Origin of the sequence: Pseudomonas migulae NBRC 103157 (genome assembly GCF_002091715.1) — a bacterium.
Lineage (GTDB): Bacteria > Pseudomonadota > Gammaproteobacteria > Pseudomonadales > Pseudomonadaceae > Aquipseudomonas > Aquipseudomonas migulae_A.
The window spans coordinates 54,780-111,180 of record NZ_BDAG01000001.1; the positions used below are offsets into that span (position 1 = coordinate 54,780).

Here is a 56,401-nt window from a genome sequence, read left to right on the forward strand (position 1 = left end):
TTCAGTGACGCCAGTATATAATGCCGCAGATTTTGTGTGCGCTTTGTCCCAGCGTAGGATGAAGTTCACGAGAGCGATTGACCTTGATTGCGCACTAGAATGCAGAACGCTCTCAACCCTGAAAAGGTCGTTTTATGACGAAATGGCTGCTAGCTGCCGGTGTCTTGATGCCGCTTTACAGCGCTCAGGCTACACAGGATCCGGAAGCTGTGTACAACCGTGTTTGTGGTGCCTGTCATTCCGGCCAACTACCCATGGCGCCCAGAAAGGGCGATCAGGAAGCTTGGACGCCGAGGTTGGCGAAAGGTATGGAGACGCTGGTGCAACACGTGACCCAGGGTTTCAAGGCGATGCCGCCGCGTGGTTTGTGCATGGACTGCAGTGCCGAGGATTACCGAGCCATCATCCAGTGGATGAGCGAGTGATCCCGGTCCATAACTCTTTAACCCTTAGCCGTAGTTGGATTAGCTGATGAACAAATTGATCGTGAGTCTGCTGTTGACCGTGGGGATCTCCGGCATAGCCCATGCTGCAGGTGATGCAACTGCTGGTCAGGCGAAAGCCGCAGTATGTGGCGCCTGTCATGGCCCGGATGGCAACAGCATGGCGCCTAACTTTCCGAAACTGGCAGGTCAGGGCGAGCGTTATCTGAACAAGCAGCTGCACGACATCAAGTCCGGTAAACGTACGGTACTCGAAATGACCGGCCTGCTGACCAACCTGAGCGATCAGGACCTGGCCGATATCGCCGCCTACTTCGCCAGCCAGAAAGGCAGCGTTGGCGCCGCCGACCCCAAAGTCGTGGCTCGCGGTGAAGCACTGTTCCGTGGTGGCGACCTTGCCAAAGGCCTGCCAGCCTGCACCGGCTGCCACTCGCCAAACGGCGCAGGCAACGCGGCTGCCGGCTTCCCGCACCTGGGTGGCCAGCACGCTCAATACGTTGCCAAGCAACTGACCGACTTCCGCAAGGAAGAAGGCGGCCGTACCAACGACGGCGACACCAAAACCATGCAGACCATTGCCAAACGCCTGAGCGACGAAGATATCGCAGCGGTGTCCAGCTACATTCAGGGCCTGCACTAAGACTGGCGAATCGAGCGTCGAACGGGACGTACATCTCCTGCAACGTTAACGCTCTATTAATCCGTCGCAGCAAGTATAAAAAGGGTGGCTCAGGCCGCCCTTTTTTGTGCCTGCTGCCGTTACACTACAGAACTCAAGCCCGCCATGACCTGTCTGAAAACAGGTCGCGCGAGGCGACCCAAATTGTCCAGGAGTAAAGCATGCGTAATCTGATCATCAGCGCCGCACTCGTCGCTGCCAGCCTGTTCGGCATGACTGCCCAAGCCGCCGAAGCACCCGCCGCCCCTTATGTCGAACTGAGCAATCCGGTTCCGGTCGCTGTGCCTGGCAAGATCGAAGTCGTTGAGCTGTTCTGGTACGGCTGCCCGCATTGCTACGCTTTCGAGCCGGTGATCAATCCTTGGGTCGAGAAGCTGCCTTCCGACGTGAACTTCGTTCGTATTCCAGCCATGTTCGGCGGCCCATGGGACGCACACGGCCAAATGTTCCTGACCCTCGAAGCCATGGGCGTCGAGAGCAAGGTTCACGCTGCGGTGTTCAACGCGATTCAGAAAGAACACAAAAAGCTGACCGATAAAAACGATATGGCCGACTTCCTGGCGACTCAAGGCGTAGACAAGGACAAGTTCCTGGCGACCTTTGACTCCTTCGCCGTTAAAGGCCAGATCGTCAAAGCCAAAGAACTGGCCAAGAAATATGAAATCTCCGGCGTGCCAACCATGATCGTCAACGGCAAGTATCGCTTTGACGTGGGTTCTGCCGGTGGCGCCGAGCAAGCCCTGCAACTGGCCGACAAACTGGTCGACAAAGAGCGAGCGGCTAACAAGGCTGCTGCCAACTAAGCGCGGGGCCTGCCATGCGCCGCTGGGGTACTGAACGCATCGTTGGCCTGCATGATCCGCGGGTCAACGAACATCACCTGGAGTCGACGGGCCTGCCCGCAGACAGCCGTCTGCGCTTGCTCAGTTTCAATATCCAGGTCGGCATCAGTACCGAGCGGTATCGGCACTACCTGACCCGGGGCTGGCAACATTTGTTGCCGCATACCGGGCGTGCTGACAATCTGCAAAAGATCGGCAATCTGTTGGGCGACTTCGATTTGGTTGCCCTGCAGGAAGCCGATGGCGGCAGCCTGAGATCCGGCTACGTCAACCAAGTCGAACACCTGGCGCAACTCGGCGCCTTCCCCTACTGGTATCAACAACTCAATCGCAATCTCGGCCGTCTCGGCCAGCACAGCAATGGCGTGCTCAGCCGCCTGCGCCCGTGGGCGATTGAAGATCATCCGCTGCCGGGGCCCAAGGGTCGCGGGGCAATCCTGGTGCGTTTTGGTGAAGGCCCGGAAGCGCTGGTGGTGGTCATGATGCACCTGGCCCTGGGCGCCCGTGCCCGGAGCATGCAACTGGCTTACATCCGCGAGCTGATTGGCGGATACAAGCATCAAGTGCTGATGGGCGACATGAACACCCACGCCAGTGACCTGCTGCAAAATTCTCCGTTGCGCGACCTCGGCCTGCTGGCACCGCAACTGGAAGCGACCTTCCCCAGCTGGCGCCCGCAGCGCTGCCTGGACCACATTCTGCTGAGCCCGACCCTGACGCTGGAAAAGGTCGAAGTGCTGGCACAACCCATTTCCGATCACCTGCCGGTCGCGGTAGAGATTCGTCTGCCGGGTTCGCTCACGGCCGATGCATTGCCCGCGTTGAGTCCTGCCCCTCGCGGAACCCATGAATGAGCGACGAAACACAACGCTGGAAAGAGAAATACCTCAAAAGCATCGAACAACAGGAAAAGCTCGAGCGTCGCTGGGACGCCCGGCTCGACCTGCTGCGGCGCGGCCTGGTGCGCAGCACGCTGGCGGCCGAGGGCACCGACCGCGCAGTTGACCAATGCATGAAAGAAATGCGCGAAGTCATCCGCACCAATGACATGGACGCCGGTCTGGCGGCACTGCTTCCGCGCCTGGAAAAAGCGGTACTCGACTCTGAACAGCGTCGCGAAACCCGAGTCAATCAGACCAGCGCCGCACTGACCGCGCTGGTGGCGCAACTGCAGACATTGCCGCTACCCCGTGAAGTGAGCCGCCCACTCAAGAACTTTGCCAAAACACTGGACGGACGCGTCGGCCAGGCACGAGAGATCCCGTTGCTGCTCAGCGAGCTGAGCGGCCTGCAAGGTAAAGCCTTGAATCAGCTGGAGAACCCGGCGGAACCCGGTCGTCCGGGCTTGTTGCAGCGCTTGTTTGGTAATCGTGAAACGGAAGATGCGATACAGCAGGTGGCTCCCCCGGAGGCGCAAGCGCCCACCCCGCCGCCTGTCGAAGAGATTGCTGCGGCACCTCCCGAACTGCCGCGAGCGATCGTCGATCCCGCGCCAGTTGCCGACGAGCCACGCGTGACGCCGCCCTCCGATCATCCTGCCGAGCCCGATCCAGAGGTGATCGAAGCACCCGCTGAGACGACGCCAATCGCTGAAGTCGTGGCATTCGTGCCGCCAGTCCATGAGCCCCTGCGAACGCCGGAGGCTTCTGTCCAGCCGGAAAGTGAACAACCAGAGCCACCGACACCCGTCGCCTCCCCGGCCGCCATGTCTACGGTTGTCGAGACTCAACTGGCGACCAATCCAGACGAGTTGACCCCGACGGTAATTCTCGACAGTGCATTGGCCGCCATCGATCCGGAACAATCTGAACACGATATTCTCTACGCCCTGCCCGACTCGCCAGAACCGTCCTACAGCTCCGTCGCCAAGCACATCGAAGACACGCTTCTGGGTCTGCTGGACGACCTTTCGCTGCCCGAGCGCCATCGGCCACAAGCCGAAGCGATGCGCGATCGCCTGCAAAACGGCTTGAACTGGTACGAGTTGCTGCCGATTCTCGACGATCTGGCTACATTGATGCTGGCGATCAACGACAGCGGCCAGCATGAATTCGAAGTTTATCTGCAGCAACTCAACGAGCGCCTCGAGTCATTCCAAAGCAACCTGCAGGCCGCCAGCGAAGGTCATGCCGACAACCACTCTGCCGCACGCGAAATGGACTCGCAGATCCGCGAGCAGGTAGACGGCCTGCAGAGCAGCATGCAGGAGGCGGCGAACCTCGACGATCTCAAGCACGTCCTGGAGAACCACCTCGAAGGCCTGCTGGGGACCATGGATCAGCACCAGAAGCAGCGCGACGAGCGCGAGCAGGAAGTGGCGGCTCGCCTCAAAAGCCTGGCCGAACGCGTGGCGCACATGGAGCAGGAAGCCCAAGGCTATCGCGAGCACCTTGAAGAGCAGCGCCAGAAAGCCTTGGTCGACCCGCTGACCGGGCTGCCCAACCGGGCGGCCTGGAGCGAACGGCTCGATCACGAAATCAGCCAGTGGCAGCAACACGGCAACAACCTGTTGCTGGCCATGCTCGACCTCGATCATTTCAAACGCATCAACGACAACTATGGTCACCTGGCGGGCGACAAGGTGCTGAAAATCATCGCCAGCGTGTTGCGCAAACGCCTGCGCGGCACCGATTTCATCGCGCGGTTTGGCGGTGAAGAGTTTGTGCTGTTGATGCCGGGCACAGTGCCAGCTGCGGGGGCAAAACTGTTGGAAAACCTGCGCGCATCCATCGAAGCCTGCCCATTTCATTTCAAGGGGGAGCCAGTGACCATTACCGTTTCGATGGGGATGACGGCGTTCAAACCCGGAGAGCACAGCGATATGGTGCTCAAAAGAGCCGATCAGGCGTTGTACCGCGCCAAACATGCAGGCCGCAATCGGATGGAGTTCGGCTGAGAGCCAATTGTTCCATTTTGTTTAAATGGTCCCGCTAGCCGTCGTCACGCAAGGCATTACGTTACACTGTTGCATTACTGTCTTGCGTGTACTGTCCTTTGCCATGAAATATCTTGCTCTCTTCGTGTCGCTTCTATTGGCCGGCTGTGCCAGTGGCCCCCGGTTCGACACCAGCCATCCTTCAGCCAATCACGACAGCCGCATTCAGTTCGTGGTGGTTCATTACACCTCCGCATCGCTGGAACGCTCGCTGCAACTGCTGACCCACGGCGAGGTCAGCAGCCACTACCTGATCGGCGATGATAAAAACGCCACCATCTATAAGTTGATGGATGAAAACCTGCGGGCATGGCACGCCGGAGAAAGTGAATGGCAGGGTCGGACCTGGTTGAACTCAAGCTCCATCGGCATCGAAATCGTCAACCCAGGATTCAAGGCAACCCCGACCGGAGGGCGTTACTGGTACCCCTACAGCGAAGCCCAGGTCCAGTCGTTGATCGTGTTGCTCAAGGACATCAGCAAACGTTACGCCATCAGTCCGCGCAGTATCATCGGCCATAGCGACATCGCACCGCTGCGCAAGCTGGATCCGGGGCCCGCTTTCCCCTGGAAACGGTTGGCGGCCGAAGGTCTTGGCGTCTGGCCGAACGAACAGGCAGTGGCGCGCCAACAGGTGCAGTTCAACGCTGAACTGCCGAGCATCAGCTGGTTTCAGGGACAACTGGCTCGCCTGGGCTATGCCACGCCGCAAACCGGTGAGCTGGATGTTGCGACACGTCACGTGATTGCAGCTTTTCAGATGCATTTCCGGCCATCCCTCTTCGACGGTATGCCGGACGCGCAAACGGCCGCTCTTCTTCAAGTATTGAATCAGACAAAATAATGACGCCCGCCCGACGGTCCGGGCTTTTTCTCAATCAGCAGCTATAACTCATTGGTAATTCTTCGGATATTCCCACATGACCGCTGCTCGAGAGACGCTTCGTAGCTGGTTCTATCGCCCATGGTTTTTGGCGATGCTGGCTGCTGCCCTGAGCAGCGTATTGCTATTGGCGCTCAGCCTGTTCGTGGCAATGCATCAGATCGAGCAGAACGAAAGCCAGGAAATGAACGCGCAGGGTGAGCGATTTCTTGCGCGCCTGGAGCAGTTGTTCGGGCAGCTGCGCGAAGGACTCGATGATCTGGAGGCCCAACCGCTGCGAACCTGCGACAAAGACATGATCGCCACTTTGCAGCAGGTCACCTTCAATTACCGCTTCGTTTACGAGGCCGTCTATATGGATGCCTCGAAGATCTGCTCTAACCGTCCGCGCCAGGACGGAACGTCACTGGCACGACCACCGGACATCAAAGACCCCACTTACAGTTATTGGCTGAACACCACCACCGAACCGGATGAAAACCGGGCCGCGCTCATGCTCGGGCGTGGCAATTTCCGTGTCGCGACCTCTCGCGGACATTTGACCGACATGGTCGATCTGTCGCCGGGCAGCAGTCTTTTGGTGATACTCGACCACGGTACCCGCGCAATTCCGGTGCTGGGCTCCCCGCAAGCCTGGCCACCGACCAAGCCTTGGCCACCCAAAGGCAGTGATGTCTTGCAAGTCACCCCGACTCGCTTGATTTATCTGATGCCGACCAAAAGCCCTGAATACCAATTGGTGCTGATCACCCCGCGCACCGGCGTGAATGTACCCGCCGCCTGGTGGTGGCTGGTGCCGGCCAGCCTGGCGCTGGGAGTCGTCGTGGGCTTCATGGTGTTTCTGCTGGTGCGGCAGCGACAGTCACTGGACGCCGAATTGGCTGGCGCGATACGGCGAGGCGAGTTGCAGGTGTTGTACCAGCCCATCTTCGATCTCGACAGCCGCAACTGTGTCGGGGCTGAAGCCTTGCTGCGCTGGCGCCGCCCGGATGGCACCCTGACCAGTCCCGACCTGTTCATTCCCATGGCGGAGAACACGGGCCAGATCCGCCAGATGACCGACTTCGTCCTGCAGCGCCTGCTGGAGCAGCTTGGGCATTTGTTGCGGGCCAATCCGCAACTGTACATCTCGGTCAACCTGGCAGCCTGCGACGTCATGGTGCCGCGTATCGGTCAGGTGATGGCGCGCCTGTTGATCCTGCACCGTGTGGCGGCCAAACAGATTGCCTTTGAAGTGACCGAGCGCGGTCTGATCGATGTGGTGGTGGCCCGGGAAAACCTGCAAGCCTTGCGCGACGTCGGGCATCAGGTGTTGATCGATGACTTTGGCACTGGCTATTGCAGCCTCGCCTATCTGCAAACCCTGCCAGTGGATTGCCTGAAAATCGACAAGGCGTTTATCGATGCGCTGGGGCATGACGCCGCCAGCAGCGGTGTGGCGCCGCACATCATTCACATGGCCCAGGCGCTGCAACTCAAAGTGATTGCCGAGGGCATCGAACATGAAGCGCAAGCAGCGTTTCTGAGCAGTGAAGGGGTGAAATACGGTCAGGGCTGGTTATTCGCCCATGCGTTGAGCGCCGTTCAGTTCATCGAACTGATTACACGTGGCCGGCGATTGACCGGCCGACGCCTGGATGACGAAGCCTAATCGCACGTTAAACCGCCAGCGCCATGTAGAACTGAGTGCCCTGCCCCGGCCGCGAATAGACGCCCATTCGCCCACCGTGCAACTGCACGATCTCCTTGCACAACGCCAGGCCAAGCCCCGCGCCACCCTTCTTGCGCCCGACCTGTACAAAGGGTTCGAAGATCCGCCCCTGCTGGCCATAAGCGATACCTTCGCCATTGTCCTCAACGCTGATAATCACCCGTTCGCCGTGGCGTCGCGCCTGCAAGCGGATCTGGCCATCAGCGCCGGTATGACGCAACGCATTGTCGATGAGGTTATCGAGCACCCGGTCGAGTTGTGGCTGATCGGCCTGCAACCACGGCAATGGCCCCTGCACTTCGACCAGCAAATCGATGCCCTTCTCTTGCGCGGTATCGGCAAACCTCGAACGGGCCTGCTCCAGCAGCTCCTCGATGGAGCACGGCGCCAGGGAAAGTTTCTGCAAGCCGTTCTGGTAGCGCGAGAAATTCAGCAGGTCGTTGATCAACTGCATCAAGCGCTGCATTTCTTCATTCACGGTGTCGAGCAGGTCGGCCTCTCGCGAGTCCTCGGGGAAATGCGCGCGCTCGCGGAACAGGCCGAACGCCATGTGCATCCCGGTGACCGGCGTACGCAGCTCATGGGAGGCGCGCAATACAAATTCGCTGCGCACCCGTTCGAACGCCCGCTGCTCGGTGACGTCATGCAGCACCATCACCGCTCCCAGGATGTGGCCCTGGGTATGACTGACCGGCGTCAGGCTGTAAGTGAGCAAGCGCGATTCACCATCGACCTCGATACTCAGGTCTTCCGGTGCGCGCTCCAGCGTGCCCCCGCGCAGTACCAGTTGCAGCTGTTGATCCAGCTCGGGGCGTTCGAGCGCCGAGCCCAACCCTTGGCCGAGACGGTCGGTATCCCAACCCAACTGGCGCTGCGCCACCGGGTTGAGGTGTTCCAGATGACCATCGCGGTCGATCATCAACAGACCGTCGTCAATGCTGTCGAGTACCGCCTGCAGACGCTGCTGGCCCGCGAGCAACTCGTCGATATTGGTGGCCTGGTGCTGACGCAGCGCCTCGGCCATGATCCCGAAGCGCTTGGTCAGCTGATTCATTTCCACCGCCGAAGATATCGGCAGGGTCACCTCGAAGTTGCCCTGGCCGATGTGATCGGCGGCCTGAGCCAAGGCTTCGATCGGCTCACCGAAACGTCGAGCGATCGCATGGGCGGTTACGAAACCTATGATCAACACTGCCAGCCCCACCAACCCAAGCAGGCCGGCAATCAGCAGCGCCCGATCCCGGGCCTGGCGTTGCGTTTCATTGATGCTGTCCAGCGCGCGCTTGTGCTCGGTGATCAGACCGTTGCGCAGCACATTGAATTTTTCGGTAAGCGCTTCGTTGCCACTCAACACATGGGACGGATCACTCGACAGGGCCAGCGCCTGAAGAAAGCTCAGGTAATCGTTTTTGGCTTGCAAGAATCCGTACTTGCGCCCCTCGCTGCCCTGATCACGGGCGATGCCTTCATCCAACAGCTGAACATAATGCTGCTTGGACGCTTCGAATGCCGCCGGGTCGGGTTTGTCGCTCATCATCAGAATCAACTGGTCGCCCAAGGCCTGGCGCAATTTCAGGCCCAGATCCAGAGTGGCGAAGTCGTTGCGCACCAAGGCTTCCTGGGTTCCAGCCATCTGCATCACACTGATCAGCCCGAGCAACAGCCCAAGCAGCGCTACGGTGATCAGAGCGGAAATACTCAGAAAAAGCCGAGTACGCAACTTCATCGCCAGTTTCATCGGGCAGGACTCACAGGTTGTACTGCTTGCGTTTGCGGTACAGCGTCGAAGCGTCAATGCCGAGTGTCTTCGCGGCCTGGTCCAGTGTGTCGGCGGTGGCCAGCACCGCGCCGATGTGCGCCTTCTCCAGTTCGTCCAGACTCAGTGCAGCGCCAATGCGTGGCGCATTGTTTACCGGGGTCTCTGCCATCCCCAGGTGGCTGATTTCGACGCGCTCCTGTGGACAAATAATGCTCGCCCGCTCAACCACGTTACGCAACTCTCGAATGTTCCCCGGCCAGCGGTAGCTCAACAGCGCTTCACGGGCCTCGTCGCTGAAGCCTCGCGCCGGGCGCGCGTATTCCTTGACGAATCGAGCCAGGAAGCGGTCAGCCAGGTTCAGGATATCCTCCCGGCGTTCGCGCAACGGCGGCAGATGCAAGGTGATGACGTTCAAGCGATAGAGCAAATCTTCACGGAAACGGCCGTCGCGCACCATGTCTTCAAGATTGAGGTTGGTAGCGGCCAGGATGCGCACATCGGCACGGCGGGTCACGGGATCGCCGACCCGCTCGTATTCCTTGTCTTGAATGAAACGCAGCAACTTTGGTTGCAATGTCAGGGGAAAATCGCCGATCTCGTCAAGAAACAGCGTACCCCCATCCGCCTGATTCACTCGTCCAAGGGTACTTTCGCTCGCCCCCGTAAAAGCCCCACGGCTGTGGCCGAAGAGTTCGCTTTCCATCAATTCGGCCGTCAGCGAAGGGCAGTTGATGGTGACGCAGGATTTTTTCGCTCGCTTGCTCCAGCCGTGAATGGCCTGGGACAGTTCGCCTTTACCGGTGCCGGACTCACCGAGAATCAGAATGTTGGCATCGGTACTGGCCACTTGGCGGGCGGTTTCGAGCACCACTTTCATGGCCGGGCTGTGGGAGTCCAGGCCGTCCTTGGGTTTGCGCACTTCACCTTCCAGCGCCTCCAGCCGTGCCGACAGTTGCCGAACTTCGAGTTGCTTGGCGGTGGCCAGGCGCAATTGATCTGGGCTGCACGGCTTGACCAGATAATCAGCGGCGCCCGCCTGAATCGCATCGACGGCGGTGTCCACGGCCGAGTGAGCAGTGACGATGACAACGCGCATCCACGGCGCCTGAATACGCATCTGGGCCAGTACATCGAGGCCGTTGTCCTCGCCGAGGCGCAAATCGAGGAAGCACAGGTCAAACACCTGGCGTTGCAACAACGCATCAGCCTGCGCCGCACTGTTGGCGGTGGCGACGCTATAGCCTTCGTCTTCGAGGCAGTAACGGAACGTTCGCAGGATGGCGGACTCGTCGTCCACCAGCAGAATGCGGCCCTGATGCTCGGTGGCTGATTCCATTTTCCTACGCTCCTTAGTGAATGATCTTGGTTAGTCCGGGAAAAATCGGGCAAGTTGCATGGTTGATTCTGGTCGATTCCGACCACATCAGGGTAGCTATCTGCTCACCCTACGGCTAATCGCCTGATTTTGTTGTTTTTTTATCGGATCGCTGGTTTCAGGTGCGCTCCCGACTTCCTGTGAGACATCTACGCCCTTCCCGCAATTCAAAAATTCTGAAAGCGCCTGCAAATCAATCGTGCATTACGCACGACGTCAAATGGGTCATCGTGCAGGATGCGTCCTACGCGATTCCTACAACAAATATAACTTATTGATTTTGTTATGTTTTTTATTCAAAAAAAGCTGGCATGCAGGCTGCAATGATCTGACTGACAAGGGCATCAGAACCGTCGCCCTCAACAAGATCACCACACAGTGTGGGAGGAGCTTCAGGATGTGTCGCCAACGTGCCGCCCAATTGCGTATCTCGCCACTGCATATCCAGCAAGGCCTGTTTGCTGTCTTGGCGCTATTAATCACCTTGATCGGCGGCCAGCAGTTTCAACGCTGGGAGCAGAGTCAGGAGCAAGAAGCGCCACGCCTGTCGATTCCGCATCCGACCCAAACCCACTTCAGCGCCGTCAGCAGCAGCCATTCCGCCGACAGCGCCCCCATGCGAATGATGGACGTCGACCAGGCTCAGCCTGCGGATGAGATGCAACGTCAGGATCGCTGGGTGTTTTAAACACACGAACTTGGCGCATTCGATGCGCCGGGACACGCATCACAAGCATCACCTCTAAATAGAAGCGTAAGGAGAATCACCATGTTGAGCTGGGCAATCACATTCTTGATCATTGCCATCATCGCTGCAGTACTGGGCTTCGGTGGTATCGCGGGCACCGCCACGGGTATCGCCAAGATTCTCTTTGTCGTGTTCCTGGTGATGTTCATTGCTTCGTTCTTCTTTGGCCGTCGCGGTCGAGGTTGAAGATGAGCGTTTTACTGAAAACGATGGCAGCCGCCCTGCTTCTGGGCGGCAGCGCCATTGCGATGGCAGCCAATGATGGCCAGTCGCGGGTCAACGAGTTGTTGAGCGCAGACCCGCAGTTCCACGCCACCTGGCAAGGCGTCGTGAAGAAGGAAGAACGCCTGCCGGAGTGGGTGATGAACCTGTCCGGTGACGCCGAACAAATGAATGCCGTTGAAGAAGATGGCGACAAGTATCTGGTGGGGCCGCTCTGCGAATCGCAGGGTACATGCCTCAACAAACGCCTGATCGTGGCCGTCAGCTTCGACAAGAAGGATGCCTACGCCATGCTGGTCGAAGTGCCTGCAGGGTTGCCGGCCGACAAGTCGCCCACGCGGCATGCCGACTACCGCTTCCTCGGCAAGCCTGACCAGGGCATGCAGGACCTGTTGATGGAACAACTGAAGAAAGATCCGAACTGGTACTGAATTTGTCACATGAAAGAAGCAGCATTGCTTCTCTCTAATGCGCTACCCGAGGAAGGTAGACGCATGACCAAGGGGTCGGGACGTTCTGCCTGTTTCAGGGGCGGAGTGACCTACGGGTACAGGGAGTGCCTGCGCAAGGGCCGGGTCAGGTAAAAGCTGCGACGCAAGTTCGCCGTCCCCAGATGGCACGACGGACTTGCGGAGAGCTTATGCGCGCAATGCGTTGAACTGCAGCGATCCATTCGATTTCGTTCCTCACGCCCCATTCGTACGAATGATCACCGGAAAATACGCCTCCCGGTATTTCTTGCGTGACCGTACATCGAGAAAAAACCGCCTGATTTTGCAGTGATTTCTCGTCCCTTATGGTCGGTTTCTTCTGAAATACCCCTCCCGCGAAAATGAGCAAAAAACACCCACCCTGCCCGGAAATGGCCGGTTCACGGCACGTATGCCTGCCGAAATGTCACATTCGAACTGTTTGCGACGTCGGTTTCAGCAAAAAAACCTCATGCCGATTCGGCATAGGGTAGGCGTTTACGGCATTAGACGTCGCTTCCTTGCATCGGAATAGTTGCGCCTTTTTTCGCCTGCCAGAGAGCCATGAACAATCGCTCCGGGGCACCTTATACGGGGGCAGATGCTCAAGACTTTTTCGCCACAAGCGTTCCAGTTGCTGCATCTGCCCGAGTCAAACGCAAGTAAGGGTAAAGATATGAAGAAGGCAAAGCTCAGCCTCGCCTGGCAGATCCTCATCGGTCTGGTATTGGGGATTGCAATCGGTGCGCTGCTCAACCATTTCAGCGCCGAGAAGGCCTGGTGGATCAGCAACGTCCTGCAACCGGCAGGCGATATCTTTATCCGTCTGATCAAGATGATTGTGATCCCGATCGTGATCTCGTCACTGATCGTCGGTATTGCCGGCGTTGGTGATGCGAAAAAGCTCGGCAGCATCGGCCTGAAGACCATCATCTACTTCGAGATCGTGACCACGATCGCTATCGTTGTCGGCCTGGTGTTGGCCAATGTGTTCCACCCGGGCGCCGGCATCGACATGAGCACGCTGGGTACGGTGGACATTTCCAAGTACCAGGCCACGGCGGCCGAGGTTCAGCATGAACATGCGTTCATCGAAACCATCCTCAATCTGATCCCGTCGAACATCTTCGCCGCCATCGCTCGCGGTGAAATGCTGCCGATCATCTTCTTCTCGGTGCTGTTCGGTCTCGGTCTGTCGAGCCTCAAGCCCGAATTGCGCGACCCGCTGGTGACAATGTTCCAGGGCGTTTCGGAAAGCATGTTCAAGGTCACCCACATGATCATGAACTACGCCCCGATCGGCGTTTTCGCACTGATCGCGGTGACTGTGGCCAACTTCGGCTTCGCGTCCCTGCTGCCGCTGGCCAAACTGGTGATCCTGGTTTACTTCGCCATCGCCTTCTTCGCCTTCATGGTGCTGGGCCTGATTGCCCGCCTGTTCGGCTTCTCGGTGATCAAGCTGATGCGCATCTTCAAGGATGAGCTGGTGCTGGCGTACTCCACCGCCTCCTCCGAAACCGTGTTGCCGCGTGTGATCGAGAAGATGGAAGCCTACGGCGCGCCGAAAGCCATTTGCAGCTTCGTGGTGCCGACCGGTTACTCGTTCAACCTCGACGGTTCGACCCTGTACCAAAGCATCGCGGCGATCTTCATTGCCCAGCTGTACGGCATCGACCTGTCGATCAGCCAGCAGTTGCTGCTGGTGCTGACGCTGATGGTCACCTCCAAAGGTATCGCCGGTGTTCCGGGCGTGTCCTTCGTGGTGTTGCTGGCCACTTTGGGCAGTGTGGGGATTCCGCTGGAAGGCCTGGCGTTCATTGCCGGTGTCGACCGCATCATGGACATGGCGCGTACCGCACTGAACGTGATCGGCAATGCCTTGGCCGTACTGGTCATCTCCCGCTGGGAAGGCATGTACGACGACGCCAAGGGCCAGCGCTACTGGAACTCGCTGCCGCACTGGCGCAGCAAGGAAAAATTGCCGGCAGGCGAGATTTCCCGCAACTAAACCTGTAGGAGCCGGCTTGCTGGCGATCCGGACACCGCGGTTTATCAGACATACCGCGTTATCGTTCATCGCCAGCAAGCCGGCTCCTACAAGATGTGGCATTTATATGAACCCCGGAGAAATCCGGGGTTTGTCGTTTCTGGCTACCCCGCTATCATTCGCCACATTCTTCGGGGGATTCAACTGATGCTCAATGGCCTGTGGCTTGGCTTCTTCATCGTGGCGGCCGTATCGGCGCTGGCGCAATGGCTGATCGGTGGTAACGCCGGGATCTTCGCGGCGATGGTGGAAAGCATTTTCGCCATGGCCAAGTTGTCGGTCGAGGTCATGGTCCTGCTGTTCGGCACCCTGACCCTCTGGCTGGGTTTTCTGCGCATCGCCGAGAAGGCCGGGATCGTCGAATGGCTGGCCAAGGCGCTGGGCCCGTTGTTCCTGCGCCTGATGCCGGGAGTGCCCGCAGGTCACCCGGCCATCGGCCTGATCACCCTGAACTTCGCCGCCAACGGCCTGGGCCTGGACAACGCCGCCACACCGATCGGCCTCAAGGCCATGAAGGCGCTGCAAGAGCTCAACCCCAGCGACACCATTGCCAGCAACGCGCAGATCCTGTTTCTGGTACTCAACGCCTCCTCCCTGACCCTGCTGCCCGTGACGATCTTCATGTACCGCGCGCAGCAAGGCGCGCCGGACCCGACGCTGGTGTTCCTGCCGATCCTGCTCGCTACCAGTTGCTCGACACTGGTGGGATTGCTGTCGGTGGCGGTCATGCAGCGCCTGCGCCTGTGGGACCCGGTGGTGCTTGCCTACCTGATCCCCGGTGCCCTCGCCCTCGGCGGCTTCATGGCGTTGCTGGCGACACTCTCGGCGACTGCTCTGGCCGGCTTGTCCTCGATCCTCGGCAACGTGACGCTGTTCGGCCTGATCATGCTGTTCCTGGTGATCGGCGCGCTGCGCAAAGTGAAGGTTTATGAGGCGTTCGTCGAAGGCGCGAAAGAAGGCTTCGACGTGGCCAAAAATCTGCTGCCGTACCTGGTGGCGATGCTGTGCGCGGTGGGCGTGCTACGCGCGTCCGGAGCGCTGGATTTCGGCCTCGACGGGATTCGGCATCTGGTGGAGTGGGCCGGTTGGGACACGCGCTTCGTCGATGCGCTGCCGACGGCGATGGTCAAGCCGTTCTCCGGCAGCGCGGCCCGGGCAATGCTGATCGAAACCATGAAGACGTCCGGGGTAGACAGCTTCCCGGCGTTGGTGGCAGCGACGATTCAGGGCAGCACGGAAACGACGTTTTATGTATTGGCGGTGTATTTCGGCGCGGTGGGGATTCAGCGGGCGCGGCATGCGGTGGGGTGTGCGTTGCTGGCGGAATTGGCCGGGGTGCTCGGGGCCATTGGCGTTTGCTACTGGTTCTTCGGTTAAACACAAAACCTTGTGGGAGCGGGCTTGCTCGCGATGGCGGAGTGTCAGGCAACATCAATGCTGACTGATACACCGCTTTCGCGAGCAAGCCCACTCCCACATTTGATCTGTGCAGGGCTTCAAGGTCGCGGTGGCGGCGCGACTTTCTGTCCTTGCTCAACCGCCCAACTCACCACCTGCGCGGTCAACTGATCACTCGCCTGGCCAAACCCGACCACCACCGCTGGCACCTTCACATCGCTCAGCGGCTGACGCACTTCAAAGCGGCGACTGGCGAGAATCCGCTGGTCATAACCACGCACCAACAACGCATCGAGACGCACAACGACACTCGCCGCTGTGCCTTGGTATTCAGTCTGGAACGCCTGCAAGCTCCCGCCCAATTCCAGGTCCGCCTGGAAATTGCTGTCGTCGGTGCTCAGCAACGCAACCCGACCGTCACGCTGAAAACCATCCAGCAGACGATTACGCAACAGCACCGGCGCCGGGTCGCTCCAGCGTGAAGCCTTGTAGCTGCTGATCAGATCGCCTTGCGGAATCACGGCGATCTGCGGACTGTTCAACGCCTCGCTGGCCTGCGGCTTGGTCAGGCGCAGGGACCAGCGCTGCGGCGTGCCGTGGCTGGGAGAAACGCTCTGGGCCGAAGGCAACCGATACACATCGGACGGCTCGGACTTGGGAAGGATCGAGCAAGCGCTGGTCAACGCAACAGCGCCGAGGAGGGCAATGTGACGCAGCTTCATGGCGTGAACTCCTTGTTCTTGTCATTGCCCAGCAGGTAACCGCTGGGGTTGGCTTCCAGGCGTTGGGAAATCGCCCGCAACGACGTCAGGGTGTCGCGCAACTCGCGCACTGCCGGGGCCAAGCCGTTAAGACCTTGCATGCCGCTGTTGAGGGAATCCTGATTGTTGGTGAGCAACTTGTTGATCGTCGCGCTGCTTTGTTCCAGCGACTTCATGGCCTGCTCGGCACTGCCGAACATCTGTTTGCCCTGATCGTTGAGCATGCCGTTGGCGTTGCGCATCAGCGCCGACGTCTGCTCCAGCATCGCGCCGGCCTGCTTGCCGACCGACGCCAGTTGCTGCATCGCCTGACGGATGTCGCCGCGCTGATCGGCGATGGTGCCGGTGGTTTGTTCCAAGTGTTCGAGGGTCTTGCTGATGCGCTCGACGTTCTCCGCGGAAAACATCTGATTGGCGTTGTGCATCAAGACGTTCACACCGGCCATCAAATCGTTGCTGTCGTTGAGCAGCCGGGCGATGGGCGAGGGCGATGCGATGATGGTCGGCAAATTACCGTCCTTGCCCCTGAGCGTCGGGCTTTGCGGCGTGCCACCGCTGAGCTGGATGATCGACGTACCGGTGATCCCGGTCAGAGCCAGTTTGGCCTGGGTGTCTTCCTTGATCGGCGTATCACCGCCCAGGCGAATCCGCGCCAGTACGCGGCGCGGGTCTTTCGGGTCCAGGCGCAACGTCACCACGTCGCCGACCTTGATCCCGCTGTACTGCACCGCGCTGCCTTTGGACAAACCGCTGACCGCCTCGTTGAAGACGATTTCGTAATCCTTGAACTCGGTATCGACGCTGGACTTGGCCAGCCACAAGCCGAAGAGCAGGGCGCCTGCCACCACAATCACGGTGAACAGGCCGATCAATACATGATGGGCTCGGGTTTCCATGTCAGACCTCATTCAACTGTTGAGCGGCCGTCAGCGCCGCGCGGCCGCGAGGGCCATGGAAGTATTCGTGAATCCATGGGTCGTCGGTTTCCGAGACCTTGTCGATGGCGTCCGCCACCAGCACTTTCTTCTGCGCCAGCACCGCCACGCGGTCGGTGATGGTGTAGAGCGTGTCAAGGTCATGGGTGACCAGAAACACACTCAAACCCAACGCGTCGCGCAGGGTCAGGATCAACTGATCGAAAGCCGCCGCGCCAATCGGGTCGAGGCCGGCGGTGGGTTCGTCGAGGAACAGGATGTCCGGGTCCAGCGCCAGCGCGCGGGCCAGTGCCGCGCGCTTGATCATGCCGCCGGACAGCGAAGCGGGGTACTTGTCCGCCGCCGACAGCGGCAACCCGGCCAGCGCCAGTTTGACCGCCGCCAGGTGTTCGGCATCGTCGCGGCTCAGGCCAGCGTGTTCGATCAGGGGCAGGGCGACGTTTTCGGTCACGGTCAGCGAAGAGAACAGGGCGCCTTTCTGGAACAGCACGCCGAAGCGTCGTTCGACCATCGAGCGCTCGTGTTCGGGCAGCGTCGGGAGGTTCTTGCCAAAGACCTTCACCACCCCTTCGCTGGGCTGGCGCAAGCCGACAATACTGCGCAGCAGCACCGATTTGCCGCTGCCGGAACCGCCGACCACGGCCAGGATTTCGCCCTTGTACAGATCCAGGTCGAGGTTCTCATGCACGCTCTGGCGGCCAAAACGATTGCACAGCCCACGGACTTCGATCACCGCCTCGGAGGGCGCTCGGGGTAGACGACTCACCAGCCCATCTCCATGAAAAACAGTGCGGCCACGGCGTCGAGCACGATCACCACGAAAATCGACTGCACCACACTCGACGTGGTGTGCGCCCCCACAGACTCGGCGCTGCCGCTGACCTTGAAGCCTTCAAGGCAACCAATGGCGGCGATGAGAAATGCAAAGATCGGCGCTTTGACGATCCCCACCAGAAAGTGTTGAACGCCGATGTCGGTTTGCAGCAGCGAGAGGAACATCGCCGGCGAAATATCCAGCGCCACGGCACAGACCACGCCACCGCCGACAATCCCCGAGAGCATCGCCAGAAAGGTCAGCATCGGCAGCGCCACCAGCAGCGCCAGCACACGCGGCACGACGAGCAACTCCATCGGGTCGAGGCCCAGGGTGCGAATGGCATCGATCTCTTCGTTGGCCTTCATCGAGCCGATCTGCGCGGTGAAGGCACTTGCGGTGCGGCCGGCCATCAGGATAGCGGTGAGCAGCACACCGAATTCGCGCAGGAAGGAGAACGCGACCAGGTCCACGGTGAAAATGCTCGCACCGAAACTCTGCAACACCGTCGCCCCGAGAAACGCCACCACGGCCCCCACCAGAAACGTCAGCAGGGCAACGATGGGCGCGGCGTCGAGGCCGGTCTGTTCGATGTGCGCGACCATTGGCGTGATGCGCCAGCGTTTGGGGCGCAACAGGTTGCGGGCGATGGTTTCCAGGATCAGGCCGACGAATCCCAGCAGTTGCAGGGTGTCCTGCCAGACGGCATCCACCGCGCGGCCAATGCGGGTGAGCAGTTGAATGCCGACGCCGATTTCCGGTTCCTTGATCGGCACGCAGAAGTCGGTCATTGAGCAATAAACGGTTTGCAACAAGGCACGATCGGCGACGGACAACGTGCAATCGGGATGTTCGGCGGATTTTCCCAGGCGCTCCGAACCGAGCAATTCCACCAACAGCGAGGCACCGGCGGTGTCGAGCGCGCCGAGGCTGTTGAGGTCAATGTGGGTGCTGTCGTCGTATTGGCCACGAAGCTTTTCGCTCAGTGCCTTGAGATCGGCGTAATGGGCAAGCGTCCAGTCACCCATGACCCGCAATTGCGCAGGGGTGTGCGAGGTGTCCATCAAGGCACTGCCGGGCGTTGTGCTGCTGGTCATAAGCTCCGTGCTTGTTCGGCTGTTACGCAGAGCTACGTAATAGCACGAACCGCATTACTTTTCTTTGATCGGTGTGCTGTCCGTGATCTTGAAGCGCAACACACCGATCAACTGGCCGTCCTCGGTCAGCACCCGAACCTGCCACTTGCCCGCCGGGTTACCGGGGAAGTTCTGCTTGTGGGTCCAGGCGCGATAGCCTTCCTTGCGCCCGCCGTGGATATCCAGTGCGATGCGGTCGACTTCTTTTCCGTTGAACTGCCAGACATGGTAAATCCGCTCATCGAGACCGCGCGGCGCGTTGATCGCCGTGTAGGCGTACAGGCCGTCGCCTCGGATCTGTTCGGCGCTGACTTCTTCCAGACTCTTGCCGGGCGTGCGGTCCTGCATTTGCGTGCTGATCGCTACATCGGTCATCCACAGCGTGGCCGGCGGCACCCACGAGCGCAGCACCCAACCCACGCCGCCGATGCCGACGGTGATGCTCAGAATAGCCAGCGCGTTGCGCACCGTCCGGATCGGGAAGATCGACGCCAGGCTCGGGAACGACAGGACGACGGCCGTGCCCAGAGCCAGCTTGAAACTCTGGGACGTGGTCAGGTGCAGGATGACGGGCAGGGCGGTCAGCAGCGCAGCGAACAGCGTCAGCGTGTGCAGCGCCAGGAACGCCCAGCGCCGGGGCGCCAGCCATTTGTAGTAGAGCGGGTCGGTGATGGAAATAAGCGCGGCGATGCCCAGCAGCCCGGTGAAAAACAGCTGGCCGCTGTTCCAGGTCGTGGTGATGAAAAAGAACGGCAGGACGAAAAACAGACTTTCCTGGTGAATCATCTGCGTGGCGTAGCGCAGCAGCGGCTGGGGGATCTCGCGCTTGAAGATTCGGGTGAAGAGCTTGGTGAGGCTGTTTTCCAGCATCAACCAGATCCAGCTGAGCACCATGATGATGGTGATCCAGGTCGCCAGGCCTTGCTGACGGTCCACCAGCATGAAACTGCCGACCCCGGAGATGAAACCGCCGAGCGCAATGACCCCCGGATAGCGCTTCATCAATTCGAGGATGCGCTGTACGAACAAGGTCAGGGTAGGCATTCGGCGATTCACAATAGTCGTGGGAAAAATCCCCGACAGGTTACCGCCCGTGGGGCGGTGTGGCGAGGGTCAAATCAGCTTCGCGAGGGCACGCCGGCCTGTAGGAGCCGGCTTGCTGGCGATGCACTTCAAGGCACCGCGTTAACCCAGGAAACACGCGTTATCGTTAACGACCTTCACCAGCACGCCGGCTCCCAGACGGGTAATTATTGTTTGCGATGGATCCGCCAGGCCAACAATCCGAGCACCATCAAGGCAAACACCCCGACAACCACCCACATCACCTGGTCATAACTCATCAACGGCTTCTCGATCCGCAGATAGCCCGGTTGCAACAGCAATTCGCGCATGGCCTTGTTGGCCTCTGCCAGCGTCACGCCCTGCAGTTCCCTGGCCGGGTCAGCGAAACGGCCTTCCTCGTAGTCGCCCAGCGCGCTCCAGTAGTAATCGGCCAGCGCGCTGTTGCCTTGCACGGCCCAGGCCTGACGGGCAATGGCGGCCTGCTTGAGACGGTTGAAGGTGTCGGCGTCGAGGCCGTCCTTGAGCAACCCTGCCTTCAACTCTTCCAGTACTTGCTCGGCCTGGGGCACATCGTCGCGCTCGACATCGGCGTTGAGGCTCATGAAACCCACTCCGCCAAACACCTCGCGCTCGGCCGAGGGGCCGTAGGACAAACTGTGCGCCAGGCGCAACTGGCGATAGAGCGCCCAGTCCAGATAGTCCTTGAGCAGGTCGAAGGTTTCGTCGTGCTGGTCTTCCAGCACCGGCTCCGGCACCAGCCAGTGCAACTTCGCTCCACCGCCGACAAAGCCGTGACTCAACGTGCGCTCATGGGCCGCGCTGGCCTGGATTTGCGGCAGTGGCGGGTGATCGGTCGGGGCAACCGCCTCGAGTGCGCCCCATGCCCGTTCCAGATAAGCCGGCAGCAAGCGGTCGAGGTCGCCGACCATGATCAGTGTCATGTTGTTCGGCGCGTACCAGGCCTTGCGTGCCGTCTCCAGTTGTTCACGGGTCAGGTGATCGACCTCGGCCCGCTCCGGGCACTTGAGCCCCAGCTCCACGGCCAATTGATTGCTCGCCGTGTGGCCCAGATCCTGACGATCCAGCCAGCGTTGCAAGTGTGAGTAATGGCCACCGTCCTCGCGCTCGACCACCTGTTTGGCGGCGTTGATCGCGTTGTCGTCGATTCGGGTCTGGGTCAGCAGCGCCAGCAGCAGGTCGAGGACCTTGCGCTGGTTTTTCGCCGGGGCCTCGATGACAAACGTGGTATCGGCATTGCTGGTGTAGGCGTTCCACTCACCGCCGAGCGCTTGCATGCGTTCTTCCAGACCGCCTTCGCCGGTGGCGTCGATGCCGCTGAACAGCAGGTGTTCGAGCAGATGCGGCAGCTCCTTTTCGGCGCAGCTGAAATCATCGATACCGACGCCGACCACCAGCCGAATTGCCACATGCCCGCGTTCGGTGCCGGGTTTGAGCAGCATTTGCAGGCCATTGGGCAGCGTATAGCCCTCGACCTGAAAGCGATCCAGGGCAAACGAAGGGAGAGATGCAAGCAACAGACAGGCGAACAACAGACAACGCATAGCACGCTTCCAGGCAATCAATCGGAGATCCGTGTCGTCAGTCTGGCCGTCTTCGCGAGCAAGCCCGCTCCCACAGGTGATCGAGTCAGACTCAATTTCTGAGTACACCTAATATCCACTGTGGGAACGGGCTTGCTCGCGAAGACAGCCTGAAGGCTGAATACATGTTACTGACTGACCACACTGCCAGACGTTCAAGGCGAATGTGTGATGTCAGCCAAATCGTCGACGGCCAACGCGCCAGTGTCCGATGTTTCCAACACCACATATGCACTGCTGCAGAACAACGAATTCAGGCGCTTCATGTCAGCGATCAGCTCCAGGTGCAGCGAACTGGTCTCGATACTCTGCACGATCTTACGTTGCAACCGGCTGACATGCGCATGGGCCAGGCGGCGTTCCTGTGCGCGAAAGCGACGCTTCTCACGCAGCAACTGGCGGGCACTTTCCTTGTCGGCGCTGAGGAACACCGACAATCCCAGGCGCAAATTGGAGATCAGCTGACTGTGCAGCCCCGCCAATTCGTCCAGTCCGACCTCGGAAAAAGACCGGCGCTGCGAGGTTTTCTGTTGCTGCACTTTGCGCAGCATGCGCTCGATCAGGTCGCTGGCCAGTTTGAGGTTGATCGCCAGTTCGATGATTTCCGCCCAGCGCCGGCTGTCGTGCTCGCTCAGGTCCTCGCGGGGCATCTGCGCCAGATAGAGCTTGATCGAGCTGTAGAGCGATTCCACATCATCGGTCAGACGGCGCATTTCCTGGGTGACGGCGGTTTGCTTGCCGCGCAGCACGTCGAGCATGGCCTCGAGCATGTTGTCGATCAGATCGCCGATACGCAGGGTTTCCCGGGCGGCGTTGGCCAGCGCCAGGCTGGGGGTCACCAGCGCCGTCGGGTCAAGGTGCCGCGGTTTGGCGGTGCCATTGATTTCCGGCCGCTCTGGCAGCAGCCAGGCACAAAGCCTGGCCATCAGCCCGACGCTTGGCAGCAGGATCAGGCAGCGTACCGTGTTGTAGAGCAGGTGGAAGCCGATGACCATTTCCTGGGGGCTGAAATCCAGACTGTCGATCCAGTGCACGAGCGGGTCGAGCACTGGAATGATCAGCAACAGGCCGATCAGCTTGTACAGCAGGCTCCCGAGCGCCACCTGGCGGCCCGCGGCGTTCTGCATGCTGGTGCTCATGAACGCCAGAATGCCGCTGCCGATGTTGGCGCCGATCACCAGGCCGATGGCCACGGGCAAGCTGATCACGCTGGCGCCGGCCAGGGTTGCGGTCAGCAGGACGGCGGCCAGGCTGGAGTAGGAAATCATCGCGAACAGAGCGCCGACCAGAGCGTCGAGCAGGATGTCGCCGGTCAGCGAGGCGAAAATCACTTTGACCCCTTGGGCGTGGGTGATCGGCGCAGCCGCTTCAACAATCAGTTGCAGCGCCAGGATGATCAGCCCCAGGCCGATACTGACGCGGCCCATCTGCCCGAGCCGCGTCTGTTTGCGCGACAGGAAGAAAATCACTCCGAGGAAAATCAGCAGCGGCGACAGCCATGACAGATCGAAGGTCAGGACCCGCGCCATCAATGCCGTCCCCACGTCGGCGCCGAGCATCGTCGCCAGCGCCGGCATCAGCGCCATCAGGCCCTGACCGACAAAGGACGTGACGAGCATGGCCGTGGCGTTGCTGCTCTGGACCATGGCGGTCACGACAATGCCGGCGATGAACGCCAGCCAGCGCTTGGACATGTTCTGGCCAATCACGTGGCGCAAGTTAGAGCCGTAGACCCGCAGGATGCCGGTTCGGACGATGTGCGTGCCCCAGATCAACAAGGCCACGGCCGATAACAAATTGAGCAGGGTGAGCATACGGGCCCCCTGTGGTGGTAGCGCCCCAAAGGAGCAAGTTGACGGTGCCGCGCGACTTTCTACGTTGTGTACTTAAGCTGTAGTTGGCTAACGGTCTGGGCGCCAGCATCGCATAGCTAAAGAGGCGATTGAAACAAAACTGTCATGAAAACAACTTGATGCAGATGTGAAAAAGGGGCCCGAAGGCCCCCGATTCATGTAGAAGCGAGCGTGTGCAAAGTGTTACTGCCCAGGAATATCCTTGCGCAGTTTCACCGGATCCTGCTGTTTCTTCTTTCTCGCGATCGCGGTGCGCATCTTGATGTTGATCGCTTCCACCGCCAGCGAGAACGCCATGGCGAAGTAGACGTAGCCTTTTGGCACGTGCACGTCGAAGGATTCGGCAATCAGCACGGTACCCACGATCAGCAGGAACGACAGCGCCAGCATCTTCAGCGACGGGTGCTTGTCGATGAACGAGCTGATGGTGCCGGAAGCCAGCATCATCACCAGTACCGCAACGACGATCGCCGCGACCATGACCGGTACGTGGGACACCATGCCGACTGCGGTGATCACCGAGTCCAGCGAGAATACGATGTCGATGATCGCGATCTGGATGATGGTGTAAAGGAAGTTGCCACCCTTGCCACCCGGCTCCTCATTGGTTTCGTCTTCACCTTCCAGCGCGTGGTACATCTCTTGCGAGCTCTTCCACAGCAGGAACAGACCACCGAAGAACAGGATCAGGTCTCGCCCGGAAATACCCTGGCCGAACACTTCGAACAGGTCTGCGGTGAGGCGCATGACCCAGGTGATCGACAGCAGCAACAGGATCCGCGTGATCATGGCCAGCGCCAGGCCGAAGATTCGGGTGCGCGCCTGCATGTGTTTGGGCATGCGGCTGACCAGGATCGAAATCATGATGATGTTATCGATACCCAGGACGATTTCCAGGGCGGTCAGGGTAAAGAAGGCAACCCAGATTTCAGGGTTGGTCAGCCATTCCATGTGTATTCCTTTGAGCGAGTGTTAAACCAGAACGGGCGCGGGCTTCGAACAACAAAGCCTGGACCCGTTGTGGTGAGTCTTGGGCTTATAGAGTGCTGAACAGCGGAAAAATCCCCATCAGCAATGCGGCGACCAGTATGCACATGCACACCAGCACTGCCCACTTCAGGGTGAAGCGCTGATGGTCACCGAAGTCGATACCGGCCAGGGCCACCAACAAATAGGTCGATGGTACCAGCGGGCTCAGCAAGTGGACGGGCTGACCGACGATCGAGGCACGTGCCATTTCAACCGCGGTTATACCGTAATGACTGGCGGCTTCGGCAAGTACTGGTAACACGCCGTAATAAAATGCGTCATTCGACATGAAGAACGTGAACGGCATGCTCACCAGCGCGGTGATCACGGCCAGGTACGGGCCGAGGAAATCCGGGATGACCGCCAACAGGCTCTTCGACATCGCATCGACCATGCCGGTGCCCGTCAGGATACCGGTGAAGATGCCTGCCGCGAAGATCAAACCGACCACCGCCAGCACACTGCCGGCGTGGGCCGCGACGCGATCCTTCTGCTGTTGCAGGCAAGGATAGTTGACGATCATCGCAATACTGAACGCCACCATGAACAGCACCGGCAGCGGCAACAGGCCAGCAATCAGAGTGCACATCAGGGCGAACGTCAGGGCACCGTTGAACCAGATCAGCTTCGGACGACGGGCGTCAGGGAACTGCGAAACGCTGATTTCGCTGTGATCGATTTCATCGCCCACCAGGTGCAGCTCACCCAGACGCGCACGTTCACGTTTGCCGTAGAAATAAGCGATGGCCAGGATGGCCACGACACCGGCCGCCATCGCCGGGATCATCGGTACGAAGATCGCCGACGGGTCCACGTGCAGCGCACTGGCCGCACGGGCGGTCGGGCCACCCCATGGCGTCATGTTCATCACGCCACCGGCGAGGATGATCAGGCCGGCCATGATCCGCGGGCTCATGCCGATGCGGCTGTAGAGCGGCAGCATGGCGGCCACGCAGATCATGTAAGTGGTCGCGCCGTCACCATCGAGGGAGACGACGAGCGCCAGTACGGCGGTGCCGACCGAAACTTTCAACGGGTCGCCCTTGACCAGTTTGAGAATCTTGCGCACGGCCGGGTCGAACAGGCCGGAATCGATCATCAGGGCGAAGTAGAGGATGGCAAACATCAGCATCACGCCGGTCGGCGCAAGCTTGGTGATGCCTTCGAGCATCATCGGGCCGATCTTCGGCGCAAAACCACCGAACAGGGCAAAGACGATAGGAATGATGATCAGGGCGATCAGCGCAGACAGGCGCTTGGTCATGATCAGGAACATGAACGTGATGACCATGGCGAAGCCAAGGAAAGTCAGCATGGGAATACTCCAGGCGTAGCGCGGCTAGGGAATGGGCGAACCGGGTGGGGTCAGCGCAGAACGGAAAGCACGAGGCGTACGGGCGGAGTTGCAGCGAAGCGGCGGGTAGCAAAGGACATCAGGGTCACCATTGTTGTTGTTAAATGGGCTGTGCGAGCGATAAAACACTGGCATTGGCCGACCGGTCTGTTGCCGGCAGTGGGGGCGATCCTAATCGGGGAAGCTTTCACCCAGCTTTCGCCGATGAAAGCATTGACGGGATGTACAACCGGTCGTCGGACCGGGGCAGGAAGGGAAACCGGGTTGAGGCCATCGCGAGCAAGCCCGCTCCCACAGTAATCAGCGTCGTACACAAAAGTGTTTTCACATCGCAAACCCTGTGGGAGCGGGCTTGCTCGCGAAGGCGTCGGTACAGACGCATGAGGAGGGAAGGTCATGAGCGAACTTCACACAGGCGGCTGCCACTGCGGACATCTGCGCTATCAATTCCGCGGGCCGCTGCACGACATCGCCCACTGTCACTGCTCGATCTGCCGACGAGTCAGCGGCGGAATCGTCACCACCTGGATCACCGTACCCGCCTCCACCTTCCAATGGGCGAAAGGCACACCGGCGCAGTACGCCTCGTCATCCAGCTGCATACGCTATTTCTGCCCAAACTGTGGGGCACAGATCGCGCTGATAACCCGCCTCAGCCCGCAGAGTATCGACCTGACCATCGCCACCCTCGATCATCCCGAGCAGGCGCCGGCCGAACGACACATCTGGACGGACAACCGTCTGCCGTGGCTGCACCTGGACGAGCACCTGCCGGGTGAAGCCGAAGAAACCCTGTGATCAAAAAATAGACAGGTCCAGTGGCCGGATCGCGCCCATCCAGATCGCATGTTCCGTGTGGTCAAGCAGATCGTCGCCAGTGTCCGGGTGCAAGAACACCACCAGCCCCTTGCGGTTGAGGGCCAGCCACGGCAACACGTCGCCGATGAGTTCCGGCCCGAATGCCAACTGGCAGCTCCAGTCCGGGTGCGGCCCCACCGGACGTTCGTGCACGCGGCCCATTTTCAGCGGGAACAGCTGCGCGGCTTGCTCACACAACGTGCGCGCCTGATCAATGCTGGCGGCGTCGAAATACACATGGGCGTGATAGCCCTTGATCTGTTGCATCTGAATCCCTCTAAACCCGGTCGAACCCTCACCGACTCCCACAGGTCACACGTCATATAGGTAGGAGAGTGCGGAGTCCAGCCATGAAAAATGCCGAAACCCCAGTGGTCAAAGTGGTGCTGTATGGTGCCATGAGTAGCCTGGGCAGTGCGTTGATGGCTGAAATGCTGCGACGCCAACATGAAGTGATCGCGATTCTCGATGACCTGACGGCGCTGGCGCCGCGCCCCGGTTTGCGCGCCAAGACCGGTGATCTGTTTGACGCCGAGCGGGTAAAACAAAGCGTGGCGGGCTGTTCGGCCGTCATCTGTCTTCTAGACGCACCAGGGTTGCCGTTCAACAGTGAGCACGTAGAAAAAACCATCGTGCCGGGCCCGGTCGAACAAGTACTGGCCGTCGATGCGCTGATTGGTGGCATGCAGGCCGCGGGCATTGCCAGACTGTTTGTGGTGGGCGATTTCGAGGTACTGGACGATCCGGACATCGAGGATCAACTGCAATACCACGCCGCCGAAGAAATCCGCGAGGCTCTGCAAAGCAGCGCATTGCACTGGACGCTGGTGAATGCGCCACGCGGCGTCGCAGGGCTGACCATCGAGCATTTCAGTCAGGTCAGCAGCAGCCTGGAACCGGGGCTGGCCGAGCCGCTTCAGCGGTTGAGCCGCGTTGCTGCGGGGATTGCCGATGAACTGCGGTTGAATCTGCACGTTGGCGAACATGTGAATTTCGTCGCAACTTCGGAGCAGTCATAAAGATCGCAGCCTTCGGCAGCTCCTACTGTGGAATGCGTTTCCCCTGTAGAAGCTGCCGAAGGCGGCGATCTTTTTGCATTCACACCGCAATCGAAGGCAAAGGCAGGCCATTGAGCGATTGCGCGCTGCTGGCCTGTTCCGCCATTAACCAGTCCACAAACTGTTGAATCAATGCCCCGCGCCGTTTGCGCTGGGGCAAGACCACGTAATAACCCTGCCGGGACATCACCGTATCGGCAATCGGGCGACACAACAAACCTTGCGCGAGCAAGTTATCCACAAGGTGTCGCCAGCCAATCGCCACCCCTTGGCCGCCAATCGCCGCTTGAATCAACAAGGTGTAATTGTCGAAACGCAATTGCCCGGGCGCTGGCGCCGACGTGATCCCCAACTCGCGAAACACGCCGCTCCAGTCGAACCAGTTGCTGCTGTTTTCGCCGCGCAGGTGCAGCAGCGGAAATTCCAGCAGCGACTGTGCAGGCAAGGGCAGGGCACGATCCTTCAGCAGCAGCGGACTGCATACTGGAAACACTTCTTCGCTGAACAGCCAGTGGCTTTCGCCCTGCTTGAATCGGCCATCGCCAAACAGCACGGCCACATCAATATCGGTGCGCAACATGTTGAGGCTGCGCTCGCTGGTCACCAGGCTGACGTCCACTTGCGGATTGGCGGCGTGAAAGCGATGCAGACGGGGCATCAGCCAATAGGCAGCGAAGGCGAAATCAGTGGCGACCTGCAACACCTCATGCTGATGCTGTGCACTGATAGCGCTCAACCCTGCGTCGATATTCTGTAAACCGAGCTGAACTTGCTCAAAAAGTATCGACCCTGCCTCAGTCAATTCAATGCCGCGATAAATGCGATCGAACAGCCGGGTGGCGAGCTGATCTTCCAGCCGCTTGATCTGCTGACTGATTGCCGGTTGCGTGGTGCCAAGCTCAACCGCCGCCGCGGTGAAGCTGCGCTTGCGCGCCGCTGCTTCGAAGGCACGGAGCAGATCAAGGGACAAATCACCCAGAGCGTCATACATAAGCTGTGCTTATCCTAGTCATTGCCTGGCAGGGGCTTTACCACAAAGTGCATGGGCTACATGCTCGATCGCAGCACTCTCGCATAAATATTCACTATGGAATGCCGCGATCACATGAAGCGCAAGAATATTCTTTTCATCATGGCCGATCAGATGGCCGCGCCAATGTTGCCGTTCTACGGTCCTTCGCCGATCAAACTCCCCAATCTCAGCCGCCTCGCCGCCGAAGGCGTGGTGTTCGACGCTGCTTATTGCAACAGCCCACTGTGCGCGCCGTCGCGTTTTACCCTGGTCAGCGGTCAGTTGCCGAGCAAGATCGGCGCTTATGACAACGCGGCGGATTTCCCTGCCGATGTACCGACCTACGCCCACTACCTGCGCCGTCTCGGTTACCGCACCGCGCTGTCCGGCAAGATGCATTTCTGTGGTCCGGACCAACTCCACGGTTACGAAGAACGCCTGACCAGCGACATTTACCCGGCCGACTACGGTTGGGCGGTGAACTGGGACGAACCGGACGTACGTCCGACCTGGTATCACAATATGTCGTCGGTGCTGCAAGCCGGGCCGTGCGTGCGTACCAATCAGCTGGATTTCGACGAAGAGGTGGTGTTCAAGGCCCAGCAATACCTGTTCGATCACATCCGTGAGGATGGCGATCAGCCGTTCTGCCTGACCGTGTCGATGACTCACCCACACGATCCGTACACAATTCCCAAGGCTTTTTGGGATATGTACGACGATGCCGACATCCCGTTGCCGCAAACGCCGGCGCAAACCGAGCTCGACCCGCACTCACAGCGTTTGCTCAAGGTTTACGACCTGTGGGACAAACCGCTGCCTGTGGATAAGATCCGCGATGCGCGCCGCGCTTACTTCGGTGCTTGCAGCTATATCGACAGCAACGTCGGCAAACTCCTGCAAACACTCGAAGAAACTGGGCTGATCAACGACACGATCATCGTCTTCTCCGGCGACCACGGCGACATGCTCGGCGAGCGCGGGCTCTGGTACAAAATGCACTGGTTTGAAATGGCTGCACGAGTCCCCCTGTTGATAAGTGCTCCGGGACATTTCGGCGCAGGCCGGGTCAGCGCAGCGGTTTCCACCGCCGACCTGTTACCGACGTTTGTCGAGTTGGCCGGCGGCTCGCTGGAGCCTGGCCTGCCACTGGACGGCCGCTCGCTGGTCTCGCACCTGCAAGGGCAGGGCGGTCACGACGAAGTCTTCGGCGAGTACATGGCCGAAGGCACCATCAGCCCGTTGATGATGATTCGTCGCGGCGCCTACAAATTCATCTACAGCGAAGACGACCCGTGCCTACTCTTCGACGTACACAATGACCCGCGTGAACAGGAAGAACTCAGCCAGTCGCCGCAACATCGGCCCCTGTTCGAGGAATTTCTGGCCGAAGCACGGGCCAAATGGAACATCCCGGCGATACACCAACAGGTGCTCGCGAGCCAGCGTCGTCGGCGATTCGTCGCCGATGCGCTGACCATCGGCAAGCTGAAGAGCTGGGATCACCAGCCGCTGGTGGACGCCAGTCAGCAGTACATGCGCAACCACATCGACCTCGACGACCTGGAGCGCAAAGCACGTTATCCACAACCCTGCCAAAACCAATAATGTTGAGGGGAAGTCCATGCAAAAGTTATCCACAGTACTGACGGTCGGGCTGCTGGCTCTGGGCAGTGCGTCGGCATATGCCGATCAGAGCTGCGAGACGGTGAAAATGGCCGACCCTGGCTGGAGCGACATCGCCGCGACCAACGCCATCACCGGGTTTCTGCTGGACGGCATGGGCTACAAGCCCAAAGTCGACACCCTCGCGGTGCCGATTACCTTTGGCGGTTTGAAGGATGGCCAGGTCGACGTGTTTCTCGGCAACTGGATGCCGGCGCAGCAGGGTTTCTACGACAAGTTCGTCGCCACTGGCGACGTCACGCAACTGGCGAAGAACCTCGACGGCACCGAATTTACCCTGGCCGTCCCGGATTACGTGTGGGACGCGGGTGTGCAAAACTTTGCCGACCTGAACAAGTTCGCCGACAAGTTCGACAAGAAAATCTACGGCATCGGCTCCGGCGCGCCGGCGAACATCTCGCTGCAAGAAATCATCAAGAAGAACGACTTCGACATGGGCCAGTGGAAACTGGTCGAGTCCAGCGAGCAGGCGATGCTGGCCGAAGTGTCCCGCGCGGTGAAGAAACAGAAGTTCGTGACCTTCCTCGGCTGGACGCCGCACCCGATGAACGTGCAGCTGAAAATGCATTACCTGAAAGGCGGCGAGAAATACTTCGGCGACACCGGCAGCGTTCACACGCTGACTCGCAAAGGTTATGCACAGGCCTGCCCGAACGTCGGCAAGCTGCTCACCAACCTGAGTTTCACCCAGGAGATGGAGAACAGCATCATGGCGGACGTGGTGAACAAGAAGGTCAGCAATGCGGACGCCGCCAAGGCGTGGATCAAGGCTAATCCGGCGGTGCTGGATAAATGGCTGGATGGTGTGAAGACCGTGGACGGGAAGGATGCGTTGCCGGCCGTGAAAGCCAAGCTCTAACCCCTTACCTGTAGGAGCCGGCTTGCTGGCGATAGCGGCACATCAGTCAACATTGATGGCGCCTGATACACCGATATCGCCAGCAAGACGGCTCCTACAGGTTCTGGTGCTGTTACCCTTGCGCAAAATTCCAGACCGAGAGGACCCATGGCCCTTCCCAGCCGCCATTCACTCTTTCCCTTCCTCACATGGTTGCCCCGGCAAACCCGCGCCAGCGTCGGTCGTGATCTGATTGTCGGTCTCAGCGGCGCCATTCTTGCGTTGCCGCAATCCATTGCCTACGCGCTGATCGCCGGTCTCCCACCGGAATACGGCTTGTACGCGGCGATCATCCCGGTGCTGATTGCCTGCCTGTGGGGATCATCGTGGCATCTGATCTGCGGTCCTACGGCGGCCATTTCGATTGTCCTGTACGCGAGCGTCAGTCCTCTGGCCGTTCCTGCGTCCAAGGACTACATCACGCTGATCCTGCTTCTGACGCTCCTTGCCGGCATATTCCAGTGGCTACTGGGTTTGCTGCGATTTGGCGCGCTGGTGAATTTCGTTTCGCATTCGGTGGTGCTCGGCTTCACGCTTGGCGCCGCCGTGGTGATTGCCATCGGTCAAATGCCCAACCTGCTGGGGCTGGATTTGCCCAACCAGGCCACGGCGCTGGACAGTTTTACGATGCTGTTCAGGCATCTCGGCGAGGTAGACCAACCTTCGCTGGTGTTGGGCCTGGCGACTGTCGCGGTCGGGGTGACGCTGAAACTGCTATTGCCGCGCTGGCCAACGCTGTTGATCACCCTGGTCCTGAGCGGATGGCTGGTGTGGCTCTGGCCATCAATGTTTGGTCACGTGCAGTTGGTCAGCGCGTTTGTCGGGCGCCTGCCGCCCTTCAGCCCGTTGCCGCTGGACCTGGATCTGATCCTGCGTCTGTTGCCCAGCGCCGTGGCGGTCGGGATGCTGGGGCTGGTGACGAGTCTGTCGATTGCCCGCTCCCTGTCGGCGCGCTCACAGCAGTTGCTCGATGCGAATCAGGAAGTTCGCGCCCAGGGATTGTCGAACATTGTCGGTGCGTTTTTTTCCGGTTCGCTGTCAGCCGGATCCTTCACCCGCTCGGGACTGAGCTACGAAGCGGGTGCCTGTTCGCCGCTGGCGGGGGTTTTTTCGGCGTTGTGGGTGGCGTTGTTCGCAATCTTTGGCGCCCATCTGATTGCGCACATCCCTATCCCGGCCATGGCCGGCAGCATTCTGTTGATCGCCTGGGGATTGGTCGACCATCGCGGCATTCGCGCGTTGCTGCGGGTCAGCCGCGCCGAGTTCGTGGTGATGGCGCTGACCTGTGTCGCCACGCTGTTGCTGGAGTTGCAGACAGCGATCTATGCCGGGGTGCTGGCTTCGCTGTTCTTCTATTTGAAACGCACGTCGCAACCGCGGGTGCAGCACTGGCGCGACGGTGACGAAGACATCCTGCGGGTCGGCGGTTCGATCTTCTTCGGCGCCAGCCATTACCTGCAAGCGCGCCTGCAACGGATGCACGGCGCGCGCGTGGTGATCGAGGCGCAGCACATCAACTTCATCGACTATTCAGGTGTGGAAATGCTGCACCAGGAAGCGCGACGGCTGCGCAAGCAGGACCGCAGCCTGACCTTGCGCGGGGCCCGGCCGCCGGTGGTGGAGGAATTGAGGAAGCTGGAAGGTGCGGAGAAATGCCCGATCCGTTTCGAGGATTGAAACACACCAATCTCCGGACAATGACCGTGATTACAGCACACAGACCGGCTGCAGGAGCCGGCTTGCTGGCGATTCAACGATAACGCGGTGTACCTGATACACCGCGGTGCCCCCATCGCCAGCAAGCCGGTTCCTACAGGGCCAGTTGGCGGCGCAGTTCGGCCAACACCGGCGCCGTGTCCGGGCGCACGCCGCGCCACAGGAAGAAGGCTTCTGCCGCTTGTTCAGCGAGCATCCCCAGGCCATCCATCGACACGGCTGCGCCGTGCTCCGTAGCCCAGCGGCAGAACGAGGTTGGCTCCTTGCCGTACATCATGTCGTAGCAAACGGTCTTGCCCGGCTCGATCAAACTGCTGGCAATCGGCGGTACATCGCCTGTCAGGCTGGCGGACGTCGCGTTGATGATCAGGTCCACCGGCTCTTGCAGCCAATCGAAGCCACTGGCCGACACCGGCCCCAGATCCGCGAACAACTCCGCCAGCAACTCGGCTTTATCCACCGTGCGGTTGGCGATGATCACCGAGGCCGGCTGCTCGGCCAGCAGCGGCTCAAGCGCGCCGCGCACGGCGCCACCGGCACCGAGCAGCAAGATGCGTTTGCCCTTGAGACTGAATCCGGCATTGACCGTCAGATCCCTTACCAGCCCGGCGCCATCGGTGTTGTCGCCCAGCAACGTGCCATCGGCGAGTTTGCTCAGGGTGTTCACCGCACCGGCGCGCTGCGCTCGTGCCGTCAAACTGTGCGCCAGACGAAACGCTTCTTCCTTGAACGGCACCGTCACGTTCGCCCCGCGACCTTCAAGGAAAAACTCCCGGGCAAAGTCGGAAAAATCGTCGAGCGGTGCCAGCGAAGCGCTGTAGTCCAGTTGCTGAGCGGTCTGCTCGGCGAACAGACGATGGATCAATGGCGACTTGCTGTGGCCAATCGGGTTACCGAATACGACGTAACGGTCCATCAGGAGTCCTCGTTCAGGCCTTGGCCAACCAATCGCGATCTTGCAGGAAGTACTCGGTCAGGCGCGCTTCTTCGCTGCCCGGCTCGGCTTTCCAGTCATAGCTCCAGCGAACTTGCGGCGGCAGTGACATGAGGATCGATTCGGTACGCCCGCCCGACTGCAGGCCGAACAGGGTGCCGCGGTCGTAAACCAGGTTGAACTCGACGTACCGGCCACGACGGAACTCCTGGAATTCGCGCTGCTTGGCGGTGAACGCGTCGTTCTTGCGACGCTGCACGATCGGCAAGTAGGCGTCGATGTAGGCGTCACCAATGGCGCGCATGAAGGCGAAGCTGGTGTCGAAGTCCCACTCGTTCAAGTCATCGAAGAACAGACCGCCGATGCCACGCGGCTCGTGACGATGCTTGATGTGGAAGTAGCTGTCGCACCAGGCTTTGTAGCGCGAGTAGACGTCCGGGCCGAATGGCGCGCAGGCCTGCTCGGCGACGCGGTGCCAGTGCACGCAGTCTTCTTCATTGCCGTAATACGGAGTCAGGTCGAAGCCGCCACCGAACCACCAGACAGGATCTTCACCTTCTTTTTCAGCGATGAAGAAGCGCACGTTGGCGTGGGAAGTCGGCACATGGGGGTTGTGCGGGTGAATCACCAGCGACACGCCCAGGGCCTCGAAGCCACGACCGGCCAGTTCCGGCCGATGGGCGCTGGCGGACGGTGGGAGACCGCTGCCGAAGACGTGGGAAAAGTTGACGCCGCCCTTTTCGATGACAGCACCGTTCTCGATCACTCGCGTGCGACCGCCACCGCCGGCAGGCCGGGTCCAGGCGTCTTCAACGAACTGCGTGCCGCCGTCTTCGGCTTCCAGGGCAGCACAAATGCGGTCTTGCAGGTCGAGCAGGTAGGCTTTTACGGCCTCGGTGCGGGTCGTCATGTCATCACCTTGAATCGGGCAAAACTACGCAGCGCTCCCTCGGAGCAGGGCCGGCGCAAATGGGCGCGTAGCATAACATCGCTGATGGGCCTGCCGCAGTTGACGGGGATCAAGCTTAGGAGTCCGATAGAGGGCTTGGCGCTACTAATCCAAAAGCTAAGACCTATGGAGAGTTCTGATGGCAAAGCGTATCCAGTTCCGCACCCATGGCGGTCCCGAAGTGCTCGAGTATGTGGATTACCAGCCCGCCGAGCCCGGCCCGCAGCAAGTCCGCGTCACCAACAAGGCCATCGGTCTGAACTTCATCGACACTTACTTCCGCAGTGGCCTCTATGCGCCACCCGCCTTGCCGTCGGGCGTGGGCTCGGAAGGTGCGGGCGTGGTCGAGGCGGTGGGCAGCGAAGTCACCCGCTTCAAGGTCGGCGACCGCGTGGCCTATGGCAGCGGTCCGTTGGGTGCCTACAGCGAGGTTCACGTGTTGCCGGAGGCCAATCTGGTGCACTTGCCGGACGCTATCAGCTTCGAACAGGCGGCCGGGGTAATGCTCAAAGGCCTGACCGTGCAGTACTTGCTGCGTCAGACTTATGAACTCAAGGGCGGCGAAACCATTTTGTTTCACGCCGCTGCCGGCGGTGTCGGTTCCCTGGCCTGCCAATGGGCCAAAGCCTTGGGCGTGAAGTTGATCGGCACGGTCAGCTCGCCGGAGAAAGCCGCGTTGGCGAAGGCCAACGGTGCCTGGGCGACCATCGACTACAGCCATGAAAACGTCGCACAACGCGTGCTGGAATTGACTGACGGCAAAAAGGTCCCGGTGGTGTACGACGGCGTCGGTAAAGACACCTGGCTGACTTCGCTGGATAGCACGGCGCCTCGGGGCCTGGTGGTGAGTTTTGGTAATGCGTCGGGTGCCGTGGATGGGGTGAACCTGGGGATTTTGTCGGCGAAAGGTTCGTTGTACGTGACCCGGCCGACGCTGGCGACCTACGCCAACAACGCCGAGAACCTGCAGCGGATGGCGGATGAGCTGTTCGAAATGATCATCAGCGGGAAGTTGAAGGTGGAGATCAGCCAGAAGTATTCGTTGGCTGACGCGGCGAAGGCCCAGACCGAGTTGTCGGCTCGGCGGACCACGGGTTCGACGGTGTTACTGCCTTAAAGATTTGTGGCGTCTGTAAGGGCCTCTTCGCGAGCAAGCCCGCTCCCACAGGTACAGGGTCGATCACAAAATATGTAAACGACCGAAATCCTGTGGGAGCGGGCTTGCTCGCGATGGCCGCACCGCGGTCTCAATCCGGGCGGATGACGTTCCCGGTCGCCAGATCCCGAATCACGCTCGGATTCTTGCGCCCTCCGAGGTTGCCGCCCAGGATCAGATCCAACTGCCCACGGAAATACTGCTCCACGCGAATCCGCGTCCGCGCCGCCGGCCGGCCCTGCGGGTTGGCCGAGGTCGAAACCAGCGGCCCGACTACCGCGCACAAATCCCGCACCAACGGGTGATCGCTGACCCGCAATGCGACCGTCTCGTGCACACCCGTGATCCACTGCGGCAGCAAATTCTGATGCGGCACCAGCCAGGTATTCGGCCCCGGCCAGGTACTGGCCATGCGATCCATCCACAGTTCAGGGAAGTCTTCGAAGAGAAAATCGAACTGGCGAATGTTGTCGGCGACCAGAATCAGGCCTTTTTCTACCGACCGGCCCTTGAGCATCAGCAGACGCTCTACCGCTTCTTCGTCCCACGGGTCGCAACCCAGGCCCCAGACCGCCTCGGTTGGATAGGCAATCACCGCCCCTGCGCGAATGGCTTGCGCGGCTTGTTGCACACGCCAACTGTTGACCATGAAAAACTCTCCGGAATAAGGCTCTGCGCAGTTTACCGATCTTCCTTATAAAACCTAGCTCACCCGCGCAAACCAGCGCCCGCTTTCGCAAACCGCCCGGCCGTCCATTTCCAGCTCCGTCAACGCCGCCAGCACTTTCGGCAGCGCCCAGCCGCTGCTGCCTGCCAACGCTTCACTGGTGTGCGGCGCCGCATGCAGCAGCATCAGCAGCGGATGCGTTACCGAGGGCGTCTCGATGGACAACGGCAACTGTTGCCAGCCGCGCAAGGCTTCGAGGATATGCTCGATGGTTTCCACCAATACCGCACCGTCACGGATCAGCTGATGACAGCCTCGGGCACCGGGATGGTGAATCGACCCCGGAATGGCATACACCTCACGACCTTGCTCCGCCGCCAGCCTCGCGGTGATCAGTGAACCACTGGCGACACTGGCCTCCACCACCAGCACGCCGAGGGACAAACCGCTGATGATCCGGTTGCGCCGGGGAAAGTTGCTGGCGGTGGGCCCCGTGTCCAACGGGAACTCGGAAAGCACCGCACTGCCCGATGCGATCATGGCGTCCGCCAGCCTCCGGTTGCGCTGTGGATAAAACTTTTCAAGTCCCGTGCCAAGTACACCGACCGTTCGCCCGCCCACGTCCAGAGCGGCTTGATGCGCGGCGGCATCGATGCCCAGCGCCAGACCGCTGGTGATGACAAAACCGGCGCTGGCCAGACTGCGGGAGAACGCGGCAGCGGTGTCCATGCCCGGTCGGGAGGCGCGACGACTGCCGACCATCGCCAGCTGCGGCTTTTCCAGAATCCCCGGATCGCCCGCCACGAACAACAGCGGCGGTGCGTCGCTGATCTCCGCCAACAATGCCGGGTAGTCAGGCTGGTCCCACATCAGTAAATGCTGGCCCGGACGCTCTAGCCAGGCCAGTGCGTGGCTTGCGCCATCGCGAATTTCGCTCGAGCGCCTGCCCTCCGAACAGGCGAGCGGCAAACCCAATGCACGCCAGGCACTGGCCGGGGCGCTGATGGCTTTGGACGCCGAGCCAAAGGCCTCAAGCAACTTCCTGAAACGCGCCGGGCCGAGTTCCGGCAAACGATGCAGGCGTAAACGAGCTTCCAGTTCCGCAGGGGAAACCGGTGTAACAGCAGACAGCGACATGGATCATCCTTGATCGTTATGAGCCCCGTTCAAACGGGAATAAGCTGTGGATAACTCTGTTGGTAACTTGTGGAGCCTGCTTACGGATTTCGCACCTTGTCCATCACCGCCAACGAGCGCGATGCGTTAAGCACCAGCCCGTAGCTGAGCTTGTCGTAAGTGCGGAAAACCATCAGCAAACCGGCGCGTTCATCAGGGATCTTCAGCGGTTGACCGGTGATCCGGTCACGCACGGTTTCGCCGGTTTTCATCACCACCAGCACGTTACCTTCGGCCAGGCCATCACGCTGACCCTTGTTCAGCGTGACAACATCCATCGCGCCAATCTGAGTGACCCCGCGCGGCACGTCGATGATCAGCCCGTTTATGTCGGTGGTTGGCGCGCTGGGCATGAAGGTTGAGTTGATCGATCGCTCTTCACTGCTGAACAAACGGTCGCCAAGACGCACTTCCTGAGTCGTGCGCTGCAGGGCGAGGGTGGCGACATCGCCTTCAGTGGCCACAATTTCGCCGCCGCCAATGTCGTCCGCGTTGATCCCCAGAAACTCTTTGCTGTCGGGGTCGGTGTAGACCTTGCCCTGGCGAAAGATGCCGTAAACCGGCTGGCTCGGATCGAATTGACCACGGGCGAAGATGCGGTCACCGGTGCCGCTGAGCACCCGTTCGGCATCGCCGGCGACGATATAAGGCGCCCGGTCGAAATCCTCGACCTTATCGACGATTCGGTTGCTCAGCAGGAAGCTGTTGATCGCTTGCAGCGGAATACTCGGGATGGCATCCGCCACCGGCGAGCTGCGCACCCGCGGCGAAAGCTTGATAGTGCCCCTGGATGCCCCGCGATTGAGCGTCAGACGCGGCTGGCCATTGACGTAGACCAGCGACAGCACATCGCCGGGGTAGATGAGATTGGGGTTCTGGATCTGCGGATTGGCCTGCCAGAGCTCAGGCCATTTCCACGGCTCACGGAGGTATTTTCCAGAGATGTCCCAGAGTGTGTCACCCGAGACAACCGTGTATTGCTGTGGAAAACCTTCCCTGAGTTGCACTTGCCCGTGCGCCAAACCGGCCGAGGCCAGAAGGAGCAAGGCGAGTAGTGATTTCCTCATGCGGTGAATCCCTTTATTATATGCGTTCGCGTGAAACGCCAGAGCCCTCGTGGCTCGCTTCCGGTTCTTAAAGAAAAGGAAGCTACGCTTCACAACGGTAGCCTGCATCTCCGGACCTGCCAGGCCATCGACCCGACTTTACCTCACACGTGCAGCAATCAAGCTTATGGCCATTTTAGACATCCTCGAATTTCCCGACTCGCGTCTGCGCACTATCGCCAAACCTGTGGCCGTAGTGGACGACGAAGTGCGTCAGTTGGTCGATGATATGTTTGAAACAATGTATGAAGCGCCAGGCATCGGCCTCGCCGCGACCCAGGTCAACGTGCACAAACGTATCGTCGTGATGGACCTCTCCGAAGACCGCAGCGAACCGCGGGTGTTCATCAACCCCGAGTTCGAACCCCTGACCGATGAGATGGAGCAATACCAGGAAGGCTGTCTCTCGGTGCCGGGCTTCTACGAAAATGTCGATCGCCCACAGAAGGTCAGGGTCAAGGCCCTGGACCGCGACGGCCAGCCTTACGAACTGATCGCCGAAGGCCTGCTCGCCGTGTGCATCCAGCACGAATGCGACCACCTCAACGGCAAATTGTTCGTCGACTACCTGTCGAACCTCAAACGCGACCGAATCAAGAAGAAACTGGAAAAGCTCCATCGCCAGAACGCTTGATGCCCTTCTTTCAAAGGCTTGCTGCGGCAAGCCTTTTTCTTTTCAGAGATTGCTCCCATGACTGAGCCACTGCGCATCGTCTTTGCCGGCACCCCGGAATTCGCCGCCGAACACCTCAAGGCCCTGCTCGACAGCCCTTACGAGGTCGTCGCGGTCTACACCCAGCCGGACCGTCCGGCGGGTCGCGGGCAAAAGTTGATGCCGAGCCCGGTCAAGCAGTTGGCACTGGAAAACAACATCCCGGTGCTGCAACCGCCGACCCTGCGCAACGAAGACGCTCAGGCTGAACTGGCCGCGCTGAAGCCGGATTTGCTGGTGGTGGTCGCCTACGGCCTGATCCTGCCGCAGGTGGTGCTGGATATTCCGCGTCTGGGCTGCATCAACAGCCACGCCTCGTTGCTGCCACGCTGGCGCGGAGCGGCACCGATCCAGCGTGCCGTCGAAGCTGGCGACAGCGAAAGCGGTGTGACTGTGATGCGCATGGAACTGGGCCTCGACACCGGGCCGATGCTGCTGAAAGTCACCACGCCGATCAGCGCTGAAGACACCGGCGGCAGCCTTCATGACCGTCTGGCGGAAATCGGTCCACCGGCGGTGATTCAGGCGATTGCCGGCCTCGCTGCCGGAACCCTGGAAGGCGAAGTGCAGGACGACAGCCTCGCCACCTATGCACACAAACTGAACAAGGACGAAGCGCGAATCGACTGGAGCCGCCCGGCCATTGAGCTGGAACGTCTGGTCCGCGCCTTCAATCCATGGCCGATCACCCACAGCACGTTGAATGGCGAAGCGCTGAAAGTGCTGGCCGCGAGCCTCGCCGAAGGGCAGGGCGCACCGGGGGAAATCCTCGGCGCCAGCAAGGACGGCCTGATCGTCGCCTGCGGTGAGCAGGCACTGTGCCTGACCCGCCTGCAATTGCCCGGCGGCAAGGCGCTGAACTTCAGCGATTTGTTCAACAGCCGTCGTGAGAAATTTGCCGCCGGCACCGTGCTCGGTCAAACGGCGGACGCTCAATGAATCCACGTCTGGCCGCCGCCAAGGCACTGGCTGCAGTTCTCAACGGAAAAGCCTCGCTCAACAGTTCGCTGCCGACCCAAATGGACAAGGTTGAAGACCGTGATCGCGGTTTCACCCAGGACCTGGCGTTCGGCACCGCGCGCTGGCAGCCGCGTTTGTCGGCCCTCGCGGCCAAGTTGCTGCAGAAGCCGTTCAAGGCTGCCGACGCCGATGTCGAGGCGCTGTTGCTGGTCGGTCTTTACCAACTGCTTTACACCCGCGTCCCGGCCCACGCCGCCATCGGCGAAACCGTGGGTTGCGCCGACAAGCTGAAAAAGCCCTGGGCGAAGGCCTTGCTCAACGCCGTGTTGCGCCGCGCACAGCGTGAAAGCGAAACGCTGCTGGCCGAGCTGGAACATGACCCGGTGGTGCGCACGGCGCATCCGCGTTGGCTGCAAAAATCCCTGAAAGCGTTCTGGCCGCAGCAGTGGGAAGCCATTTGCGCGGCGAACAACGCACATCCGCCGATGATTCTGCGGGTCAACCGTCGCCATCACACTCGCGATGCGTACTTGAGCCTGCTGACCGAAGCGGGCATCGCCGCCACACCGTGTGTCTACAGTCAGGACGGCATCATTCTCGACACCGCTGCCGATGTGCGCAGTTTGCCGGGCTTCGCAGAAGGCTGGATCAGCGTGCAGGACGAAGCGGCACAACTGGCCGCCGACTTGCTGGACCTGGCGCCAGGCCAACGGGTGCTCGACGCCTGCTGCGCACCGGGCGGCAAGACCTGCCACATCCTTGAAGCCGAGCCTGCATTGGCCGGCGTCGTCGCCGTAGACCTGGAAGCCAAGCGTCTGGTGCGCGTGCGGGAAAACCTCGCACGCCTGGGTCTGAGCGCCGAACTGATCGCCGCCGACGGCCGCGACACTGCCACCTGGTGGGACGGCAAACCGTTCCAGCGCATCCTCCTCGATGCACCTTGCTCGGCCACCGGTGTGATCCGTCGTCACCCGGATATCAAGCTGACTCGCCAACCGGATGACATCGCCGCACTTGCAGTGCTGCAAGGTGAATTGCTTGATGCCATGTGGATAACGCTGGAGGTCGGCGGGATTCTGCTCTACGCCACCTGCTCCACGTTGCCGACCGAGAACACCGAAGTCATCGAAGCCTTCCTCGCCCGCACACCGGGCGCTCGTGAGCTGGACCTCGCCACAACGGCCGGCATCAAGCAGCCCCATGGTCGCCAGTTGCTGGCCCAGGAAGGCGGCCACGACGGGTTCTACTACGCCAAACTGATCAAGATCACCGCCGCGCGCGGTTAACCGGTTTAAGGGAGTGACTGGATGAAAATTATCATCCTCGGCGCAGGGCAGGTCGGCGGTTCGCTGGCGGAACACTTGGCCAGCGAGGCCAACGACATCACCGTGGTCGACACCGACGGCGAACGCCTGCGCGACCTCGGCGATCGGCTGGACATCCGCACCGTGCATGGCCGCGGCTCGCTGCCGACGGTGCTGCGCCAAGCCGGCGCGGACGATGCCGACATGCTGGTGGCGGTGACCAACAGTGACGAAACCAACATGGTGGCCTGTCAGGTTGCTCATACCCTGTTTCACACACCGACCAAAATCGCTCGGGTCCGCGAAGCGGCATACCTGACGCGCTCCGAGCTGTTCGATAACGAAGCGATTCCGGTGGACGTGCTGATCAGCCCGGAACAAGTGGTCACCAACTACATCAAGCGCCTGATCCAGCATCCGGGCGCATTGCAGGTGATCGACTTCGCCGAAGGCAAAGCACAATTGGTCGCGGTGAAGGCGTATTACGGCGGACCGCTGGTGGGCCAGCAACTTCGTCAGTTGCGCGAGCACATGCCGAACGTCGAAACCCGCGTTGCCGCGATTTTCCGCCGTGACCGGCCGATCCTGCCCCAGGGCGATACGGTGATCGAAGCGGACGACGAAGTGTTTTTCATCGCCGCCAAGGCGAACATTCGCGCGGTGATGAGCGAAATGCGCCGCCTCGACGAGAGCTACAAGCGCATCGTTATCGCCGGTGGCGGGCAGATCGGCGAGCGTCTGGCCGAGGCCATCGAAAGCCGCTATCAGGTGAAAATCATCGAGATGAACCCGGCTCGGTGCCGCCATCTCTCGGACACTCTGGACAGCACCGTGGTGTTGCAGGGCAGCGCCTCCGACCGCGACTTGCTGATGGAAGAGAACATCGCCGATGCCGACATCTTCCTGGCCCTGACCAACGACGACGAAGCCAACATCATGTCGTCGCTGTTGGCCAAGCGACTGGGCGCGAAGAAGGTGATGACCATCATCAACAACCCGGCCTACGTCGATCTGATTCAGGGCGGCGACATCGACATCGCCATCAGCCCGCAACTGGCAACCATCGGCACGTTGCTGGCTCATGTACGGCGTGGCGATATCGTCAGCGTGCACTCACTGCGCCGTGGCGCGGCGGAGGCCATCGAGGCAATTGCCCATGGCGATGCGAAGTCGAGCAAGGTGATTGGCAAGGCCATCGAAAACATCGGTTTGCCACCGGGCACCACGATCGGGGCAATCATTCGTGACGAAGAAGTGATTATTGCCCACGATGACACGGTGATCGCGGCGGGTGACCATGTGATTCTATTCCTTGTGGATAAAAAGCATATTCGGGATGTGGAGAAGTTGTTCCATGTCGGCCTTAGCTTCTTTTAAACCGTTGGATCGCTATCGCCAGCAAGCCGGCTCCTCCAAAGGGTGGCGGTTACCCTGCAGGAGCCGGCTTGCTGGCGATGCGATGTCGATTACGCCACCCATTCGGAAATTTTCCCCATGATCGAATCCCTGGAAAAAATGCTCGCCAAGGGTGTGGATAACTCACTGCTGCGCTTCGGCCTGGGCAAGGGCTACCTGGATCTTGGGGAAAACGCCAAGGCCGCCGAACATTTCCAGCGTTGCGTCGAGTTCGATCCGAAGTATTCAGCGGCGTGGAAGCTGTTGGGCAAGGCGCAGCTGGCGCTGGCGGACTATCCGGCCGCGCGTCAGGCGTGGGAACGGGGTCTGGAAGCCGCCCGCGCTCATGGCGACAAGCAGGCAGAGAAAGAAATGACGGTATTTCTGAAAAAGCTTGAGCGTCAGGCGCCCTGATTAGAGATAGCGCAGGCCAATACCGTCGGCATCCACCAACACCACTTCCATGCGCACCCGCGGCGCGCCTGTGGGTAAATCCTGGACCTGACCGTACACCACGGCGCCTTCAGGCAACGCAGACAAGCCCGGATGCTTGACGTAGACACCCGTGGTCGAGAGGTTGCGGGTCTGGCCGAGGCATTCGCCAAAGCTTTCATGACTGATCTTGATGCGAAACGATTTGCGGTGTTCGGACATCTTCTGCGCCCTTTCTTGATCAGTTGTGGATAACTTGAACCTGCAGGAGCGAAACTTGCTTCGCTCCTGCAGGTTCAAGTTATCCACAGATCATGCCAACCCACTCAGTACCAGCGTTCTTCACCCGGCGGCCGCTTTTTGAAACGTTTCATGCTCCACATGTACTGGCTCGGATAAGCCCGCACATAGCGTTCGACCACCTTGCTCATGGCCGCGCAGGACGTTTCGGTATCGGTGCTGTACATGGCCTCTGGCGCGGCTTCGAGGATCACTTTGTAACCCGAACCATCCGGCAGGCGCAGGGCATGCAGGAACACGCCGACCGCTTTGCCGCCGGCGAGCATGTTCGGTACAAACTTGCTGGTCAGCGCCTGAGTGGCGAAGAACGGCACGAAGATCCCGGCGGATTCTGCCGGTTCCGGGTCAGCGGGAATGCCCACTGCACCACCTTTGCGCACTTCCTTGATGACGCTGAGAATGCCTTCCTTGGTCGACGCGGCAACCTTGTTACCCAGTTGCACGCGCTGCTTGCGCAGCAATTCATCCACCGCTTTCAACTTTGGCGGACGATAAAAAATGATCGGTTTGCACTGGCTGCAATAGAAGTGGTTCAACACTTCCCAGTTGCCCAGGTGGCTGGTAATGCCGACGACACCTTTGCCGGAAGCGAGGGCGTCCTTCAAGACGTCGAGCCCTTCGACTTCGCGAACCAGATCAATGGAACGCTGCGCCGGCCAGATCCACGCGCACGCACTTTCGGTCAACGACTTGCCGATGTCTTTCAGGCTCTGGCCGACCAGGCGCTCGCGCTCGGCAGGGTCCATCTCGGGAAAACACTTGGCCAGATTGATCCGTACCACATCGCGGGAACGGTTAGGGGTTTTCCACATCACCCAGCCGATGGCCGAGCCAACCGCTTGCACTGCTCGCCAAGGAAGCAGGGCAAACAGCCGCAGAGCGCCTACCAGCAAGGCGCCTTTCAACTTATCCACAGGTCACTCCTGATCTTGTGCTGTGCGCGAGGCGGCTATTCTAACCGCCGATCGACAAGGTCGCGTAGCGGTCGCAATCCCGGGTGTGGTCCATGACCATCCCCGAGGCCTGCATCAACGCGTAGCAAATGGTCGGGCCGACGAAGGTGAAGCCGGCTTTTTTCAGGCCTTTGCTCATCTCCACAGCGACCGGCGTGACCGCCGGCACTTCGGTGCGATCCTTGAAATGATTGATAACCGGTTGGCCACCCACGAAGGACCAGAGAAACGCCACCGGGTCCTCCAGCGCCAGCCAAGCCTGGGCATTGCGCCTGGCCGCATTGAGTTTGAGGCGATTGCGAATGATGCCGGGATCAAGCATCAATTCATCGATTTCAGCGTCGCTCATCTGCGCCACGCGCTGTACGTCGAAGCCGAACAACACCTCGCGATATCGCTCACGTTTACGCAACACGGTGATCCAGGAGAGGCCGGCCTGGAACCCTTCGAGCAAAAGCAACTCGAACAATCCCTGCGCATCGCGTAGCGGCGTGCCCCACTCCTGGTCGTGATAAGCCATGTACAACGGATCTTCGGAACACCAAAAGCAGCGTGGCATAAGGCTCCAGGGGGCGTGCGCAGCAACGAATCGGGTATACTCCCGCTCTTTAAATCGCAGCCCAAGAAACAGGTGAATTTCGTGAGCCAGCCTACGCCAGCCGTGCGTACCTTCCAAGACTTGATCCTCGCCCTCCAGCAATACTGGGCCGAGCAAGGTTGCGTGGTACTTCAGCCCTACGATATGGAAGTAGGCGCCGGGACTTTCCACACTGCCACGTTTCTGCGCGCCATCGGCCCGGAAACCTGGAACGCCGCTTATGTGCAGCCCAGTCGTCGCCCGACTGATGGCCGCTACGGCGAAAACCCGAACCGTCTGCAGCATTACTACCAGTTCCAGGTAGTCCTGAAGCCGAACCCGGACAATTTCCAGGAACTGTACCTGGGCTCCCTCAAGCATGTCGGCCTGGACCCGCTTGTCCACGACATTCGCTTCGTCGAAGACAACTGGGAATCGCCGACACTGGGCGCCTGGGGCCTGGGCTGGGAAGTCTGGCTCAACGGCATGGAAGTGACCCAGTTCACTTACTTCCAGCAAGCGGGCGGCATCGAATGCTACCCGGTGACCGGCGAGATCACTTATGGTCTCGAGCGTCTGGCCATGTACCTGCAGGGCGTGGACTCGGTCTACGACCTGGTCTGGGCTGACGGTCCGTTCGGCAAAGTGACCTACGGTGACGTGTTCCACCAGAACGAAGTGGAGCAGTCGACCTACAACTTCGAACACGCGAATGTCGAGAAGCTGTTCGAACTGTTCGATTTCTATGAAAGCGAAGCCAAGCGCCTGATCGAACTCGACCAGCCGCTGCCGTTGCCGAGCTACGAAATGGTGTTGAAGGCTTCCCACACCTTCAACCTGCTGGATGCGCGCCGGGCGATCTCGGTAACTGCGCGTCAGCAATACATCCTGCGTGTGCGCACCCTGGCGCGTTCCGTTGCGCAAGCCTATCTGCTGGCTCGCGCCAAGCTGGGCTTCCCGATGGCGACCCCGGACCTGCGCGATGAAGTACTAGCCAAGCTGGAGGCTGCACAATGAGTGCTCAAGATTTTCTGGTTGAACTGGGCACCGAAGAACTGCCACCCAAAGCCCTGAACACCCTGGCCGAGGCCTTCCTGGCCGGTATCGACAAGGGTCTGCAAGCCGCTGGCCTGAACTACGAGACCAAAACCGTCTACGCCGCGCCACGTCGTCTGGCGGTGCTGATCACCTCGCTGTCCACCCAACAGCCGGATCGCAGCATCAACCTCGATGGCCCGCCACGTCAGGCTGCGTTCGATGCCGAAGGCAATCCGACGCAAGCGGCATTGGGTTTCGCCAAGAAGTGCGGAGTAGAGCTGAGCGAAATCGATCAGAGCGGTCCGAAACTGCGTTACAGCCAAAGCATCGCCGGCAAGCCGACCGCGAGCCTTCTGCCGACCATCGTCGAAGACTCCCTGAATGACCTGCCGATCCCGAAGCGCATGCGCTGGGGCGCTCGCAAGGAAGAATTCGTTCGTCCGACCCAATGGCTGGTGATGTTGCTCGGTGACCAGGTCATCGAATGCACGATCCTCGCCCAGAAGGCCGGTCGCGATTCCCGTGGTCACCGCTTCCATCACCCGGAAAGCGTGCGCATCACCTCGCCGGCCAACTACCTGGCCGACCTGCGTGCCGCTTATGTGCTGGCCGATGCCAACGAACGTCGCGCGATCATCAGCAAGCGCACCGATGAGCTGGCGACGATGCAGGAAGGTACGGCAATCGTTCCGCCAGCCCTGCTCGATGAAGTGACCGCGCTGGTTGAATGGCCGGTGCCGCTGGTGTGCTCGTTCGAAGAACGTTTCCTCGACGTGCCGCAAGAAGCGCTGATCACTACCATGCAGGACAACCAGAAGTATTTCTGCCTGCTGGATGCCGACGGCAAGTTGCTGCCACGTTTTATTACCGTGGCCAACATCGAAAGCAAAGACCCGCAGCAGATCATCGCCGGTAACGAGAAAGTGGTTCGCCCACGCCTCACCGACGCCGAGTTCTTCTTCAAGCAAGACAAGAAGCAGAAACTCGAAGACTTCAACCTGCGTCTGCAGAACGTGGTGTTCCAGGAAAAACTCGGCAGCGTCTACGACAAGGCCGAGCGCGTTTCCAGACTCGCTGCATTCATCGCTCAGCGCATTGGCGGCAACGCAGCCTGGGCTTCCCGTGCCGGCCTGCTGTCCAAGTGCGACCTGGCGACCGAGATGGTCGGTGAGTTCCCGGAGATGCAAGGCGTCGCCGGTTACTACTACGCCCTCAATGATGGCGAGCCGGAAGAAGTCGCTCTGGCGCTGAACGAGCAATACATGCCGCGCGGTGCCGGTGCTGAACTGCCGACCACCCTGACCGGTGCAGCAGTGGCCATCGCCGACAAGCTCGACACTCTGGTGGGTATCTTCGGTATCGGCATGCTGCCGACCGGTAGCAAAGACCCGTATGCCCTGCGTCGTGCTGCACTCGGCGTGTTGCGTATCCTGATCGACAAGAAGCTCGATCTCGACTTGAACGATGCCGTGGCGTTCGCTGTGAATGCATTCGGTGCCAAGGTCAAGGCTGCTGGCCTGGCCGACTCGGTACTCGAATTCGTATTCGACCGTCTGCGTGCTCGTTACGAAGACGAAGGCGTCGATGTCGGGACTTATCTGTCGGTACGGGCACTGAAGCCGGGCTCTGCGCTGGACTTCGATCAGCGTGTACAAGCGGTAGAAGCTTTCCGCAAATTGCCGGAAGCCGCCGCCCTCGCCGCGGTGAACAAGCGCGTTTCGAACTTGTTGAGCAAGGTTGAAGGCTCTGTTCCATCGGTCGTTGAAGCCAAGTATTTCGACAACGCCAATGAGTTCTCCCTGTATTCGGCGATTCAGCAGGCGGACCAGGCTGTTCAGCCAATGGCCGCTGCGCGTCAGTACAGCGAATCTCTGGCGCGCCTGGCGGCCTTGCGCGAGCCGGTGGATGCGTTCTTCGAAGCCGTGATGGTCAACGCTGAAGATGCCAAGGTCCGCGCCAACCGGTATGCGCTGCTGGCACGTCTTCGCGGGCTGTTCCTCGGCGTTGCCGACATTTCGCTGCTGGGTTGAGGGGCTGCTGTTGAAACTGCTGATTCTCGATCGGGACGGGGTGATCAACTATGACTCCGACGCTTACATAAAGTCGGTGGAGGAGTGGATTCCACTTCCCGGTTCGATCGAGGCCATCGCGCAGTTGAACAAGGCCGGCTGGACGGTAGCGGTCGCGACCAACCAGTCCGGCATCGCTCGCGGCTATTACGACATCGCCACCCTCGATGCCATGCACGAACGCTTGCGTTCGTTGGTGGCGGAGCAGGGCGGTGAGGTCGGCCTGATCGTCTATTGCCCGCACGGGCCGGACGAAGGCTGCGATTGCCGCAAGCCAAAACCCGGGATGTTGAAAACCATCGCCGCGCATTACAACGTGTCGCTGACCAATCTATGGTTCGTTGGCGACAGCCTCGGTGACCTGGAAGCCGCCAAAGCCGTCGATTCTCAGCCAGTTTTGGTAAAGACCGGGAAAGGCGAAAAGACTTTGGGCAGGACCCTGCCGGTAGGCACCTTGATTTTTGACGATCTCGCGGCGATTGCCGCAGAACTTATCCACAATTAGAGTGCTTCGATTGATCCGATTTAAGGACTGATCGGAAGTGCGCTTTATATAGACGGGCAGAGCCCGCACGGTAAACGTCGCCATGTCGATACTGCAGGCCATCAGAACCTTCCTCTTTTACCTGCTGCTGGGCACCAGCTCCTTGCTCTGGTGCAGCCTGAGCTTTTTTATCGCGCCCTTTTTGCCGTTCAAGGCGCGCTATCGTTTCATCAACGTGTACTGGTGCCGCTGCGCCCTGTGGCTGAGCAAAGTCTTTCTGGGCATCAGCTACGAAGTGAAGGGCGCCGAGAACGTGCCTGACCAGCCCTGCGTGATTCAGTCCAATCACCAGAGCACCTGGGAGACGTTCTTCCTCTCGGCCTACTTTGAGCCGCTGAGCCAGGTACTGAAACGCTCTTTGCTGTTTGTGCCGTTCTTCGGTTGGGCCATGGCCATGTTGCGACCGATCGCTATCGACCGCGATAACCCGAAAGCCGCGCTTAAACATGTGGCCAAGAAGGGTGATGAACTGTTGAAGGATGGTGTCTGGGTGCTGATCTTTCCTGAAGGGACGCGAGTTCCATACGGCACCATTGGCAAGTTCTCCCGGGGTGGTACGGCGTTAGCGGTCAACGCCGCGCTTCCGGTGTTGCCGATTGCGCACAATGCCGGCAAGTTCTGGCCGAAAACCGGCTGGGCGAAGAAGCAGGGCGTCATTACAGTGATCATCGGCGAGCCAATGTACGCCGTTGGTAGCGGGCCGCGAGCCATTGCCGATCTGAATGATCGGGTTCAGGCCTGGAACGAGCAGATGCAACGGGACATGGGCTCGCTTCCTCCTGCTTCGCAAGCGCCCGCCGCGAACGATCAGATGGCTGTCTGAGATTCTGTGGATAACCTGTGTACCGTTTCGCTGAAAAGCGGTGCTATTTGCACGTAAGCTTATGATTTACATATATATTTCTTAAGCTCATAAAATACCGAAAAAGGTGCATAAGTTTTTTTCGGGCGTAAAAAAACCGGCTGATATAGCCGGTTTTTTTATGCCTGCGATTTGGGCAGCGAGGCTTAGCTGATAATCGGCGCGCGCCAGTCATCAGAACCGGAAGTACCACAGGCTTCGTGAGTCCAGGTGATTTTTCGGTAGGTGAAATACACGTCTTCGAGATGCGTAAAGTGGGCCATGTTGGGATCCTGGCAGCTTGGCATTCTTGTCTGCACATCGACGATCACTGCGTCTTCCAGCTCGATGCTGAAGTAATGTTCTTGTTTTCCCGCCGACGAAGTCCGATACCAAGCGATATGGCAGTTATCCAACACTTCTCCGCTCGTTAACGCGTTAAAAATCAACGGGGATGATTTATCAAATACCTTTGAGATCATCAACGGCTTATGCACACGCTGGCCGGTTGGCTGACCCGATTGGGGATCTCTCGGAATGATAATTTGGTGACTGAAAGCCTGGACCAGGATTTGGTCTTCGTGCCCCTCCTGATAGACGTTACCAACCGACTCCGGAGTAAATGTCCCGGCAGTAATCATCCCTTGCCGATTTCCATTTATAACTAAATACGCGGGTGTTGGCATAACTGCATTCCCTGTTCGATATCCCAAAAATGATAGCTCCCGTCAGTCATACACTTGACGAAGAGGCTGTAGGATAAAGAGCGCTCGGGATAGCGTATGTAGGACTTATCTGTGAGGCTCCGAGGTAAAACGCCTGCGTTCCATACGATTTAGCACCGCCGCTGAAGGGCGAAATAGCGTAATAAAAAAGACCAGCGCAATGCGCTGGCCTTTTTTACTTTTGGCAGAACCGCTGGTGTAGGGTCTCAAAATACATGACTCAAGCCTACCCGCAAACACGGGGATAAACTCATTTTTTCTTTGACTCACAAAAGTAGAAGTCACAGAAAAGATGAGAAAAACCTACCCAGCTCACACAATAGATGCCCTTCAATAAGGGCCTCCGGATGTCATCCTATTGTCTGAATGGCGCGAGTCTCTCCGAAAAGCCGCAGAGTGCGTAATTGCGCTCCACTTGACCACCTCATTGCTTCGGTACCAACGTGAAGCTGGTCGATTAATTCGACTACAACTGTCAGGAGAACGACAGATGACTATGCATAATCCTACCCACCCAGGAGAGGGCTGCGCGAAGCCGTGCTACCCAAAATCAAAATGACCGTTATCACCAAAACCTAACAACTTGGTTATTCCATGGTGCAACTATCCAACGTGCTGCACTGCCGTGCCGCGATTAGCGCCGACCTCGCCCGGCGCCTAGAACTGGCGGGGCTGGGCAAGGGCTAGGCAGCGGCAAACGGGCGGCGGCGATCATGAGCTTCATCCTGTCAGCGCGGCTCAACAGGCATGATCCGTATGCTTATTTGAAGGACGTCCTAACGCGCCTTCTGACGCAGCGGGCGAGTGAAATCGATCAGTTGCTGCCGGATAGGTGGCAGCCGGTTTAATCACGCAAGGCGTGATGCCCGGACGCATATCTCTCAACAGAATTACTCTCATCTTAACTACTCATGCGTAGAGATCAAAAAACACCTAATGACTGAGATATGGTGCGGCGAGACAGTTTATTTTTTTTTCTTAATTAGTTTACTTATATAGTACTTGAGGCTTAAACGATCTTTGGGTCTTGGCTTATAGTGCGTTTTGTTTCTTTGTGCAGGATCGATGACCATCGTTCCTGCGGTGTAGTAATAAAGCGCTACGGATCTGCGCGTGATGTGCTCTGGAGTTGTTAAAGGTGCCGGGTGCCCGTGATTACTGTCTTTGTCTGTATTGAAGATGACACAGCGATTGTATATGGGCAAAACCTTTTTAAGGCAGGTCTTCATATTGACATCCCAAAGCTCCAGGTTGCCACCGTATTCCTCTTGCCAGCTTTCATTCAGATAAATTATGACATTCAGCCTACGTTCAACATTAAGCTTTTTGTTGAGCCTGAAGTCAGAGTGCACCCCAAGGAAACCACCACTCTTCGTCTCATGCAGCCCACCTCCGCTAAAGTAGGGATCAGGTATCAAGCCGTCAATGCCTGTTAGCTTTTCAAGAAATAGCAACATGGGTGCCGAATTAAACGCGTTAAAAATAGTCTTCAAATGAGCGTCGCATTCGTTGGGGCTAATTTGACGTTTTCGTTGACCTTTGTAGCCGCGCTCGTAGAGCATTTCGTTATTGGTTGGTTCGACTGGGAAATTTGAGCAGATACTCGCAATCAAGTCTTCTTGTAAAAAATTGTCGATAACAATGTGTGGAAATGGCGTAGCCTGAATATATTGATTGGCCAATGAGTGACCAATAGCGCTGGCTGCGTTCTGGTCGAAATCGAGTTCCGGGGAGAGGGTCATCGGAAGTGTTTGAATAATGGGTTCCATTACCGCTCCAATAAATCAATATAAAACCTGTAGGGTAACAAATCCGAACGAATTGCTGCTGCGTATCTGCGTACCTTAGGGTTTGCTGTCACTCTTGGCTAGGCGTTTAAGGATGCTATTGTACATTTTGGTTCGTCTGTGCGTCGTTTCATAGCCGCCAGCCGCTGCAACAGTCCCCCCCTGGATGTGATCCAAGTAGCTAAAGATTTTACGCGGCGATATCGTCTCTACTGCATAGCCAAGCTCGGTCATACGGTCCTGGAGGGTATAACCAGGCACACGATCATCCATCGAAAAATGCAGGCCGTGCTGTTTGATAAGTTTACAGTTCCACAGTGTACAAAAACTTTTCAAGTAAACTTCTCTGTAGGGTTTTGGTTCTCTAGAGCGCAAGCCGATAGAAGTTTTCAGTCGTCGGAAATGGTGTTTGAATAGTCGCGAGCTAAAGCGCCAAAGCGTTCTGGTGGTGCCCCGATTTATTTGTTCTACACAACCTACGGCTGCTACCGTTGGGTTTTTTAAGCACCTATTCAACATCATCGGAAAAACATTTTTATCGAAAACAAATGTGTCGGTATGCATCAGGAATAAGTAGTCGGTTTCAACTCGCTGCAAAACCAGGTCTAGTGCTTTGCCATGGGCGATATGGCCTGCCTCTGGTTCAGAGACAGAACGTTCAATCAAGTTGATCCAATCTAGTGTCCGCAGATAATCGGTGCTTTCATCGGCGGAATAGTTGTCAACCACCCATATTTTAACGCTGTTGTTGAGCCCATGCTGGCGCAATAAATCTAAACATATCTTGGTGATTTCAGGCGTCTTGTAGTTGACTATAACTATGCTAAAAGTATTAGAGCTTTCAACCGAAAAATCATTCCTGTTCATCGTTTAGGCACCCAAACGTTTTGTACTGATTCAGAGATTATTGAGCGCGCTCAGCGTTTTCGCTAATTTTATTGTTTCGCAAAATATTGCGTGTCTATAGCCGCCCTGCAGGCTGATTCAATCCGTCGGTAATGCGGAGTTACCCGTGTGGAACGCATGCTCAAATGGCAATGTGAGCGGCTATCGTCGCCACGCCAGCATCACTACACCGATGGTGATGAGGCTGATGCCTGTCCATTGGCGAACGTCGAGTCTTTCTCCCAAGAGGGTAACCCCCAAGACGGCGACAAGTACCACACTGAGTTTGTCCACCGGGGCGACCAAGGACGCTTGTCCGAGCTGCAAAGCTCGGTAGTAACATATCCAGGAAGCTCCTGTGGCCAGACCTGACAAGACCAGGAATAAATAGCTGCGAGCCGATATCGAGCCGAGGGACTGATATTGTCCGGTCGCGTATAAGATCATCGCCAGGCTGAGTAACACCACCACGGTGCGTATCAGAGTGGCGAAATCAGAGTTGATGCCGGTTATGCCTATTTTTCCAAAAATAGCCGTCATTGCAGCGAACACTGCTGACAGCAGAGCCCAGAATGTCCACGTTGAAAAGAACGACGAACCCATTGAAATAAGCCTGAAGATTGGAAGGAGTCATAGTGCTGCACGTTACGTCATAAGATTGCTGGTCAGCGCCACTCTACGAGGCACTTTGGTAAAAAAACGTCAAAAAGAAGTAGTCATTTTTTGGTGGTTGCTTGGCTCGAAATACTGACAATCAGCCCCGTGCGGGCGCCGCAGCACTTGCCTGTCGCAACCACACCGAAACACATAAACCGCTCTTCTTCGTCTCGTTAGAGAAACTCAATTGAACGCGTATTGCTGTGCGGTCTGCTATCGCCTTGACAATAGACAGGCCCAGCCCGGAGCCTGCTTCATCGGTTCCCAAGGTGCGATAAAATGGATCGAACACCCGCACGTGTTGTTCTACTGTAATACCTGGGCCTGAGTCCTTGATCTGCAAAATTGCTGTCTCTTGCACCAGCTCAACCGCAAGGTCAATCCATCCCCCACGGGGGGTATATCGGATCGCGTTATCCACCAGATTCTTCACCACGATTAACAAATCCATTTCGTTGATGAGGACATGCACGTCCTCGATACTCTCAACACCAATATCGATGTTTTTACGTTCCGCCAGCGGTAGTAAATCCTCCAATACACGTCGATAGACTCCATGGACTGAAACAGCAGTCTGTGGCCGATCCGAGCTCGATTGTGCGGCAGCAAGGGTCAGCAGTTGATCAATCAAGTTTCTGCTGCGCTCTATTCCCCGGGATAACGGCAACAGGCGCTGACGAGCCGGCTCTGGCATTTCCGTGGCTGCCAGCCGCTCGGCTTGAATGGACAGAGCCGTCATGGGGGAGCGCAGTTCGTGGGCAGCATCGGCGACAAAGCGGCGCTGGTTTTCCATGGACAGCGCGACTCGCGCGAGCAAGCGATTAATAGCGACGACGAAAGGTCGGATCTCGGTCGGCAGATTGCGCTCATCGACAGGGTGCAAGGCCTGTTCATCGCGTTGATCGATGTCAGAAGAGAGCGCAGCAATGGGGCGGAATAGTTTGCGCACCAAATCGCCCACCACCAGCAACAATACTGGAAACAAAATAAGGAACGGCAGCAGACTTCGCCAGGCGCTCTCGCGGGCTTCCTTGTTGCGAGCGCCTGTTTCTTGAGCGACCACGATACGCTCACCCCGGGCCGTAGTCCTGACCAACACACGAAAGTCTTCGCCGGCGACATTCAAGGTAGACAAGCCATCGGCGAGTATTGTGGGGATGGGCAATGGCATCAGAGCATCATCGTTACCGATGGCTTTGCTGCCGTCGACCAGATATTGCACGATGACCCTGGACTCTTCCTTATCGCCATCGACTTCTTGAGCTGCGGGATAGTGCAGGCTCATCTGCTGCCGATCAAATAGGACCGCCACCTGGCGCAAGGTATCGTCCTGCATTTCGTGGGCCTCGTCGAATGCCGAGACGAAAGCAAAGATACCGGCCACCACTGCTACGATCAGGATGGCGAGCGACAGCGTCACGGACAGGCGTAATTGAACCGAGTCCCTCAAGCGCTTTTTGAAACCATCCATCCCATACCTCTGACGTTCTTGATGACATGGCTGCCCAACTTGCGCCGCAGGCCGTGAATCAGAAATTCCACCGCATTGCTTTCCACTTCATTGCCCCAGCCGTAAATACGGTCTTCAAGCTCACTGCGAGAGAGAATTGCGCCTGGCCGAATCAACAGTGCCTGCAACAGGGCGAATTCGCGACTGGACAGTAGGACGGCTAGATTTTCCGTGGTAGTAGCCTCTTTGGATATCAGGTCCAGCGTCACCACGCCGTTGTCCAGCAAAGACAGGGCGTTGCCACCTTTGCGTCGTAACACGGCACGTATACGGGCCAGAAGTTCGGCCATATCGAAGGGTTTGAGCAGGTAGTCATCAGCACCGCCGTCAAGGCCCCGAAGGCGATCATCCAAGCCGTCTCTAGCGGTGATGATCAGCAGTGGGACCGAGTTGTTGCGCCCTCGAATACTGTCTAGGACATCTAGTCCATCCTTTC

General features: G+C 59.1%; 54 protein-coding genes and 1 pseudogene (1 of these 55 running past the window's edge). 28 read left to right on the forward strand and 27 right to left on the reverse strand.

The window, feature by feature from the left end; translation table 11 throughout:
• Positions 1-134: 134 nt before the first annotated feature.
• The 7 genes from PMI01S_RS00305 (at position 135) to PMI01S_RS00335 (ending at position 7,433) form a co-directional block, all read left to right on the forward strand.
• The gene (locus PMI01S_RS00305) at positions 135-425 is read left to right on the forward strand and encodes a c-type cytochrome (protein ID WP_003196231.1); all 291 of its coding nucleotides are present in this window, start codon (positions 135-137) and stop codon (positions 423-425) included.
• Positions 426-471: 46 nt separating this feature from the next.
• Positions 472-1,083 (forward strand): c-type cytochrome, encoded by a 612-nt coding sequence (locus tag PMI01S_RS00310; RefSeq protein ID WP_084317516.1) that lies wholly within the window; start codon positions 472-474, stop codon positions 1,081-1,083.
• 200 nt (positions 1,084-1,283) lie between these two features.
• Entirely contained in the window at positions 1,284-1,925 is a 642-nt protein-coding gene (locus PMI01S_RS00315) for a thiol:disulfide interchange protein DsbA/DsbL (protein WP_084317517.1), read from the forward strand.
• 14 nt (positions 1,926-1,939) lie between these two features.
• A complete protein-coding gene (locus PMI01S_RS00320) occupies positions 1,940-2,818 on the forward strand; it encodes an endonuclease/exonuclease/phosphatase family protein (RefSeq protein ID WP_084317518.1) in 879 nt (292 codons plus the stop codon).
• Positions 2,815-4,860, forward strand: a complete 2,046-nt coding sequence (locus tag PMI01S_RS00325; protein WP_084317519.1) for a GGDEF domain-containing protein — start codon at positions 2,815-2,817, stop codon at positions 4,858-4,860. The genes PMI01S_RS00320 and PMI01S_RS00325 overlap by 4 nt, the downstream gene beginning before the upstream one ends.
• 103 nt (positions 4,861-4,963) lie before the next feature.
• Entirely contained in the window at positions 4,964-5,743 is a 780-nt protein-coding gene (locus PMI01S_RS00330) for an N-acetylmuramoyl-L-alanine amidase (protein WP_084317520.1), read from the forward strand.
• 76 nt (positions 5,744-5,819) lie between these two features.
• On the forward strand, positions 5,820-7,433 hold the full coding sequence (locus tag PMI01S_RS00335; RefSeq protein WP_084317521.1) for an EAL domain-containing protein: 1,614 nt from the start codon (positions 5,820-5,822) through the stop codon (positions 7,431-7,433).
• A gap of 7 nt (positions 7,434-7,440) precedes the next feature.
• On the opposite strand, the gene PMI01S_RS00340 is transcribed toward PMI01S_RS00335, so the two are convergent.
• Together PMI01S_RS00340 and algB are read right to left on the reverse strand one after the other, a co-directional pair.
• Positions 7,441-9,231, reverse strand: a complete 1,791-nt coding sequence (locus PMI01S_RS00340; RefSeq protein WP_084317522.1) for an ATP-binding protein — start codon at positions 9,229-9,231, stop codon at positions 7,441-7,443.
• Positions 9,232-9,241: 10 nt separating this feature from the next.
• Positions 9,242-10,588 carry a sigma-54-dependent response regulator transcription factor AlgB gene (gene algB / locus PMI01S_RS00345; protein WP_084317523.1) on the reverse strand — a complete coding sequence of 449 codons (1,347 nt, stop codon included), beginning with the start codon at positions 10,586-10,588 and terminating at the stop codon, positions 9,242-9,244.
• 436 nt (positions 10,589-11,024) lie between these two features.
• Here algB and PMI01S_RS00350 point away from each other — a divergent pair, with 436 nt between their 5' ends.
• The 5 genes from PMI01S_RS00350 (at position 11,025) to PMI01S_RS00375 (ending at position 15,491) form a co-directional block, all read left to right on the forward strand.
• Positions 11,025-11,315 (forward strand): hypothetical protein, encoded by a 291-nt coding sequence (locus PMI01S_RS00350; RefSeq protein ID WP_084317524.1) that lies wholly within the window; start codon positions 11,025-11,027, stop codon positions 11,313-11,315.
• Between the two features lie 81 nt (positions 11,316-11,396).
• Positions 11,397-11,561 carry a DUF1328 domain-containing protein gene (locus PMI01S_RS00355; RefSeq protein ID WP_003177151.1) on the forward strand — a complete coding sequence of 55 codons (165 nt, stop codon included), beginning with the start codon at positions 11,397-11,399 and terminating at the stop codon, positions 11,559-11,561.
• A gap of 2 nt (positions 11,562-11,563) precedes the next feature.
• Positions 11,564-12,028 (forward strand): inhibitor of vertebrate lysozyme family protein, encoded by a 465-nt coding sequence (locus PMI01S_RS00360; protein WP_084317525.1) that lies wholly within the window; start codon positions 11,564-11,566, stop codon positions 12,026-12,028.
• A 715-nt stretch (positions 12,029-12,743) separates the two neighbouring features.
• Positions 12,744-14,075 (forward strand): glutamate/aspartate:proton symporter GltP, encoded by a 1,332-nt coding sequence (gene gltP, locus PMI01S_RS00370; RefSeq protein WP_084317807.1) that lies wholly within the window; start codon positions 12,744-12,746, stop codon positions 14,073-14,075.
• Positions 14,076-14,261: 186 nt separating this feature from the next.
• Complete coding sequence (locus PMI01S_RS00375; protein WP_084317526.1) at positions 14,262-15,491, forward strand: spore maturation protein; 1,230 nt, start codon at positions 14,262-14,264, stop codon at positions 15,489-15,491.
• 119 nt (positions 15,492-15,610) lie between these two features.
• Here PMI01S_RS00375 and PMI01S_RS00380 read toward each other — a convergent pair whose 3' ends face one another.
• The 9 genes from PMI01S_RS00380 to PMI01S_RS00420 form a co-directional block, all read right to left on the reverse strand.
• Positions 15,611-16,234, reverse strand: coding sequence for an ABC-type transport auxiliary lipoprotein family protein (locus tag PMI01S_RS00380; RefSeq protein ID WP_084317527.1), 624 nt, complete (start codon positions 16,232-16,234; stop codon positions 15,611-15,613).
• Complete coding sequence (locus PMI01S_RS00385) at positions 16,231-17,169, reverse strand: MlaD family protein (RefSeq protein WP_084317528.1); 939 nt, start codon at positions 17,167-17,169, stop codon at positions 16,231-16,233. The genes PMI01S_RS00380 and PMI01S_RS00385 overlap by 4 nt, the downstream gene beginning before the upstream one ends.
• A gap of 1 nt (position 17,170) precedes the next feature.
• A complete protein-coding gene (locus tag PMI01S_RS00390) occupies positions 17,171-17,974 on the reverse strand; it encodes an ABC transporter ATP-binding protein (protein ID WP_084317529.1) in 804 nt (267 codons plus the stop codon).
• The gene (locus PMI01S_RS00395; RefSeq protein WP_084317530.1) at positions 17,971-19,119 is read right to left on the reverse strand and encodes an ABC transporter permease; all 1,149 of its coding nucleotides are present in this window, start codon (positions 19,117-19,119) and stop codon (positions 17,971-17,973) included. Before PMI01S_RS00395 ends, PMI01S_RS00390 begins: the two co-directional genes overlap by 4 nt.
• Positions 19,120-19,173: 54 nt before the next feature.
• Entirely contained in the window at positions 19,174-20,202 is a 1,029-nt protein-coding gene (locus PMI01S_RS00400; protein WP_084317531.1) for a DUF5924 family protein, read from the reverse strand.
• 206 nt (positions 20,203-20,408) lie between these two features.
• The gene (locus tag PMI01S_RS00405) at positions 20,409-21,785 is read right to left on the reverse strand and encodes a M16 family metallopeptidase (RefSeq protein WP_084317532.1); all 1,377 of its coding nucleotides are present in this window, start codon (positions 21,783-21,785) and stop codon (positions 20,409-20,411) included.
• Positions 21,786-21,979: 194 nt separating this feature from the next.
• Positions 21,980-23,638 (reverse strand): Na/Pi cotransporter family protein, encoded by a 1,659-nt coding sequence (locus PMI01S_RS00410; protein WP_084317533.1) that lies wholly within the window; start codon positions 23,636-23,638, stop codon positions 21,980-21,982.
• A 222-nt stretch (positions 23,639-23,860) separates the two neighbouring features.
• Positions 23,861-24,628 carry a TerC family protein gene (locus tag PMI01S_RS00415; protein ID WP_084317534.1) on the reverse strand — a complete coding sequence of 256 codons (768 nt, stop codon included), beginning with the start codon at positions 24,626-24,628 and terminating at the stop codon, positions 23,861-23,863.
• An 85-nt stretch (positions 24,629-24,713) separates the two neighbouring features.
• A complete protein-coding gene (locus PMI01S_RS00420) occupies positions 24,714-26,021 on the reverse strand; it encodes a CitMHS family transporter (RefSeq protein WP_084317535.1) in 1,308 nt (435 codons plus the stop codon).
• Positions 26,022-26,456: 435 nt separating this feature from the next.
• Here PMI01S_RS00420 and PMI01S_RS00425 point away from each other — a divergent pair, with 435 nt between their 5' ends.
• Positions 26,457-26,858, forward strand: a complete 402-nt coding sequence (locus tag PMI01S_RS00425) for a GFA family protein (RefSeq protein ID WP_084317536.1) — start codon at positions 26,457-26,459, stop codon at positions 26,856-26,858.
• On the opposite strand, the gene PMI01S_RS00430 is transcribed toward PMI01S_RS00425, so the two are convergent.
• Positions 26,859-27,185: a DOPA 4,5-dioxygenase family protein gene (locus tag PMI01S_RS00430; protein WP_084317537.1), complete on the reverse strand. Its 327-nt coding sequence runs from the start codon at positions 27,183-27,185 to the stop codon at positions 26,859-26,861. It abuts the gene before it with no gap.
• Between the two features lie 83 nt (positions 27,186-27,268).
• Between PMI01S_RS00430 and PMI01S_RS00435 the strand changes: the two genes are divergently transcribed.
• Positions 27,269-27,937 (forward strand): NAD(P)-dependent oxidoreductase, encoded by a 669-nt coding sequence (locus PMI01S_RS00435; RefSeq protein WP_084317538.1) that lies wholly within the window; start codon positions 27,269-27,271, stop codon positions 27,935-27,937.
• A 79-nt stretch (positions 27,938-28,016) separates the two neighbouring features.
• On the opposite strand, the gene PMI01S_RS00440 is transcribed toward PMI01S_RS00435, so the two are convergent.
• Entirely contained in the window at positions 28,017-28,967 is a 951-nt protein-coding gene (locus tag PMI01S_RS00440) for a choline sulfate utilization transcriptional regulator (RefSeq protein ID WP_084317539.1), read from the reverse strand.
• A gap of 114 nt (positions 28,968-29,081) precedes the next feature.
• Here PMI01S_RS00440 and betC point away from each other — a divergent pair, with 114 nt between their 5' ends.
• The 3 genes from betC (at position 29,082) to PMI01S_RS00455 (ending at position 33,249) form a co-directional block, all read left to right on the forward strand.
• Positions 29,082-30,596, forward strand: coding sequence for a choline-sulfatase (betC, locus tag PMI01S_RS00445; protein ID WP_084317540.1), 1,515 nt, complete (start codon positions 29,082-29,084; stop codon positions 30,594-30,596).
• A 16-nt stretch (positions 30,597-30,612) separates the two neighbouring features.
• The gene (gene choX, locus PMI01S_RS00450; RefSeq protein WP_084317541.1) at positions 30,613-31,533 is read left to right on the forward strand and encodes a choline ABC transporter substrate-binding protein; all 921 of its coding nucleotides are present in this window, start codon (positions 30,613-30,615) and stop codon (positions 31,531-31,533) included.
• Positions 31,534-31,680: 147 nt separating this feature from the next.
• Positions 31,681-33,249 (forward strand): SulP family inorganic anion transporter, encoded by a 1,569-nt coding sequence (locus tag PMI01S_RS00455; protein ID WP_084317542.1) that lies wholly within the window; start codon positions 31,681-31,683, stop codon positions 33,247-33,249.
• 133 nt (positions 33,250-33,382) lie between these two features.
• Here the strand turns inward: PMI01S_RS00455 and aroE are convergent, their stop codons facing one another.
• Positions 33,383-34,204 (reverse strand): shikimate dehydrogenase, encoded by an 822-nt coding sequence (gene aroE, locus PMI01S_RS00460; protein ID WP_084317543.1) that lies wholly within the window; start codon positions 34,202-34,204, stop codon positions 33,383-33,385.
• 13 nt (positions 34,205-34,217) lie between these two features.
• On the reverse strand, positions 34,218-35,132 hold the full coding sequence (hemF, locus tag PMI01S_RS00465) for an oxygen-dependent coproporphyrinogen oxidase (RefSeq protein WP_084317544.1): 915 nt from the start codon (positions 35,130-35,132) through the stop codon (positions 34,218-34,220).
• Positions 35,133-35,310: 178 nt separating this feature from the next.
• On the opposite strand from hemF, the gene PMI01S_RS00470 reads away from it, so the two are divergent.
• The gene (locus PMI01S_RS00470; RefSeq protein ID WP_084317545.1) at positions 35,311-36,288 is read left to right on the forward strand and encodes an NADPH:quinone reductase; all 978 of its coding nucleotides are present in this window, start codon (positions 35,311-35,313) and stop codon (positions 36,286-36,288) included.
• Positions 36,289-36,418: 130 nt separating this feature from the next.
• On the opposite strand, the gene tsaC is transcribed toward PMI01S_RS00470, so the two are convergent.
• The 3 genes from tsaC to PMI01S_RS00485 all read right to left on the reverse strand — a co-directional run bounded on the left by tsaC (position 36,419) and on the right by PMI01S_RS00485 (position 39,237).
• Positions 36,419-36,976, reverse strand: a complete 558-nt coding sequence (gene tsaC, locus PMI01S_RS00475; protein WP_084317546.1) for an L-threonylcarbamoyladenylate synthase type 1 TsaC — start codon at positions 36,974-36,976, stop codon at positions 36,419-36,421.
• A 54-nt stretch (positions 36,977-37,030) separates the two neighbouring features.
• Positions 37,031-38,131: a DNA-processing protein DprA gene (gene dprA, locus PMI01S_RS00480; RefSeq protein WP_084317547.1), complete on the reverse strand. Its 1,101-nt coding sequence runs from the start codon at positions 38,129-38,131 to the stop codon at positions 37,031-37,033.
• Positions 38,132-38,211: 80 nt separating this feature from the next.
• Positions 38,212-39,237: a LysM peptidoglycan-binding domain-containing protein gene (locus PMI01S_RS00485; protein ID WP_084317548.1), complete on the reverse strand. Its 1,026-nt coding sequence runs from the start codon at positions 39,235-39,237 to the stop codon at positions 38,212-38,214.
• Positions 39,238-39,403: 166 nt separating this feature from the next.
• Here PMI01S_RS00485 and def point away from each other — a divergent pair, with 166 nt between their 5' ends.
• From def to PMI01S_RS00510, 5 genes are all read left to right on the forward strand, one after another.
• Positions 39,404-39,910, forward strand: a complete 507-nt coding sequence (gene def, locus PMI01S_RS00490; protein WP_084317549.1) for a peptide deformylase — start codon at positions 39,404-39,406, stop codon at positions 39,908-39,910.
• A gap of 57 nt (positions 39,911-39,967) precedes the next feature.
• Positions 39,968-40,927 (forward strand): methionyl-tRNA formyltransferase, encoded by a 960-nt coding sequence (fmt, locus tag PMI01S_RS00495; protein WP_084317550.1) that lies wholly within the window; start codon positions 39,968-39,970, stop codon positions 40,925-40,927.
• Complete coding sequence (gene rsmB / locus PMI01S_RS00500; RefSeq protein ID WP_084317551.1) at positions 40,924-42,234, forward strand: 16S rRNA (cytosine(967)-C(5))-methyltransferase RsmB; 1,311 nt, start codon at positions 40,924-40,926, stop codon at positions 42,232-42,234. Before fmt ends, rsmB begins: the two co-directional genes overlap by 4 nt.
• Before the next feature lie 21 nt (positions 42,235-42,255).
• Positions 42,256-43,629: a Trk system potassium transporter TrkA gene (trkA, locus tag PMI01S_RS00505; RefSeq protein ID WP_084317552.1), complete on the forward strand. Its 1,374-nt coding sequence runs from the start codon at positions 42,256-42,258 to the stop codon at positions 43,627-43,629.
• Between the two features lie 117 nt (positions 43,630-43,746).
• Positions 43,747-44,061, forward strand: coding sequence for a tetratricopeptide repeat protein (locus PMI01S_RS00510; RefSeq protein WP_084317553.1), 315 nt, complete (start codon positions 43,747-43,749; stop codon positions 44,059-44,061).
• Here the strand turns inward: PMI01S_RS00510 and PMI01S_RS00515 are convergent, their stop codons facing one another.
• From PMI01S_RS00515 to tag, 3 genes are all read right to left on the reverse strand, one after another.
• Positions 44,062-44,301 carry a PilZ domain-containing protein gene (locus PMI01S_RS00515; protein WP_084317554.1) on the reverse strand — a complete coding sequence of 80 codons (240 nt, stop codon included), beginning with the start codon at positions 44,299-44,301 and terminating at the stop codon, positions 44,062-44,064.
• Positions 44,302-44,405: 104 nt separating this feature from the next.
• Complete coding sequence (locus PMI01S_RS00520; RefSeq protein ID WP_084317555.1) at positions 44,406-45,293, reverse strand: lysophospholipid acyltransferase; 888 nt, start codon at positions 45,291-45,293, stop codon at positions 44,406-44,408.
• A gap of 40 nt (positions 45,294-45,333) precedes the next feature.
• On the reverse strand, positions 45,334-45,891 hold the full coding sequence (tag, locus tag PMI01S_RS00525; protein WP_017341717.1) for a DNA-3-methyladenine glycosylase I: 558 nt from the start codon (positions 45,889-45,891) through the stop codon (positions 45,334-45,336).
• Positions 45,892-45,972: 81 nt separating this feature from the next.
• Between tag and glyQ the strand changes: the two genes are divergently transcribed.
• The 4 genes from glyQ (at position 45,973) to PMI01S_RS00545 (ending at position 50,383) form a co-directional block, all read left to right on the forward strand.
• A complete protein-coding gene (glyQ, locus tag PMI01S_RS00530; protein ID WP_003213601.1) occupies positions 45,973-46,926 on the forward strand; it encodes a glycine--tRNA ligase subunit alpha in 954 nt (317 codons plus the stop codon).
• Positions 46,923-48,977, forward strand: a complete 2,055-nt coding sequence (glyS, locus tag PMI01S_RS00535) for a glycine--tRNA ligase subunit beta (protein ID WP_084317556.1) — start codon at positions 46,923-46,925, stop codon at positions 48,975-48,977. Before glyQ ends, glyS begins: the two co-directional genes overlap by 4 nt.
• Before the next feature lie 4 nt (positions 48,978-48,981).
• Complete coding sequence (gene gmhB, locus PMI01S_RS00540) at positions 48,982-49,521, forward strand: D-glycero-beta-D-manno-heptose 1,7-bisphosphate 7-phosphatase (RefSeq protein WP_167362978.1); 540 nt, start codon at positions 48,982-48,984, stop codon at positions 49,519-49,521.
• Between the two features lie 82 nt (positions 49,522-49,603).
• Positions 49,604-50,383 (forward strand): lysophospholipid acyltransferase family protein, encoded by a 780-nt coding sequence (locus tag PMI01S_RS00545; protein WP_084317558.1) that lies wholly within the window; start codon positions 49,604-49,606, stop codon positions 50,381-50,383.
• Positions 50,384-50,568: 185 nt separating this feature from the next.
• On the opposite strand, the gene PMI01S_RS00550 is transcribed toward PMI01S_RS00545, so the two are convergent.
• Positions 50,569-51,087: an Hcp family type VI secretion system effector gene (locus PMI01S_RS00550; RefSeq protein ID WP_084317559.1), complete on the reverse strand. Its 519-nt coding sequence runs from the start codon at positions 51,085-51,087 to the stop codon at positions 50,569-50,571.
• A 722-nt stretch (positions 51,088-51,809) separates the two neighbouring features.
• On the opposite strand from PMI01S_RS00550, the pseudogene PMI01S_RS00555 reads away from it, so the two are divergent.
• Positions 51,810-51,974 (forward strand): annotated as a pseudogene (locus tag PMI01S_RS00555) (transposase domain-containing protein); the annotation flags it as partial.
• 117 nt (positions 51,975-52,091) lie between these two features.
• Here PMI01S_RS00555 and PMI01S_RS00560 read toward each other — a convergent pair.
• The 5 genes from PMI01S_RS00560 to PMI01S_RS00580 form a co-directional block, all read right to left on the reverse strand.
• A complete protein-coding gene (locus tag PMI01S_RS00560) occupies positions 52,092-52,895 on the reverse strand; it encodes a 2OG-Fe(II) oxygenase (protein ID WP_084317560.1) in 804 nt (267 codons plus the stop codon).
• Positions 52,896-52,970: 75 nt separating this feature from the next.
• Positions 52,971-53,780, reverse strand: a complete 810-nt coding sequence (locus PMI01S_RS00565; protein ID WP_084317561.1) for a glycosyltransferase — start codon at positions 53,778-53,780, stop codon at positions 52,971-52,973.
• A gap of 180 nt (positions 53,781-53,960) precedes the next feature.
• Positions 53,961-54,401 (reverse strand): EamA family transporter, encoded by a 441-nt coding sequence (locus PMI01S_RS00570; protein WP_084317562.1) that lies wholly within the window; start codon positions 54,399-54,401, stop codon positions 53,961-53,963.
• A gap of 151 nt (positions 54,402-54,552) precedes the next feature.
• Positions 54,553-55,926 (reverse strand): ATP-binding protein, encoded by a 1,374-nt coding sequence (locus tag PMI01S_RS00575; protein WP_084317563.1) that lies wholly within the window; start codon positions 55,924-55,926, stop codon positions 54,553-54,555.
• Positions 55,902-56,401 carry the 3' portion of a response regulator gene (locus PMI01S_RS00580; RefSeq protein ID WP_083375368.1) on the reverse strand. Its footprint extends 166 nt past the window's final position, so 500 of the gene's 666 nt are visible here — the last part of the coding sequence; its start codon lies beyond the right edge, outside the window; it ends in the stop codon at positions 55,902-55,904. Before PMI01S_RS00580 ends, PMI01S_RS00575 begins: the two co-directional genes overlap by 25 nt.

Excerpts from the sequence above, each read along its gene's own strand:
- PMI01S_RS00305 (WP_003196231.1), top strand. The coding sequence starts at position 135 with ATGACGAAATGGCTGCTAGCTGCCGGTGTCTTGATGCCGCTTTACAGC.
- PMI01S_RS00310 (WP_084317516.1), top strand. The coding sequence starts at position 472 with ATGAACAAATTGATCGTGAGTCTGCTGTTGACCGTGGGGATCTCCGGC.
- PMI01S_RS00315 (WP_084317517.1), top strand. The coding sequence starts at position 1,284 with ATGCGTAATCTGATCATCAGCGCCGCACTCGTCGCTGCCAGCCTGTTC.
- PMI01S_RS00320 (WP_084317518.1), top strand. The coding sequence starts at position 1,940 with ATGCGCCGCTGGGGTACTGAACGCATCGTTGGCCTGCATGATCCGCGG.
- PMI01S_RS00325 (WP_084317519.1), top strand. The coding sequence starts at position 2,815 with ATGAGCGACGAAACACAACGCTGGAAAGAGAAATACCTCAAAAGCATC.
- PMI01S_RS00330 (WP_084317520.1), top strand. The coding sequence starts at position 4,964 with ATGAAATATCTTGCTCTCTTCGTGTCGCTTCTATTGGCCGGCTGTGCC.
- PMI01S_RS00335 (WP_084317521.1), top strand. The coding sequence starts at position 5,820 with ATGACCGCTGCTCGAGAGACGCTTCGTAGCTGGTTCTATCGCCCATGG.
- PMI01S_RS00340 (WP_084317522.1), bottom strand. The coding sequence starts at position 9,231 with ATGAAACTGGCGATGAAGTTGCGTACTCGGCTTTTTCTGAGTATTTCC.
- algB (WP_084317523.1), bottom strand. The coding sequence starts at position 10,588 with ATGGAATCAGCCACCGAGCATCAGGGCCGCATTCTGCTGGTGGACGAC.
- PMI01S_RS00350 (WP_084317524.1), top strand. The coding sequence starts at position 11,025 with ATGTGTCGCCAACGTGCCGCCCAATTGCGTATCTCGCCACTGCATATC.
- PMI01S_RS00355 (WP_003177151.1), top strand. The coding sequence starts at position 11,397 with ATGTTGAGCTGGGCAATCACATTCTTGATCATTGCCATCATCGCTGCA.
- PMI01S_RS00360 (WP_084317525.1), top strand. The coding sequence starts at position 11,564 with ATGAGCGTTTTACTGAAAACGATGGCAGCCGCCCTGCTTCTGGGCGGC.
- gltP (WP_084317807.1), top strand. The coding sequence starts at position 12,744 with ATGAAGAAGGCAAAGCTCAGCCTCGCCTGGCAGATCCTCATCGGTCTG.
- PMI01S_RS00375 (WP_084317526.1), top strand. The coding sequence starts at position 14,262 with ATGCTCAATGGCCTGTGGCTTGGCTTCTTCATCGTGGCGGCCGTATCG.
- PMI01S_RS00380 (WP_084317527.1), bottom strand. The coding sequence starts at position 16,234 with ATGAAGCTGCGTCACATTGCCCTCCTCGGCGCTGTTGCGTTGACCAGC.
- PMI01S_RS00385 (WP_084317528.1), bottom strand. The coding sequence starts at position 17,169 with ATGGAAACCCGAGCCCATCATGTATTGATCGGCCTGTTCACCGTGATT.
- PMI01S_RS00395 (WP_084317530.1), bottom strand. The coding sequence starts at position 19,119 with ATGACCAGCAGCACAACGCCCGGCAGTGCCTTGATGGACACCTCGCAC.
- PMI01S_RS00400 (WP_084317531.1), bottom strand. The coding sequence starts at position 20,202 with ATGCCTACCCTGACCTTGTTCGTACAGCGCATCCTCGAATTGATGAAG.
- PMI01S_RS00405 (WP_084317532.1), bottom strand. The coding sequence starts at position 21,785 with ATGCGTTGTCTGTTGTTCGCCTGTCTGTTGCTTGCATCTCTCCCTTCG.
- PMI01S_RS00410 (WP_084317533.1), bottom strand. The coding sequence starts at position 23,638 with ATGCTCACCCTGCTCAATTTGTTATCGGCCGTGGCCTTGTTGATCTGG.
- PMI01S_RS00415 (WP_084317534.1), bottom strand. The coding sequence starts at position 24,628 with ATGGAATGGCTGACCAACCCTGAAATCTGGGTTGCCTTCTTTACCCTG.
- PMI01S_RS00420 (WP_084317535.1), bottom strand. The coding sequence starts at position 26,021 with ATGCTGACTTTCCTTGGCTTCGCCATGGTCATCACGTTCATGTTCCTG.
- PMI01S_RS00425 (WP_084317536.1), top strand. The coding sequence starts at position 26,457 with ATGAGCGAACTTCACACAGGCGGCTGCCACTGCGGACATCTGCGCTAT.
- PMI01S_RS00430 (WP_084317537.1), bottom strand. The coding sequence starts at position 27,185 with ATGCAACAGATCAAGGGCTATCACGCCCATGTGTATTTCGACGCCGCC.
- PMI01S_RS00435 (WP_084317538.1), top strand. The coding sequence starts at position 27,269 with ATGAAAAATGCCGAAACCCCAGTGGTCAAAGTGGTGCTGTATGGTGCC.
- PMI01S_RS00440 (WP_084317539.1), bottom strand. The coding sequence starts at position 28,967 with ATGTATGACGCTCTGGGTGATTTGTCCCTTGATCTGCTCCGTGCCTTC.
- betC (WP_084317540.1), top strand. The coding sequence starts at position 29,082 with ATGAAGCGCAAGAATATTCTTTTCATCATGGCCGATCAGATGGCCGCG.
- choX (WP_084317541.1), top strand. The coding sequence starts at position 30,613 with ATGCAAAAGTTATCCACAGTACTGACGGTCGGGCTGCTGGCTCTGGGC.
- PMI01S_RS00455 (WP_084317542.1), top strand. The coding sequence starts at position 31,681 with ATGGCCCTTCCCAGCCGCCATTCACTCTTTCCCTTCCTCACATGGTTG.
- aroE (WP_084317543.1), bottom strand. The coding sequence starts at position 34,204 with ATGGACCGTTACGTCGTATTCGGTAACCCGATTGGCCACAGCAAGTCG.
- hemF (WP_084317544.1), bottom strand. The coding sequence starts at position 35,132 with ATGACGACCCGCACCGAGGCCGTAAAAGCCTACCTGCTCGACCTGCAA.
- PMI01S_RS00470 (WP_084317545.1), top strand. The coding sequence starts at position 35,311 with ATGGCAAAGCGTATCCAGTTCCGCACCCATGGCGGTCCCGAAGTGCTC.
- tsaC (WP_084317546.1), bottom strand. The coding sequence starts at position 36,976 with ATGGTCAACAGTTGGCGTGTGCAACAAGCCGCGCAAGCCATTCGCGCA.
- dprA (WP_084317547.1), bottom strand. The coding sequence starts at position 38,131 with ATGTCGCTGTCTGCTGTTACACCGGTTTCCCCTGCGGAACTGGAAGCT.
- PMI01S_RS00485 (WP_084317548.1), bottom strand. The coding sequence starts at position 39,237 with ATGAGGAAATCACTACTCGCCTTGCTCCTTCTGGCCTCGGCCGGTTTG.
- def (WP_084317549.1), top strand. The coding sequence starts at position 39,404 with ATGGCCATTTTAGACATCCTCGAATTTCCCGACTCGCGTCTGCGCACT.
- fmt (WP_084317550.1), top strand. The coding sequence starts at position 39,968 with ATGACTGAGCCACTGCGCATCGTCTTTGCCGGCACCCCGGAATTCGCC.
- rsmB (WP_084317551.1), top strand. The coding sequence starts at position 40,924 with ATGAATCCACGTCTGGCCGCCGCCAAGGCACTGGCTGCAGTTCTCAAC.
- trkA (WP_084317552.1), top strand. The coding sequence starts at position 42,256 with ATGAAAATTATCATCCTCGGCGCAGGGCAGGTCGGCGGTTCGCTGGCG.
- PMI01S_RS00510 (WP_084317553.1), top strand. The coding sequence starts at position 43,747 with ATGATCGAATCCCTGGAAAAAATGCTCGCCAAGGGTGTGGATAACTCA.
- PMI01S_RS00515 (WP_084317554.1), bottom strand. The coding sequence starts at position 44,301 with ATGTCCGAACACCGCAAATCGTTTCGCATCAAGATCAGTCATGAAAGC.
- tag (WP_017341717.1), bottom strand. The coding sequence starts at position 45,891 with ATGCCACGCTGCTTTTGGTGTTCCGAAGATCCGTTGTACATGGCTTAT.
- glyS (WP_084317556.1), top strand. The coding sequence starts at position 46,923 with ATGAGTGCTCAAGATTTTCTGGTTGAACTGGGCACCGAAGAACTGCCA.
- PMI01S_RS00545 (WP_084317558.1), top strand. The coding sequence starts at position 49,604 with ATGTCGATACTGCAGGCCATCAGAACCTTCCTCTTTTACCTGCTGCTG.
- PMI01S_RS00550 (WP_084317559.1), bottom strand. The coding sequence starts at position 51,087 with ATGCCAACACCCGCGTATTTAGTTATAAATGGAAATCGGCAAGGGATG.
- PMI01S_RS00560 (WP_084317560.1), bottom strand. The coding sequence starts at position 52,895 with ATGGAACCCATTATTCAAACACTTCCGATGACCCTCTCCCCGGAACTC.
- PMI01S_RS00565 (WP_084317561.1), bottom strand. The coding sequence starts at position 53,780 with ATGAACAGGAATGATTTTTCGGTTGAAAGCTCTAATACTTTTAGCATA.
- PMI01S_RS00570 (WP_084317562.1), bottom strand. The coding sequence starts at position 54,401 with ATGGGTTCGTCGTTCTTTTCAACGTGGACATTCTGGGCTCTGCTGTCA.
- PMI01S_RS00575 (WP_084317563.1), bottom strand. The coding sequence starts at position 55,926 with ATGGATGGTTTCAAAAAGCGCTTGAGGGACTCGGTTCAATTACGCCTG.